This is a genomic window from uncultured Alteromonas sp., from assembly GCF_963976965.1.
Taxonomy (GTDB): Bacteria; Pseudomonadota; Gammaproteobacteria; order Enterobacterales; family Alteromonadaceae; genus Alteromonas; species Alteromonas naphthalenivorans.
The window spans coordinates 1-53962 of sequence record NZ_CAXBMP010000029.1 but is presented as its reverse complement, the minus strand read 5'-3'; the positions used below and the strand labels follow the sequence as shown (position 1 = coordinate 53962).

Sequence of the window (53962 nt, the reverse complement as noted above, 5' to 3'; positions counted from 1 at the left end):
CACCCTGTCTAATACTATGAAAAACTGAGGCGACAACTATCCTGACACAGGGGGGTAATGCCGATGGAAGCAATGGACAAAACGAATCGTATACAATACCAGGAAGAGGTGTTGTAAAAAGAAGCCAGCTAGTAAACGAAGTCAAAAAGAACAAACACCCAAATTTTCATGTAATCGACGTAAACGGTGAGGAGTATGTTAGGGCTAACCCAAACAAAAAGAAGATTGATAACGTAGATAAATGATGATTAGCGTCAAATTTATTTTGAGTTTTAAAAACAAAAAGCCCCGACCATTTCTGATCAGGGCTTCTGTATGAATGGTGCCTCGACCCGGGATCGAACCAGGGACACGCGGATTTTCAATCCGCTGCTCTACCAACTGAGCTATCGAGGCAAAATCTTTTAGCGTTTGGGCGTTTGCTGCCTGTCTCGCTGTGGGTGCGTATTAAACGGATTTCCGGCTAACAAGTCAACCGTTTTTGTCGGTTTTTTTTCGGTTTTGTTACCGTTTGCACATTGTTTATGCAAAATACGCTTTTTTGGTTACTTTTCAGGCGGAACATAGCCTTCAATCGTAGGCTCTACGCCATCGAACAAGTAAGCCGACATACTTTGCTCTAAAAACTGTCTGGCGGTCGGTTCCATCATATTTAACTTATTTTCGTTAATTAGCATGGTTTGTTTCTTTTGCCAGTCGGCCCATGCTTCTTTCGAAATGTTGTCGTAAATACGTTTTCCTAGCTCACCGGGGTAAAGCTGAAAATCTAAACCGTCGGCTTCTTTTTGTAAACGCTGGCAAAATACCACTCTACTCATTGTATGTCCTTAACCTATTCGATGCGCTAAAGCACATGCACTAATTGTTGAATGATTTTCTTAGTCGGAGCAGCTAAACCTACCTCAATAGGTTCGTTAAACATAAACCACTGGGCTTTTTGTTCTGCCACCTGCTTTCTGGGTACAGAGTTTACCACGGCAAACACCGGTGTTATATCCAAATGAAAATGGCTAAAGGTATGCCTAAACGCCGTTTGGGTTTCAAATGAACTGGCTTCAATACCTCGTTTGGCAAGTTCTGCTTCTGCACTTTCTATGTCTTGGGCTTCAATGAAACCATATAAACCGCCCCACAAGCCGCTAGAAGGCCGCTGCTCTAAATAAACCTGCTGTTGGAACAACGGCACTATAAGTAGCGTACTTCGCTCTGGAATCGCTTTTTTGGGCTTTTTACCGGGAAATTCTGTTTGTGCCCCTTGGGCATAGGCTAAGCAATCATGTTGTAACGGGCATTCATCACACTTTGGCTTACTGCGGGTACATACCATAGCCCCCAAATCCATCATCACCTGAGTGTAGTTGGCACTGCGTTTTTCAGGCGTATTCTTTTCTGCCACTTCCCACAACGCATTTTCTACCGCTTTTTGGCCAGGCCAGCCGCCAATAGCATAGTAGCGAGCAAGCACGCGTTTTACGTTGCCATCTAATATAGGGTGGCGCTGATTTCGTGAAATAGACAATACCGCGCCAGCAGTAGAGCGCCCTATTCCCGGTAAGGCAATAACATCGTCTATATTGTCAGGAAACGTACCGCCATGATCTTCTACTATTTGCTTCGCCGCTTTATGTAAGTTTCTAGCGCGGGCGTAGTAACCTAAACCCGTCCAATGATGCAGTACGTCATCTTGCGCTGCATTGGCAAGCTCTACCACGCTGGGGAAAGATTGCATAAACCGCTCAAAATACGGAATGACGGTGGTGACTTGCGTTTGCTGTAGCATAATCTCAGATACCCACACTTTGTACGGGGTAATATCTTGTTGCCATGGCAGATGCTTGCGGCCATGAATGTCGTACCAAGCAAGTACTCGCTCAGCAAAAGTATTTGGGGTAACCGTATTTGTCATAAAAACTGCGCAGTGAATGACCGTTAGCTACATTTAATAGCCATTAGGTTTTATTGATAAATGGCCTGCTATGTTAGCATGTGAAGGTATAAATGTATTTTAGGAGTCTTTGTGACCACCAGCGCCCCTGTTCTATTTTTACCCGGAACCTTATGCGATGAACGTGTTTGGTTGCCCGTTTGGCAACGCATGAAAATTTCCCAACGTCGCTATGTCCCCTTACAGTGGGCGGCGACTAAAGACGACATGCTAGCGCTTACTTCCGATCGCGTTATTCAAGATGAAAAAGTCCATCTGGTTGGCTTTTCCATGGGTGGCTACGTTGCCGCGCTATGGGCATCGCAGAATATGGAGCACGTGGCGTCTATTACGCTTATTGGATACGATGCTAAAGGCTTATCGAAAGAAGAAATAGCAAGGCGCAAGCAGCTGGTCACTATGCTAAACAGTGGCGACTTTAAGCCAGAAAACCCAGCTTATTTCACGCGTTTTGTGCATCCAACTCATCAGGAAAGCCCTGATGTAATGGGCGTTGTACAATCTATGGCAGAAGATTTAGGTAAAAATACTTTGCTGGCTCACACACAGGCCACATCGCCAAGGGAAGACTTTGTAAAAGCACTGGCGAAATCGAAAGTGCCCGTCAATATTATTGCAGCTGCTGACGATGAAGTTGTATCGCTTGCTTCGCTACAAACTGTGGCAGATAACATTGCCACAGCGAACATGTACAAGGTTGAAAATGCAGGTCATATGATGCTGCTGGAACAACCCGAAAAGCTTGCTACACTGCTTAGCAATTGTATAGATGTATAAAAAAACCGCATTTTATGCGCACTTTATTAAATATAGCGTTGCATAACATGCCGCTAACTGGATAATGCGCCACCAGTAAATTGGGGCAAGAAAGGTATTGCAAATGAGGCAATTCAAAAGCCAGGCCGAGGCTGAAGCCGCTGGTGTTCACGTAAGTAAAGTTAAAAGCTTTGTAAAGCGCGAAGGCCGCTTAACAAAAGCGCAAACCCGTGCCATTGAAGAATTTTGGCCAACCATGGGTATCGACTACCAAAATGCCGAACTGAATTTATCAGTGCTATTTGGCAGAACCGCGCCTGTTGTCATTGAAATTGGCTTTGGTATGGGCAAATCCTTGGTAGAGATGGCAGCAGCTGCCCCTGAGAAAAATTTTATTGGCATTGAAGTGCATCGCCCAGGCGTTGGTGCTTGTTTAGCTGAAGCTGGCGAACAGGGTTTAACCAACTTGCGTGTGATGGATCATGATGCGGTTGAAGTGCTTAAGAATATGATCCCAGATGGTGGATTATCTCGGCTTCAATTGTTCTTCCCCGATCCTTGGCATAAAAAGCGTCATCATAAGCGCCGTATTGTTCAACCCGAATTTGCTGCCCTTGTGCTAACCAAATTACAAAAAGGTGGCTGTTTCCATATGGCTACCGACTGGGAACCTTACGCAGAACACATGGCCGAAGTAATGAATTCAACTTCAGGCTATGCAAATACTGCACAAGAAGGTACCTATGTGCCTCGCCCTGAATACCGACCTATCACTAAATTTGAAACCCGTGGCCAAAAGCTAGGTCATGGTGTTTGGGATCTTATTTACGAGCGAGCGCAGTAATGATTTTAACGCCCCAAAGCCAACTATTAGAACGCAATATCAACATTTTCGAGCAAGGCGAATGGTTGTTTATCAATCCTTCAGATGCCTACTTCCTTGATGCCCTTAAGCATAAAAATGTAACGGTAATGCACCAATACTTCGACATATTTTCTGAATGTGTTCGTGTGATATCTTCATCCAGCTTTGATAGCCGAGATATTACTAAAGAGGGCTTTGAGGTAGTGCAAAAAGTGGGGGCGCACACTCATCACTTTACGCCATTTATGTGTAATGAACATACCCACACTGACGTGCTCATTTTTCTGCCTAAAGCGAAATCTCATTTCCAAATGTTATTGCGTATGGCAGCAGGTATGGTGGGTCAAAATGGCCGTATCCATGTAGTGGGCGAAAATAAGGGCGGTATAAAAAGCGCGGCTAAACTCATGCAACCTTACGGGGTTACGCATAAAGTGGACTCTGCCCGTCACTGCAGTTTAATTACCACCATTGTTGAACAGCCTCACTTAGCATTTGAACCAGAAGCTTGGCTTGAAACCGACACTTATGAGATTGGCAATACAAGCTGGCCTGTGTGCTCTTTACCTGGCGTATTTAGCCATGGCGAACTCGACAAGGGCACTAAACTACTACTAGAAAAACATACCTCGGGTATGAGCGGCAACGTATTAGACTTTGCTTGTGGTGCTGGGGTAATTGCTAGTTACTTAATGCTGACCTACCCTCACCTAAAAATGCAGCTGTCTGATATTAGCGCGCTTGCCATTTATGCCAGCGCGATGACATTAGCGGCCAATGGTCAGTCAGCCACCTTGCATGCTGCGAATGGTTTGTATGGCATCGAGGGTAAAGTTCAACATATTGTCACCAACCCACCATTTCATACTGGGCTTAAAACCGACTACACCATTACTAAGCGGTTTATTGAAGATGCTCGTAAAATGCTAAGTCAAAATGGCACTTTGCAAATGGTTGCCAATCGTTTTCTGCCCTACCCGGGGCTATTATCTGAACACTTTCCACGCGTGTTAACCACTGCACAAACCACACAATTTTCGTTATATCAGGCTGCATAGTAATAGCACTTTTGCTAGAGCCTGTGCTAACGTAAATAGATTCCCCCTATATTCGATATATGGGGCTGAAGATATGTCAGCCCTAATTCGCGCAACAGCTATAGAGCCCACTCAGAGGCCATAGGCGCGTTCATATAATACGAGGCGTTCGTGTGAAAATTGTATTCGCTATCTCTGAAGTAGAAGAACTGGTAAAAACAGGTGGCTTAGCAGATGTAGGCAAAGCACTTCCACTTGCATTAAAAGACGCAGGAGAAGACGTAGTTATTGTTATGCCTTACTACAAGGTATTGGCAGACTCGTTAGATTTACCCTCGGCATGTGAAACACAAACGCTGTTCACCGAGTACAAAGTATATAATTTCGAAGTGCGTGTTATGGACTGGCATGGCATACCCGTATATTTTGTCGATTACCCTGAATACTTTATGCGTGAAGGCTTGTATTCCAACGCATACGAAGCCTATGAAGATAATGGCGAGCGCTTTTGTTTCTTTAGTGGCGCAGTATTGGCTACCCTTCAAGCTATCAATTATTCGCCAGACGTTATCCATTGCCACGATTGGCATACGGCCATGCTGCCTTACCTGACTGCTTACGATAACACAGGCTTTTTTGATAAAACCCGTACCGTGTTCACTATTCACAATGCCGCGTTTCAAGGGGTAAACCTACTAGAAAAAGTACCGTTTCTACGCCACCACCCCGGCATACTGGCACAGGTTCATGGCGGTTATATCAATATGCTGCAATCGGGGATCGAGTTTGCGACAAAAGTAACTACGGTAAGCCCCCATTACGCGCAAGAGCTGTTAACCGACCTAGGCAGCCATGGCTTACACGAGCGTTTGGTTAGACGCAAAACCGACCTTTCTGGCATATTAAACGGGTGCGACTATACGCAGTGGAACCCCGCTACAGATTCGTTTTTGCCAGAACATTATGACGTAGACAACTTACTGCCTAAACAAACCTGTAAGCACGCCCTACAAGAAAAGTCCGGCTTGCCGATGAATGTAAGCATTCCACTTATTGGTATGGTGTGTCGTCTTACCGAGCAGAAAGGGTTTGGCTATATTCTGCCTATTCTTGATGAACTGGTTCAGCATAATGTGCAAATCGTTATAGTAGGTACTGGCGATCCTAAAATGTGTATGGATTTAGGTGAATTTGCACAAAATCACCCTTCTCAGTTCGCTTTTATTAATGGGTTTAGCTCAGAGCACGCTCACCTAGTTGAGGCCGGCGCTGACTTTTTCTTAATGCCATCGCAGTTTGAACCTTGTGGGCTGAATCAAATGTACAGTTTGGCCTACGGCACCATTCCTATCGTGCGAGCGGTAGGTGGCTTAAAAGACACTGTGGTGGACAACCGCCATAGCGAAGACGCTACCGGCTTTGTTTTTGAACAACCACGCCCTGAAGCCCTGCTTGCCTGTATTCGTCGCGCTTTACTGTTTTATTACGAGCATCCAGTGAAGTTCAGAGAAATGCAGCAAAGAGGCATGAACACCCGCTTTACGTGGGAACGTGCAGCGGGTGAATATATAAAACTTTACGAATCTATGTTCGTTTAAGTATTTACCCTTTAGTGGCTTGTATGGCGTTTCTTTCTTTTTGTTAAAGAATGCGCCACTATTATTGAGCGTTCATTGAATTAGAAAATCTGATAATCAGCATGACAGATCGGGCTATAAAACTTTCTATACGAAGTTTATTTTTGTGGGTGGTAATGACCATCGCCGCAATTTCGCTGGTAAGTACCTCCGGTTTGTCCATCTACACCCAAATAAATGCTTATCGATACGAATTGGATAACCGCGCGAATCTACTATCTAAGATGACCGCCAATGCGGTTGCCAGCCCGCTAAGAAATTCTAGCCAAGCATTGGTGGAAGAGTCTTTGCAATTCTTAGATGCTGCTGACAAAGTGTTAAACGTTCATATCTATAAAACCTTACCGGATGACTCTAACACCTTAAGCGCCGTTGAACGTTTTGCTTCATACAACAAAGGCGGCCAGTTACTTATTCCTGGAAAGCAAAAACAGCTAGTCAATCTAGATCAAACTCCCTTACTTACTGAAGATAATGATTATCTAGAAAGTAGTCGGGAAATTTTTGACCAAGAGACCAATGAAGTTTTGGGATGGGTTTATCTTCGCATGTCTGCAGACGGGTTTAGCCAGCACGTTATTAAAACGGTTCTGGTTAACCTTGGGATTATGCTTTTCTTACTCGTATTCAGCTTTTTGCTAGCATTGCGTTTTCAGCGCCGTGCCACCGCGCCTATTGAAAAGCTTTCTTTTTTCTTACAACGCACTTCTAGGCAGCGGGACTATTCAGCACGCGCAGAACCGTCGAATATTAAAGAAATAGACGTGCTGTCTGATGATGTGAATATTATGCTATCTCGCATACAAGAATACATGCACAAACAGCGTCAGGCTGAAGAGCAGCACAGAAAGCTGAATGCCAGCTTAGAAGAAATGGTAAGCCAACGCACTAATGCATTGAAAGACGCGAACCAAGAATTAATTCAAACGCTTGAAAAGCTACATGAATTTCAACGTCAAATTGTACAAAATGAAAAAATGGCGTCGTTGGGTGACATGGTTGCCGGGGTTGCCCACGAAGTTAACACCCCCATCGGTTTAGGGGTTACAGCCTCTACGATGATGCTCGACCGACTTGCGGTTATTGAAAGGGATTTTGAGAACAAAACCTTAAAAGCCAGTGCCATGAAACGCTTCATGGATGAAAGTCATGAAAATTTAAACATCATTTATCGCAATTTGAACCGCGCAGCCGAGCTAATTTCCAGTTTTAAACAGGTTGCAGTGGATCAATCGAGCGAAAGTAGCCGAACTTTTTGCTTTGCACAGCTAGTTAATGAGATACTACTGTCGTTACAGCCTCGCTTAAAAAAATTACAACACAACATCAACGTAGATTGCGACCCTACCTTATGCGTTGAAACGAAGGCTGGTCCTATTAATCAAATCATTATTAACCTTATTATGAATTCGGTTATTCATGGGTTTGAGAACATAGAAAAAGGCCAGATTGATATCTGTGCTGAATTAATTACAACAAACAAGCTAAAGTTAGTGTATCGGGATAACGGCATCGGGATCCCATCAGATATTCGTAAACGTATTTTCGACCCTTTCGTAACCACAAAACGTGGACAAGGGGGGTCTGGATTAGGCATGCACTTAGTGTACAATTTAGTCACTCAAGCGCTCAATGGCTCTATCTCAATTACCAGTGAAGTTGGTAGTGGTGTAGAATTTGTTATTGTTTTTCCTGTTTCCAGTGCGAAAACGTCATAATACCTGTATAACTATTGAACTTTGCTTGAAATTTGTTGGCTAACCCCAATACCTTGAATTTAGTAATATTCGATAGTAACTTGCATATAAGTAAACGAATATTAAAATTTAATCAGTAATTGCTTAAACCGATTTTATAAAGAGTGTAAAACACCATGCAGACGCCAAATGTGTTAATTGTTGAAGATGAAGTGGTCACACGTACCACGCTAAAGAGTTTATTCGAAGCAGAAGGGTACAATGTATTTGAAGCTGAAAATGGTGATCAAATGCATGACTTCTTTGAAAATCACGCAATTAATTTGGTTATTATGGATATTAACCTGCCAGGTAAAAATGGCCTAATTTTGGCGCGTGAAGTACGTGATCGTAAAAATGTAGGTCTTATTTTCCTTACTGGCCGTGATAACGACGTTGATCGTATCTTAGGTCTGGAAATTGGCGCAGATGACTATCTAACCAAGCCTTTCAATCCTCGTGAACTGACTATTCGTGCGCGTAACTTATTATCTCGCACCACAAACTCTGCAGAAGACGATGATTTACCAAGCCGTGTAAACTTCAATGGCTGGATTTTGGATGGCGACAGCCGTTCACTTATTTCACCAACAGGTAAAGAGTTCCGTTTACCACGCAGTGAATTCCGTGCACTACATTTATTCCTTAGCAACCCAGGTAAAATTCTTACCCGTGAACAGCTAATTATGGAAATGACAGGTCGTGAACTTCGCCCTAACGACCGTACAGTAGATGTAACTATCCGCCGTATTCGTAAGCACTTCGAATCAGATCCTTCTGATGAAGAATTGATTGTAACCATTCACGGTGAAGGTTACCGCTTCTGTGGCTCTGTCGACGGCTAATTAGCCCAAGTAGAGACACCAACGGTAATTACCGTTGTAAGTAATAGCCTGATTAAATACCAAAAAGCCGCTCAATAGAGCGGCTTTTTTACGTCCAAGATCGATAATGTAAGTTTTGAACGCACTTAAGCTTAGCTAGCGTGCGATGCTCTTATGAGCATGCAGTAAAAGATAAAAAATACCGATAGGCTTTTTTCTCTAACAAAAAGGCTTTGTGCGTACTTGGGCTCCACGAGTCATCGCCGCCTACCCCCATGTGAGCATGGTCGATGTACACGTAAGTACTGTCGGCAGTAGTTAAGTCGCAGGTGTGCTTAGCTTCATCAAGCTGCTTTTGCCCGTACGGGCTTACAGCAAAGTGAAAATCACCCGCTACTTTTACAGCGTTAATACTAAGCTCTCGACAATCACTACGAAGCCCATTGTCGGTAGGAAAGATGTAAGGTGTATGCATACTTGCAATACTTTCACTGTAACTACCAAACCTTGCTGCTGCTAGTCGGTCGGGATAATTTTCAAATGGCCCTAACCCCTTCCACTGAATATTAGCTTCAGACTGACTTGAATGAGGTACTGCCCACTGTAAACCGATACGCGGCATAGGTGGCAACGTATCGGCTAACTTAACCTGAACATCTAATGCTAATGTACCTGTTGCATCTACGCGGTAACACCAACTTGTAGCAGCGACTAGCGCATTGTTGTGATGGTAGTTAAACAGTGCCGTAACACGCACATCTTGTGTGCTTTCAATCACATCTACACCTGCACAGCTGCGTTGCCACTGGCCTATTCCTGCGCGGCGCCAGCGCGACTCCCATGCATTTGGATCGGGGTTATCCACTTCACTTACGCCAATATCATTATCTAACGGTGCCCTGAAGAAGTTATCTTCAAGTGGTGCACTAAGCTGCTCTTCGCCATTGGCTAACCAAGAAGTAAGTAACCCAGTGTTAGCATTAATAGCAAAACTAGTATTCGCGACTTGGATATTCACGTTAGATTCGCTGCGCTCTACCGTGACTCTATCTTGAGCTTTGTTCTCGCCTTTATTTTCAGCATTGGTAGCGCTTGCTGATGTCAATACAGATAAACCTGCGGTATTGGCAATCTCGAACTGCTCTGTATCTAATACATGCCCAGCATTCGCCCAGTCACAATCATTTTTAAGCACCACATCAATATTAAGGTGGTACGTCGCATCAGGCACAAACTCTATTTTAGGGGTTATCACAAGTGTTTGTGACGACTGGGGGCTAATACTTAACGTTTCAGTGCCGTTGGCAACGCACTCGCCGTTTTTAAGCCATTGCCATTGCAGAGCTTCGTTATCGGTTGAGCGGAATACATAGTCGCTTGCGATGGTTAACTGATAACTGCCAGCTTGTTCGTTCTGTAAAGATTTAAGCGTGAATGCTAAATGCTGTTGGCAGTATTTCGCTTCAAATAAAGCAGGGTGCGGCGTGCGATCAGGAAACAGCAAACCATTAATACAGAACTGACGGTCGTTATCGGTATCATCAAAGTCGCCTCCGTAGGCCCAATAGGCCTCACCGCTGTCTGTATGCTTCACTAAGCCTTGATCGACCCAATCCCAAATGAAGCCACCTTGCAAACGTGGATAGTCTTTAAATGCCTGCCAGTAGTCCGCAAAGCTTCCTAAACTGTTCCCCATGGCATGAGCGTACTCACACAAAATAACAGGGCGGGTTTCACCAGGTAGTGATAACCATTTTTTAATCGCCCATTTAGGTACGGCATCATCAAGTACATCGGTATCTACCCGGGCATACATAGGCGCGATAATATCGGTTGCGGTAGTATTCGCACCACCGCCTTCGTATTGCACAGGTCGTGAAGGGTCAAAGGCTTTAGACCAACCGTACATAGCATCTTGGTTTGGTCCATGACCACATTCATTACCTAATGACCAAATAATAATAGACGCGTGGTTTTTGTCCCGCTCTACCATTTGCGTATAACGGGCTAAATAAGCTCCTGCCCACACCGCATCTCTCGATAAACGCCCCATCGGGAACATACCGTGGGTTTCAATATTGGCTTCATCTACTAAGTACAATCCATATTCATCACACAGTTCGTACCAACGCGGATGATTGGGATAGTGGGCGGTGCGTACCGCATTGAAGTTGTTTTGCTTTAAAAGCTTAATATCTTCAATCATGTCGGCTTCATTTACCGCATGACCTTTGCTTTCATGATGCTCGTGTCTATTTACACCACGAATAAGAATAGGCTTTCCGTTCACGCACAACTGGCCATCAAGCATATCTACCTGACGAAAACCTATGTTGTAGCCTTCGGCAACAACCACCTCACCTGCGTCGTTAAACAAAGTGACAACTAGGCGATACAAATAAGGAGTCTCGGCCGTCCATTTCTTTGGTTCTGTAACCGCTAGCGATTGAAAAATCACATCATCCCACCCGCCTTTCTCATCTATACGGCGGTTGTTGGTGCCTGACACTGCTTGTTCGGTAACGGCGGTTTCACCATCAAACAACTGAATGCCCACGGTATAGCTTACTGGTGCATTAATCGCGGTACGCACTTCTAAGCTGCCGTCCCGATAACACGCATCTAGTTTTGGTGTGGCAAATACATCTTGAATATGATGCTGAGGTTTCGTTACCAATACCACATCGCGGAATATACCGCTTAACCACCACATGTCTTGATCTTCTAAATAGCTTCCATCAGACCAGCGAATAACCATTACCGCTAAGCGATTTTCACCCACCTTTAAAAAAGGCGTTAAATTAAATTCGGCCGGTAAACGGCTATCTTGCGAATACCCCACATATTCGCCATTGCACCATAGATGAAAGGCACTATTAACCCCTTCAAACACAATATGATTACGCAGCTGTACTGTTTCTTCGCTTACCGTAAACGTTTTGCGGTAGCAGCCTGTGGGGTTATCGCTAGGTACTTCTGGCGGGTTTACCGGAAAAGGATATTTAACATTGCAGTAAATAGGCTTATCAAACCCCTGCATTTGCCAGTTTGAAGGCACGACAATAGGCTGCCAGTTTGCAGATTCAGGCAGTGCGTCAGACAATACCTCGCTCAATAAGTCTTCTGTAACGGCCTCAGGTTGGGGATATAATCTAAAATCCCACTCGCCATTCAAACTTTGTTTTTGCGCATTAGCGTTATGTTTAGCATCTTCTTGAGTTAAAAAACCGTTTAATGGACTATGTCCATTCACGCGATTTCTTTGAAATACGACAGGGTTTTGCCAATCTTTTTGCGCAACAACTTGAGCAACATTTGCCATTACTGGCTCCTTTTACGATAAGGTTTTTTAATAACAGGTGAAATATAGCGGAAACACGCGCAATCCTTTATGCTTGTTTCTCTCTTTAATTTATCCAAAACTCTCATTTTACAATTATGCAACCTACTAGCTTAGCTTCTTCTGGCTCCCAAGATATGTATGCGCAGAGAACCTTTCGCGATATCGTGAATATTGGGCCACACTGCCTTGAACGCTTTATAGACAGTACAAATGCGCCAGAAATTAAAGCGCTAGACATTGAGTTGGCGGGTTGCTCGAATTTATCGGGTACTTATCAAGTAGGCAGAGTTACCCCTCCTAACCACACTATTTTTTATTCATTAAAAGGCAGCGGTAAAATACTCACCCCGTCTGGCGAGTACGCTCTACCAGCTTCAAGTGTGATTATTTTGCCAGCGCACCAAAGTTTTGAAGTACAAATTGATCAATTTGATGAAACCAGCGCAACGCCGGATGCAACTGAAGTAACGAAAAACGAAGCCAGTGAAGTACAAGATAGAGTTAACGCTGAGAAAGCGCCGCAAGCTCAAATAGAGCAAAGTTCAGAGCCAGCGCCGCGTGCGGAGCAAGAGCAGTGGGACATTATTTGGCTTAATTTATCTGACTGCCCTCGATGGCAGCATTTTTTTGATGTAGAACACCCTGTTCAACACAACATTGAATTGTCAGGGCTGCATCACGCGATGGAATTACTGTATTTAGAAACCAACAGCCAGCATCGACAGGCGGTTATTCCCATTATTCAGCAATATTTGCAGCATATTGCCACCCCGGTGAAAAGCACGCATCAAGTACGATTATCGGCCCTATTTGCTGCGGTAGAAAAGCAATTGCAGTTCAATTGGGATATAGACGCCTTGGTAGACAAAGTACACTACTCGGCCCCTCACCTACATAGGCTATGCCTTGCACAGTTTGGTCGAAGCCCCATGCAGCATGTTATTTATCTGCGCATGGTAAGGGCTAAAAATTTACTGATAAGCACGCAATGGCCCATTGCTTATATTGCCAACTATGTGGGCTACAGCAATGTGTTTACGTTTTCGAAGCGGTTTAAAAAGTCACAAGGGATGCCGCCCAGCGAATTTCGCCAGCGGCAGTCTTTACATTAAGCAAGTTCGTTCAAACGCGCTAGATAAACCGAGAGGGTTTGAACGACTTAAATCGAAACAGAGAAACTAGCTTCCTGCTATTTTCATCTGATTAATAAGAATAGAACCGGTATGCACACTACCGCGCAAATCTTTGTCTTTACCTATTGCTACAATGCCTGCGAACATATCTTGTAAGCAGCCTGCAATGGTGACTTCATGGACTGGGTATTGAATAACACCATTTTCTACCCAGAACCCAGCTGCACCGCGAGAATAGTCGCCGGTCACTGTGTTCACGCCCTGCCCCATAAGCTCGGTAACGTATAAGCCAGTGCCCATTTCTTTTAGCAAGTCGCTGTCGCTATGACCTGTGTCGCCCACTAACCAGTTGTGTATGCCACCTGCGTGACCATTGGTTTGAGTGTTTAGCTTACGAGCCGAATAGGTGGTGTAAAGATAAGTAGAAAGCTTTCCACCATCAACTATTGTCATGTCTTTACAAGCAACGCCTTCATTGTCGAAGCTAGAACTCGCTAATCCCGACTTTATAAATGGGCGTTCTTCAATGTTTAGCCATTCAGGAAAAATTTGTTTACCTAAACTATCTAACAAAAACGATGAACGACGATACAAACTACCACCGCTAATAGCCCCCACATAATGCCCGAATAAACTAGACGCTATGTCTTTGTGCAACAGAATAGGCACCTGAGCCGTATTAATCTTACGAGCCCCCAAACGCTCTACAGTGGCTTTTGCCGCTTCTTGCCCAATAGATACTGCAGATTGCAACAAAGGCGCTTGACGGTCTACTGTGTACGCGTAATCGCGCTGCATATCACCGTCTTGCGAACCAATTACCATACAGCTTAAGCTGTAACGGCTACTTGGATACCCAGCATTAATACCGTGGGTATTACCGTAAACACGCATACCAAGGTTAGCGTTATACGATGCACCGTCTGAATTTGTAATGCGAGGGTCGTAACCTAATGCCGCAGATTCCGCTTCAATCGTGGTGGCAATGGCTTTCTCGGTATCAAGCTCTTGCGGGTGATATAAATCTAAATCGGGGAATTCTGTGGCCATAAGTTCAGCATCGGCAAGACCAGTACAAGGATCTTCACTGGTGTACTTCGCAATATCTACGGCTTTTTCCACGGCCCGGGTAAGGGCTTCTTTGCTTAAGTCAGCCGTTGATGCGCTGCCTTTTCGCTTACCTACGTAAACACTAATGCCCAAGCCGCCATCGTTAGTAAACTCTACGTTTTCAACTTCTTGCATACGTGAAGATACCGCAATACCTTCCACTTTTGACATGCTTGCTTCTGCTTGGGTTGCCCCATTTTTTAGGGCTAATTTCAGTACATCATCGACGACATTCTGAATTTCTGATAACTGTTGCTCAATTTGCATAGTAAGTTTCGCTGTCTAAATCCGACTGTGATAGTTACAATTTAGCTAAAGTGTAACACTTATGAGTTTGAAATGAGCGATCAGAAATCTAAATCACGACAACAATCTAAGTTAGAAAGCGCCGAGCCAGAAGAAGAGCTCATTAGTAAAAGCGAACTAAAGCGCCAATCTAAAGACTTACAAAAGCTAGGGCAAACCGTAGTAAACCTTACCCCTGCCCACTACGCCACCATTCCGCTTGATGAAGAATTGAAAGATGCGCTAGATATTGCACGTGTCATCAATAAGAAAAAAGACGGTTACAGAAGGCAACTTCAGTTCATTGGTAAGCTACTTAGACAAAGGGATAATTCCCCTATTGAAGTCGCCTTGGCTAAAATAACCCATCAACATCAAGCAAATAACGCTGCGTTCCATGAATTAGAACGTGCTCGCGAAGATGTGATCACTCGTGGTGACGATGCCATTCAGGGGCTTATTGAACAATACCCTGAGCTAGATAGACAAAAATTAAGGCAGTTCCATCGCCAAGTGAAAAAAGAGCAAGAAAAGAATGCTCCTCCTAAAGCTTACAGGGAGTTATTCCAATATTTAAAAGACGTTACTCAAAAAGAGTAGCAACATAAGGAGAGGTATATGGGGCGGCTTTTAGCGGCATGTGCTTTCGTTTGGGTATTGTCGGGATGTAACGGTACCTCGGGGGCAAACGGCGACGACCCCTTTGGCAGTGCGGATGGCGACGATAGTACCACCTCCCCAGTTGTAGCACTCTCACTTGAGATAGGCGACGCAGACTGTAATACGGTTAATCAGGCTAGTTTCAATATTGGTGATACTGCCTGCATTACTGCGACCATTACCGAAGATGGTACGGTGTTAGCCGGGGAAATAGTCAGTTTCACAAGCGGTATAGGCACACTCTCTGTTAGCGATAAGCTCACTGACAGTAACGGTGAAGCCAGTGTGTATTTAGACTCAGATAGCGCTATCGCTGGTGCTAGCACGATAACCGCTACATACGACAGCACCTCGTCAGAAGCAAATATTGAGTTTTTAATTGCCGACACCGATACCGTATTTTTACCCACCCTTTTGCTCACCTTAAGTGACAGTGCAGGCAATCAAGTCAGTAGAATTACCGCTGATGAAACGGGCACCCTTAGCGCGTCGCTGATAAATATCGATGACACCCCAATTACAGATGCCATTGTTAGCTTCCAGGTATCTCGCGGCTCGGTAAGCATAGATGATGCGCTAACTACTAGTGACGGCCTTGCCAATAGTCAGTTACTCCCTACCGACGATGACCTAGGTGCTGGCACCGCCACTGTGTCATACGTTTATAATGAGCAAACCCTAACCGCTACACTCAATTATGAAATTCAGTCTTCTGCGGTAACCGATGAGGTTATTCAAATTGGTACGTTTGATAACGGCGAATTTGTCGCTGGTTTATTAGGGGTAGACGGTTACACCACGGACGAAGACGTTGTCATTGCCGCTGGCGCAACCCTGGGTATTAACGTAGCACTGGTTAATTCTGAAGGCGAAACTTATGCCACCAGCATTCCCGTTACCTTTAGCTCTGTTTGTGTGGCGAACGATAGTGCCGATATTGATGAAACCGTATTTACCGCAAGCGGACAAGCCCGCTCTACATTTCAAGACAACAGCTGCGCGGGAAATACCGGCTTCGACGACGAAATAAGTGCAACGGTTACTATCAATAGCAGTACGTTAAGTGTGTCCCGCTCTATAGAAATTCTGCCTGAAACCGCAGGTAGCATCGCCTTTATCGATGCGTCTCCGTCATCGATTGTAATCAGTGGTACGGGCGGTCAAGATGCAAGCTCAGTATCAAGAGTAACTTTTCAAGTTAATAGTGCGCTGGGTAACCCGCTTGCTCAACAAGAAGTGGCGTTTAGCTTAAACAGTAATATTGGTGGCCTGGCGCTTTCCCCTGACACTGCACTGACTAACTCTGAAGGCCAAGTCAGCACTTTTGTGACAGCAGGTAGCGTACCTACTGCCGTTCGCGTTACTGCTGTTACTGAAATTGATGATACTAGCATTCAGTCTCAGTCTGACTTGCTTAGCGTGAACACTGGGTTGCCAGATCAAAACAGTATTAGTTTGTCGCCATCGAGTTTGAACCCTGAAGCGCACACCATTAATGGCAACGAACTGACCATTACCGCTAGCGCGGCTGATGCTTTTAACAATCCAGTGCCAGACGGCACCACGCTAAACTTCACCACCGAAGGCGGGTTAATTGAACCAAGCTGTACCACCCAAAGCGGCAGTTGCAGTGTGACTTGGACAAGTGCCGAGCCAAGAGTCGCCGATCACCGAATTACGGTAATGGTGACAGCGGTAGGCCATGAAACCTTAATAGATGCTAATGGCAATAACCTATACGACGATGCTGATGGCGGCGCCATTACCGGCAGCACGGGTAACGGACTTTCCATTTTGCTTCCTGATACCACCGGCTTTATCGATTACCCTGAAGCATGGAGAGACGATAACGAAAACGGTAGCTATGACGCCACAGAGCCCTTTTTCGATTACGACAGTTCAGGTGACTTTACCCTGGCCAATGGACTATTTGATGGCCCGCAATGCGATGCCACAAGCTGCGGAAATAGCGCGCTGCATGTGAGGCGTGCCATGGTGATTATTATGTCATCGTCATCTGCATTACTCACGTTTAACAGCAGTACCGATGAACTAGCGAACAATACTAATCCGCCTGGGTTAACGCCTGTGTTGAGTATCCCAAGAGGAAGCAATGCGTTGCTATCGTTAGCGTATTCAGATACCGCCAATCAGCCATTAGCGGAAGATACCGAAATTAGCATTACAAGCTCTGAAGGAGGTATTTCAGGTTCACTTGAAGCCACAGTCCCTTCTACCAACGCGGCAGGTAACAGACAACTATCCTTCGTACTGACTAATCTATTAGATGAGTCGGAAGCCAGCACCAGTGCGATTGTAAGTGCGCTAGTGACCTCTCCCAGTGGTGTTACTACCAGTCTTGATATGGTAGTCACTTTAGAATAGAAGGCTCTTTCGCAGCTAACATGCTGCACTGACCGTATATAGACAGTCATAAATATTGCAATAAAAAAAGGCGCCAACCGGCGCCTTTTTCGAATTCTCACACTAGCGTAACGCGTAATTTACGCCGTTCCGCCCACAGTAAGCTCGTCTATTTTCAATGTAGGTTGGCCTACGCCAACAGGCACGCTTTGGCCGTCTTTACCACACACGCCAACGCCGTTGTCTAATGCCACATCGTTGCCAATCATGGAAATCTTCTGCATAACTTCAGGGCCATTTCCAATCAAAGTAGCGCCTTTAACTGGTGCGGTAATTTTACCATTCTCAATGAGATATGCTTCTGCACTAGAAAATACGAATTTACCTGATGTGATATCAACCTGCCCACCCGCAAAGTTAGGCGCGTAAATACCTTTTTCGATAGAGGCGATAATCTCTTTCGGATCGTACTGCCCTTCTAGCATGTAGGTATTGGTCATGCGCGGCATAGGTAAATGCGCATAAGACTCGCGACGACCGTTTCCAGTTGGCGCAACACCCATTAGCTTAGCGTTATGCTTATCTTGCATGTAGCCTTTAAGAATGCCATCTTCAATAAGTACATTGTGCTGTGTTGGTGTACCTTCGTCATCTACCGACAACGAACCACGACGATCAGCTAATGTGCCATCGTCTACTACTGTTACACCCTTTGCAGCTACTCGCTGACCAATCTTCCCGCTAAAGGTAGATGCACCTTTACGGTTAAAGTCGCCTTCAAGACCATGACCCACCGCTTCGTGTAACAATACACCAGGCCAGCCATTACCCAATACTACCGGCATAGCACCCGCTGGTGATGCCACCGCTTGCATATTAACCCGGGCCATATGCAAGGCGTCGTCAGCTAATTGCTCATAGTAGGGGCGACCGTCTTTATCTGACTCGAAAAAGGAATAGGCGTATCTACCGCCAGCACCCGCGCTGCCACGCTCACGACGATCACCGTCTTCAAGCAACACAGAACAATTAAGGCGAACCAAGGGGCGGATATCGGTGGCAAATGTACCATCACTGGCAGCCACTAAAATTTCTTCGTATACACCACTAATGCTCACTACAACCTGATTGGCTGATGGCTCTTGCTGCCTAACATACGCGTCCACGGCTTTTAGCAAAGAGATTTTCTCTGCATCTTGCATGGCGAGAATAGGGTTTTTCTCACCGTAGCGCGCTTGATAGTCGCTACGCCCTAACGATGATACTTTTTGCGAACCGCCATCCGGGGCAATACTGCGCGCAGCGTTGCACGCCTTTACCAAGGCATCTTCGCTGATTTCATCTGAATAGGCGAAACCGGTTTTTTCACCGCTGATGGCGCGAACGCCAACACCACGTTCAATGTTATAGCTACCTTCTTTTATAATGCCATCTTCGAGCACCCAACTTTCGTGTTGGCTCGACTGAAAATAAAGATCAGCATAATCGGTATCGTGACGATGGATACCCGAAAGGGCTTTTTCTAGCGACGCTACATCTAGTCCAGAGTCAGACAGTAAATGGCGTTCAACAGATTTAGACAAAGTGACTCCTGAATCGGTTATGTTCGGCAACCGGCATATTTTGTTTAATGGCTTGTCGCGTTTCAATATTAACACTGGTTTGAATGACACCAATATTTTGAGGTAGCTCGCTCAAGGTTTCACCCCACGGCGAAACCACTAGGCTGTGACCAAAGGTTTCACGGCCATTTTGGTGCTCACCGGTTTGATTAGCGGCTACTACATAGCATTGTTTCTCAATGGCTCGCGCTTTCACTAACGTGTGCCAGTGCGCTTCACCTGTTCTTTGCGTAAAGGCAGCAGGCAACACTAAAATATCGATATCCCCCATGGCGGTAAACAAGCCTGGAAAGCGCACATCATAACATACCGCTAGCCCAATGTTGCCAATTGGGGTTTTTACCGTAACAACTTCACTGCCTGGGTTTGTAAACTTAGATTCTTTGTAGCTGCCCGTATTGTCATCAACCGACACATCAAAAAGGTGAATTTTACGATAGTCGGCCAATACTGTGCCGTCTGGGCCAAACAATAAACACGCTGCTGAAAACTTTGACGCATCATTGGTAGCCATAGGAAATGTGCCCGAAACAATGTAGCACTCATGGGCTTTGGCTAGCGCCGATAAACGTTGCTGAATCAGCCCTTCATCTTTGACTTCGGCGGCATTGAGTAGCTCGCCATCTTTGGTACCAAAACAGGCAAAGCATTCTGGCAATACCACCAAGCTGTCTTTTGGGACTTGTTCGTTGGCAAGCGCCTGCTCTACATGATTCAAATTGTCTTCTACACTGGGTGTAGATGTCATTTGAACTGCAACTAGATTAACCATCGATAACCTCCATTTTTACTCTGCGTAAATCATCTTCGGTAAGCGGCCGATCTAATGGCGAAGTGCTTTCTGGCGACACATTCGCCGGTAAGCTTATATCTTTACTATGTCGTTCTACTTCTTCGAACTGCGGATTAGTAATGGTACCAGAAACCTTATAGTTCACGTTCGAGATAACTTTAGCAGATGTTAACACTTGATCTAACGCCAGCGCAGCCAATGCGGTTGGAGGCGTAGCTAAAAAGTACACTAAAAAGGGCAAGTTGCCCGTTACATTAGGGGCAAAGGTTATATTGTAATTAAGGCCACCGGTATTTAAATTGGTATACCCTTTAATTTCAATCTCACCTGCACCGCCGTCTATTTCAGTATCGTCGGTAAAGGCGGTACCGTCCGCAATTTGTAGGCTTCCACCCATTTTGTCGTAGAAGAAACCCGTGGCAAATACATCTCTAAAATCTAGGCTTAACTTACGTACTAATGAGTTTAGGCTGAATAATGTGAATATGCGCGACCCTTTATCACTGACCTCAGTGAGATAACCATCAGTGAGGGCCCAATCTACGTCACCACTTAGTTTGTCTAACGAAAAGTCGAATGGAGCGGAAGGCCAACCCAAATCAAATTTAACATCGGCTTCAGAGTCTTTAATACCCGACGTTATTCCTCGTTGCTTTAACATTTGGCCTACATCAGGGGAAGAAAGCGTGCCGTTTAAACGGGTGGTGATGTCGCCGTTTTCATGCTGCCAGTATCCGGTTGCAGTTACATCGGCACTGGAAGAGCGCGTGAGTAATTGTCTTATTTGCAATCCTTGGTCTGTTTTCGCTACATCAAGGGTGACTTCGCCTAAATCGAGACCATGAACACTACACACATTGCAATAAAAGTAGATAGGTGGTACATCTAGCGGGTCAACCTCCACGACTTCAGCTTGCTGCTTAGCAATTTCGATTTCTTCTACCGGTGTCTCGTTTAATTCAGTTTCAGTCGCAGGTTTATCCAGTACTAAGTAATCAGCATTAATATCGATACCTTGGTTATTAATATCGTTATTCACCCTAATAGTTGCTCGCGCTTTTGCCGCATCCACCTGTAGCAGCCAATCTTTGTCTTGTTCTCGAGCGGTTAAAGACACGTTATTCAGTGAGTGCCCCCACCCTGTTAAGGTATCTGCAGTCACAAATATGCGTGATGGCACCCCGAAGATGTTTTGCTTTTGGGCACGGTTTTGTGTGGATAACGTATCGCTATTGGTATTCTTATTTGTTATGCCACTGGTGCTTGTATTAGCGGTTAAGCTCGCACTAGCATCGTCCATTTTGCTCGGCATAATCAGCGTCTGCAAAGTAGTGAACCATTCAACAATGTCGGCCTGCTCTAGGTTTGCAGCAATACTAAATCCGGTGCCTCTATCACCCACATTTGCGTCGCCCAGGGAAAGGAGTGCTCGAGAAAATTGCATTTCTTTATGGGGCAATACGCCGTCGAAATGAATGTTGTCACCGAGCCTTGCCTCTATATTGGACGCTTGTAGATTACCCTCACTGTTAATTTGTAGTGGCAGACTGGTGCCTTGAACAGTTGCAAACGGCGCTGGCAACAAGCTTTGGGTTGCCGTTAAATCGGCGTTAATTTGGGCATTATAGGAAAAGTCACTATTAGATAAGCTCAAATTAACATCGGCCTGCCAATGGGTTTCACCGTCTAGGTAATCAATAAGGTCGGTTTTCACATACTTCACTAGCGGGTGAACATGCCATAACCCTTTAAGGTTCACATTAACGTCGTAGCTATCGTTCTGACGCCCCTGGATTGACATTTCCACAGGCTGGCCCAATAAACTCGCAGTTAACCCGTTAGCGTCAATTTCTGCGTTGTCGAAGGTAAGCGTTCCGTTAGCATCATCGAACTGCATACGTGTGCTAGTAATATACACATCATTGTTGTTTAACTGAGCTTCGCCTCGAACACGTATATCTTTGCCTTTAAGCGGTATATCTAATGTTAAGCTTGCGGATAATGGTCCTGAAACTTGCACATCTTTATCGAGCACTTTGCCTAGCGAGCTGGCAATTGAAGACTGTTTCATTAACGAGGTTAACTTTTCCCCTGTTCCAGAACCGTCTGCTTTAATCGTTAACATTGAAGATGGGTGTAGACGTGGAATTTCTGCCGACATAGCCGCCACATCTATACCTGCTAACGTTCCTTTGTCACTTTCCATGACTAAGCCGGCATTTTCAAAACGTACCGACAAATCAAGTTCATTTAAAGCAGGCCATTTTGATGAAAACACAAAGTCGCTATCTTCAATATCGACATAAGCTTGAAAAATGCCGCTGTTGTCGTTAAACGGATAGTTTTTAGGATTACCGTGCCACAATACTTGCGCTTTGCTTATGCTACCTTCGCCAGCGAAGGCACGGGTAAGAAATTTATCGGTATTCACGCCCATTAACGAGGCAGGAAAGAAGTTATTTACGGCGTTTAACGCCAGAGGCTCAATATTGGCAAATATGTCTAGGTTGCCCGTGGTTAAATTGGCACGAAATGCGGGCTCTAACACTAACTGTTCACTGTCGAACACGAGCTCTTTACCCGTCATCACCCATTGCTTTTCGTCACCTACCGCTAGGGTATGAAAGTACAGGTTGGCGTTGAAGGCATTGATATCCAGATTTTGCTTAATAATATTGTCAGCAGATAAGGTACTGTTTTCACTTTTTAAGTAAACAGCGCCAGAATCTTTATACCAATAAATGTCGGCATCTAGCGAGGTAAGACCTGGGGTTTTGCCGGCTTGCTCCCACGACAAATCAAGTATTTTAGCGGTTAATTCCGGTTGGCGATGTCTGAATTGAAGTTCCAACGTGGCAAGTTGCCCAGTAGGATTTAACGCACGAATTTCCTCTTCGCTGGTGTCATCCATAAACAAGGGTAAAAGCATCAAGAATGGATTTATCTGAACCGGTTTTACAATGCTGACGACGGCGTCACCTGCATTTGTTACTTTACCTACGAAGTCAGCTTCAATGGTCTCGTGGCCAGAATCTACTACCAATTGATCTACCCTAACGCTCCACCCATCTTGGGTAGGTACAGCTTCAATGCTGCCACCACGAATACCTGTGACTAGCGTTGAGTATTCTTCTCCGCCCCATTCCAATAAACTTTCTTCAAACTGGGCTTGAACACCCGTAATGCCATTACTTTGTACATCGGCCCATATTTCAAAATTTGCTCGGCTTTCAGTCAGCGGACGTTTGGTTTTGATTAAGTCGCTCACCCAGGGTGAAATATCTAAATCTTCAGCGCGGGCATAAAACACCCCTTCAAAGGCATCTTTGTTGCCAGTCACATCAATAATGAAAGAAGCAGAATTCGACGATACATCGGCCACCTTCATTTGCCCTAAGCCTTGGTGACGTTTACCGCTGTTGTTCCAGGTTAACTGGTCGATGATGAAAGATTGAGTCTCGCCATTTTTAGAGAGGAGCACTTCCCCTTCTTCAAGAGAGAAGCTTTGAAGTTGTTCTAGAAATAAGCTTTTTAATGCATCAACAACAGGAAAGTTGTTATCGCCTGCACGCTCGAACCTATCGGCATCAACATCGAGCTTAAGGCCGCGAAGTTCAAAACGCGTAGATGAGATCATTTGTCGTCTCAAAGACTGCCAAAAATCTAATTCAACATAGACTTGACGAATATTGAGTCCGACAGGAGACGCATCACTTTGCGCCATGGAGACCGAATTTAAGACAATACTCGGCCCAGCGCGTTGCCATACTGCATGCACGCTGTTAATAGTAAGATTTACGCCATAGCGCTGGCTGATATAGTCTTCCAGCAGATGCTTGTTGTGTTCAATATGCGGCAGCGCATAGCGAGCGGCGCTGATTAACAGCGCGAATAGAACAAGCAGGATGGCAAGCAGCAACCATATTTTTTTAACTAAATAGGCTGCTACCGACGTTAAATTTGTCACACTTCGCCTTCGTATAGTTAATGCATTACATCATGACGACGTCGTACTTATCCTGGTTGTACAAGGTTTCGGTTTGTACTTTAATTTGCTTCGATACAAACACTTCCAGCTCTGCAAGCATATGCGATTCTTCGCCCATTAATGCTTCAACCACTTTTGGGGAAGCATAAACAACAAATTTATCGGCATCATATGCGCGGTTTACCCGAACGATTTCACGCATAATTTCAAAGCAGATGGTTTCAACGGTTTTCACCGTACCTCGGCCCTTACATACGGGGCATTCGCCACACAGTATGTGCTCAATACTTTCACGGGTGCGCTTGCGGGTCATTTCTATGAGCCCTAGCGACGTAAACCCGTGAATATTAATCTTGGCCCTGTCCTTACTTGTCGCCACTTCTAGACTATGTAAGACACGTCTTTTGTGGTCTGGTTCAATCATATCGATAAAGTCGATTAAGATCATACCGCCTAAATTACGTAACCGAAGCTGCCTAGCAATGGCTTGTGTTGCCTCGGTGTTAGTATTAAAGATAGTTTCTTCTAGGTTACGGTGCCCAACAAATGCGCCGGTATTTATATCAATGGTGGTCATGGCTTCGGTTTGATCGATAATCAAATAGCCGCCTGATTTCAAATCGACCCTACGTTCAAGTGCTCGTTGGGTTTCATTTTCAACATCGTGCAAGTCGAATATGGGCCTGTCGCCCGTGTAATATTCCAACTTGCCGTTCATTTCGGGCACGTATTCTTTCGTGAACTGGAACAGCTCCTGAAAAGACAACTTAGAGTCTATTCGAATTCTGTCTAACTCGGTGCCGACAAAATCACGAAGCACACGGCGCGCCAGCGGTAAATCTTCATACAACACATTAGACTTACGCTTTTTCATCCGCGATTGAATTTTGTCCCACAGTCGGCGTAAAAAGGCAGCATCTTGCTGTAATTCGGCTTTACCTACCCCTTCAGCTGCGGTACGTAAAATAAAACCACCGTTTTCATCGCAGAATTCCTGCACCAGCGTTTTTAAACGCTCTCGCTCGGCTTCTTCTTCAATACGCTGAGATACGCCAACATGGGTAACACTTGGCATAAACACCAAATAGCGACTAGGAATAGTAATATCGGTAGTAAGGCGGGCGCCTTTGGTGCCAATAGGATCTTTCACTACTTGCACAACAATATCTTGACCATCTCGAACAAGCTCACGAATGTCTTGTTTTTGAATGTGACTGGCAGATACTTCCTCTGCTATTTCATTATGAATAACAATATCCGAGGCATGAAGAAAAGCGGCTTTTTCAAGGCCAATATCCACAAATGCGGCTTGCATTCCAGGAAGTACCCGACTCACTTTACCGCGATAGATATTGCCCACTAAGCCACGCTTAGTATGACGCTCTACGTGAATTTCCTGCAATATCCCATTTTCAATGAGAACAACACGAGACTCTGACGGTGTAACATTGATTAGTAGCTCTGCACTCACTACACGACTCCAAATTCTCTAAGTAACTGCCTTGTTTCATACAAAGGCAATCCAACCACTGCGCTAGCACTGCCATTTATTGCTTTTACAAATTGACCGCCAATACCTTGAATGGCGTAACTGCCTGCTTTATCTGCAGGTTCACCTGTGTCCCAGTATGCGTCAATTTCATCGTTCGTCAATGCGGCAAAAGTTACCTTGGTGGTAATAGTTTGTGTTACTTGCTTGGTGGTAGACGCCACACTAATGGCCGTCAGTACTTCATGCTCGTTGTTCGATAGCATTGAAAGAATACGTCTAGCGTCTTCTTTATCTTCAGGCTTACCTAAACTAACCCCGTTAAAGGCAATAAGCGTATCAGACGCTAATACACGCGTATTTTCATTAAGTGCATCTTCATCGTGTAACCGTGCAAGTGCTGTTTTCGCTTTTTGCTCAGCGAGTCGAGCTACCTGGGCTTCAGGCGTTTCATTAGCAAGGGCTGATTCATCAATATCCACTGGCTTTACTGAATGGGCAATGCCCATCTGATCTAACAGCATGGTACGACGAGGGGAAGCAGAGGCTAAAACCACTGAGTAATTCACGATAAAAGCCTCACACTTTAACTAATGGAAAACTGACGACGGGTTTTACGAAGTAGCCAAAATACCCAAGGCCATAACAGCATAGAGGTAAGCACGGGCCACAAGTAATCCAATTGGAAATAGATATCAGTAAGTAAGTGCTGTACCCAGAATGTTAGCAAGTGGTACAGCGAAGAAAGCAATCCTATAACAATAGCTTGTTGCCATACCGAGTAATTTCGAAGCCGCTGATAGTTCGCGGCTAAAATATAGATTGAAATGCTTAAGCTTAAACTGTGGATGCCCAAGGTAGTGCCGACTAGTATGTCAACCGCCACACCGGTTAAGAAGGCCACGCCCACATTCACTCTGTGGGGAAGCGCCATGCTCCAGTACGCAAGCACAATCAAAACCCAATCAGGACGGTATAAATCAACCTGAATAGGCAATGGCACAATTTGAAGAACTAGCGCAATCAAAAGCGTAGTGACGATAACCGAATGACGCTTACGAATCATCTTCAGCCTCCTCCTTGCTTACCGTGTTGCTTTCATCTTCTTTATCCGCTTCACTTTCACTATCCACATTACTGTCGATAGGTTTGCCTTCATCAGACCACAAGAGTAACAAATACTTTAACCTGTCTAATTTAGCCATAGGCGTTACGGTTACAATAGAAAATGGACGACTTTCATCCCGTCGTACTTCTTTCACTGTACCTACGGGATAGCCTTCGGGGAAAATTTTTCCTAAGCCGGAGGAAATCAATACATCTCCCGCTTTAATATCAACGCTGTGGGGAACATGCTCTAAATACAGCTCGTTTAGCGCGCCGCTGCCAGTAGCAATAAAGCGGATATCATTACGCTGAGAGCGGACAGGAATAGCATGAGTCACATCAGCCAGTAAAAGTACGCGGCTATTGGTAGTGCCCACTTCCATAACCTGCCCCACTATGCCTTTTTCATCAATAATGGGCTGAGATAAATAAACTCCATCAATGGCGCCTTTGTTGATGACCACCTGCTGGCTATAAGGATTTTTATCAACCGCCATCAGCTCGGCCACCATTTTACGTAAGTCGTTACGTACAGGTGCATCCAGCAAATGTCTTAATTGTTTATTTTCTTGAGACAAGGCATCAAACCGCTGGAGCTTCTCACTCATGAGCAACAGTTGATTCGTGAGCTTGTCGTTTTCTTCGAGAAGATCTTCATGTGAGGTCAAGCGCTGGGCGCTTTCGCTTAGCATTAGCCGAGGTAAATTGGCTAAATATTGAAGGGGGCTCATGAATGAATTTAAATAGACCCGAGTCGATTTAAACCCTTCTACTTTGTGATCCACAAAAATAAGTAACGCTGACAAAACAATTGCCAGCGCTAATCTATTATTCAGTGAGGGACCGCGAGTAAAAATAGTATCCATAATACAAAGAAGGCAACCTTAAGGCTGCCTTTCCTGTTTACTCATAGCTAAACAGGTCGCCACCGTGTAGGTCAATCATATCGAATGCCTTACCACCGCCACGCGCTACACAAGTTAGCGGATCATCTGCAATAACTACTGGAATGCCCGTTTCTTCCATTAGCAAACGATCTAAATCTTTCAGTAATGCGCCACCGCCGGTAAGTACCATGCCGCGTTCTGAAATATCAGACGCGAGTTCTGGTGGAGATTGCTCAAGGGCAACCATAACCGCAGAAACAATACCAGTAAGCGGCTCTTGCAAGGCTTCTAAGATTTCATTGGAGTTCAATGTGAAGCCACGAGGTACACCTTCAGCAAGGTTACGACCACGTACTTCAATTTCACGAACTTCTTCACCTGGGTAAGCTGCACCAATTTCATGCTTGATGCGCTCGGCCGTTGCTTCACCAATAAGTGAACCAAAGTTACGGCGTACATAGTTAATGATAGCTTCGTCGAACTTATCACCGCCGATACGTACCGATGACGAGTACACAACACCGTTTAGTGAAATGATAGCCACTTCGGTTGTACCACCACCAATATCGACCACCATTGAGCCGGTTGCTTCTGATACAGGTAAGCCTGCACCAATAGCGGCGGCCATAGGTTCATCAATCAAATACACTTCACGTGCACCTGCACCTAGCGCAGACTCTTTAATGGCTCGGCGCTCTACTTGGGTAGAGCCACATGGAACGCAAACTAAAACACGAGGGCTAGGGCGAAGGAAATTGTTGTCATGCACTTGTTTAATAAAGTGCTGAAGCATTTTCTCTGTTACATAAAAGTCGGCAATAACGCCGTCTTTCATAGGGCGGATAGCGCGAATGTTACCAGGCGTTCTACCTAGCATTCGTTTGGCTTCTGCACCTACAGCGGCAACGCTTTTAGGTCCAGCAGCACGCTCTTGGCGAATAGCCACTACAGAGGGTTCGTTGAGTACAATACCTTGGTCTTTAACGTAAATCAGCGTGTTAGCTGTTCCGAGGTCGATGGACAGATCATTAGAGAACATGCCTCGAAGCTTTTTAAACATGAAAAGTGTATTCCTGTTTCTGTGTTATCGCGTGTTAGCAAGGGTGAGATGACAGCGCTTTAACGTGAAGTCGATGTTTATCCGCACACTTTAACAATGGGGGCATATTTGGGCAAGCAGAGAACCATTTTTTAAACAATTAGGTGGCGATTAAGTGGAAACCCACTGCGCCTTCTACTCACTTCCAACCAACTTCTTGTTAAGTGGCTATTTTTAAACCAGTAAGAGTAGACAAGCATTTGAACCGGAAGTTTCACATTAATATAATATTTATTGTTCAATCATCATTGAATCGGTCTGTGTATGCGCTGAAATTAACTCACTAGCGGTGCATTGGGCGGTAGAGGCAAAACGATAGAAATAATAGTTTACGCCTGCAATAATCGTAGTGCTTGTTTGACAACTGGCTTGGTAAGCACACCCTTCAAAGCCTCTTACTTGGCCAAACGAAGCGGGGCTATTAATGGTGCCATTACAAGATAATGGGGTGGCACCTGCAGGGTTTGCAGTGGCCTTTATATGCTCCATGCCCGCTTGTGTTGCCAGCTGAGCGCGAAAACCTAGATTATCCGCAGCGACTTTGTTGCCCGTAGAAGAGAGTGACGAGGCTAGGGTTAACCCTAACAGAGCCAGCACTATCATAATAAACAACGCCATGACCAACATACTTCCTCGCTGATGTTTTAGCGAGGCAGTAAAGAACGAACGGCCTAACGTTGCCGTACTAGGATGTGTTTTCTCTACTCTATTTCTATCAGTTCTTGAAAGCGCTTTATGTACTAGATATTGTTGGGATAAAGGTTCACGGCTCATTTTCAATTGCCACCTCAGTCGTCAGACTTAATACTTCATCGCCTTTTTGGGCTCGTAGGCGCAACATCACCATATTATTAACCCCACCGTTCACACTACGAACCTGAAAAGGGTCATCGTTTGAGGTACCGCTAGCAGGTGAGGCAGATAAAACATTAATGAAGTCCACCCCAAGCCTCGGGCTACTTGCCAAAGCCAAAGGCTGCGATGTGGTAAACCCAGACTCAATCCGGTGAAGTACCGAACCTCTTAAGCAAAAGCTCACCGCTTTTGAGGCAATATAAGCACGGTTAGCTAGTGAGGCTTCTGCAAAGGCATCACTTACCGTAATCTCGAGGGTATCGTCAGTGCTGTCTCTCGTTGCACAGTCGCCATCGCCGTCATCGGTACAACTTACTATAGGTTGGCGGTAATCATTAGCGGCGTTATAGACATCTAATACACTAGGTGGTGCAACAATCACAGATGCACTAGCGGTAAAGGGCTGAGTATTATCAAGGGCATCCGCAGGAAATAATATATCGATAGTATTTTCAGTGGCTGGCTGAACAGAGATATCACTGTAACCTGTTACCACATCAGCGGGAACGAATTGTAGGCAGTGTTGAGACGATGATCCCCTTACTCTCACACTGGCAGGCACGGCGTTTTGTAGTTCACGAGCCATACGATTTATGGCAAAAGACGTTTGGGCAACAAGCTGCTCTCTTTCACTAACACCAACAAATACAGACATGCTACTGGTAACCACTTTTGCGATCCCTGTGGCTATCACCCCCATAACCACCAGGACGATGACAAGCTCTACTAACGTAAAGCCTCGAGCCTTGTTCATTGGTGTGCTATTTGCCATCAGTAATTCCACCGATAACCGCTAAAGACTATGGTTTTATCGTTAGGGGTAAGTACAGACACGCGAACCAATTTGGTGTTGCCCGTATAGCTACCCACGCCAGCATCATCAATACCGTCAAGGTTATCATCATAAAACACTACTACGTTGAGCTGGTAACCTTGATATAAACTTTGCCCACCTTGCGTGATGGTTTGACCCGCACTGTTTCTAATAACGCTGTAGCCGTGGTAATCATCCACATCATCAAAGGTAGAACGATTTTCTCCACTATCAGGCCCCAAGTTTGCGCTAGTCGTACAGTTAATAGTGTCGCTACATCGTTCACCGGCGTTATGCCCACTGCTATTTTCGTCAAATGCCTTACTCAGTATTTCTCGTTGTAATCCTTGGGCTAAAATATTAGCGCGGGCTTGCGTTACAGGCGCCACGCTTTGTTGCGCTTGCGCGCCAAGTAAATCGGTAACAATAAGCATGACAATACTGGTCACCACTAACCCAATCACGATCTCAAGTAGTGTAAAACCTCGCTCAGCACGCATAAATAAGCCCCTGAGCTTCAATACAGACACCAACTGTTGCTGTTCCCACAAAGGTCACTCTGCAAATATCTGATGCACAACTGCCGGTGGCGGTTATTGGCCGACCAAGGTAATCGAAGTCAATATAAGAAGGCGAAGCAACACCTTCTGAAAAGGTGATAGATACCCCTTTAGCACCAATTTCATCACCCCGCGCCGCTAAAAATGTGGGCGCGTTGGCGGCAATACTTGCGCCACAGCTGGCTGATTGATTTGCACTCCCGTAGTTAACAACAGTAGGGCCGTAAGCACCGTCACCAGACGAACTCACAATAGTGCGATAACAATAGCCTGCGCGGTTATCTTGCATGGCTTTGCTTTGAATATTTCGTAAGGTAGAGAGAAAACGTATTTGAAGGGAGTATTCTGTGTAGCCGGTATCATCTTGTATTCGCGCAGAAGCGACCACGCCTATAATACCAATAACGACGATGACAATAATAAGCTCAAGGAGCGTAAAGCCAGCGCCTCGGGCCTGACGCTGGCCAGGAACGAAATGCCTGGCCATGTGCTAGGTAATATTTAACAAGCAGTCGAAGTCAATGTGATAGTAGGAGAACCACCCGCTGCCGCATTTCTGTACTCAACATAGCAGTTAGCACCTTCAAAACCGTCGGGGTAAATGCGAGCCCAAGTACCGTTAGCACTCACATACCAATCTGTAGTACCTTGGTCTGCGGTAGTGTTTACTGCACGAATATCTAGGTTCATGTATGAATCTAGCTGCACAGTGGTGGTATTGTTATTGTCATCGAAGTATGTGCTGTACGGGTAACCATAACGAACATTGATATCAGTGCCATTTACGTTGATGGTCGTATTTGACGATGCAGTCGCGCCAGCAATAATTGCTTTTGCATGAATAGCTTCCGAAGCACTAATCAGTGCGCCTTCCACTCCTTCTAATGTGGCAATGCGAGCATCAGTTTGGAAACCTACAAACCGAGGCGCAGCGGTAACCGCTAAAATACCAAGAATTACGATAACTATGACTAGCTCAATAAGGGTAAAACCGCGTTGCTGCATAAAAAATGTCCTTTTGTTTCAATTACGTTTATTATTGCAAAAATGGCGTAATTGAATATAAAACTTTAGTTTAAAAATCACCAGTTTACGTATAAAACTCAATACATAGTTATGAGTTCGAATCATTACTAAAAACGATAACTTGGCCTATCCGTGGGTCGTATAGAAACCCATCGCCTTGCGCATCATTGGTAGGGCTACTGTTCAGATTTTTTATAGATTGGCTAAGGTAATAATAGCAAAGGTCATTACCACTTGCGCCGCCACCACTACTATTTGTAGCAAAGTATCGGTAACCGTCAAATGGTGATTCTGAAAAACTCGATGTAATGGAGGGGGCACTTTGCATTATCAGGCTAAAGATACTTTCGCAGTCTAATGCGGTAATCGCTGTGTCTTGACTGTTACCGTCACCGTTTAGCAGGCCTGTGGGATAGCCGGTATCCTGATCAACCGCGACATTAATGCCATCAAGTGTCACAAAGGTCTGATTGGTAGACGCATTCTCTTCTGGCCGACCTTCTATTTCCCATTGTGCGCGCACAAGCCCAACCCCTGTGGCGAAACCACCGGCAACACCCTCAACCGTGGCATCTTCAGCTTGTTCAGTAATATCAAGAAAGCGTGGAATGGCCACTGCCGCTAGTAGCCCAAGTAATACGACTACAATCACAAGCTCTATTAGCGTAAAACCCAGTTGTTTTCCCGCTATTTGATGTCGTTGCTTTTTCATTTGGACCACCCCAGTTTTCTCATTATTAAAATTCAGTTTGTTTGTTATTGTTCGTTTTCTGGAACCACATCACCACGAAATACAAAGTAGTCAAAGTAATCCCCCGCGCTTAAGGAAAATCGGCAGCGTGCATTCACGGCCTCATCGTCGACTAACTCACCACGAAAATATTCACCACGCACATTAAAACCATTAACCATCATAGGCACGGTTAGCAATGCGTTCCAAAGGGTTTTACACCCTTGCACAGAAGGAGACACTTCTGGCCATCCCTCATGACTCATTAGCACGGGCGTACGTCCAACTTCATTACCCTGCCTATCATAGTGCGTAAGCAGAATACGAACCGGCCGCCCTTCTGACTGCCACTTCCAATGAGCCGTTACTGCAGATTCTTCCAACTTGAGCGCTAGCTGCCTAAGCATCTGTGCTTCAAAATTAACTTCGCTGGTATTCAGTCGCACGATAAAAACAGCCATTAGTGAAGCAAACAACGTGATCACAATAATGTTGATAAATAAGGATCTGTTCTTACTTTTTGCCGCTTCGCTTTTCGTCACCATGTTACTACCCTTGCTGCTATTACTTTTTCGCAGTCATTAATTGCTCTTAACATACTGTTATAACACATCTTTAAGCTAGGGAGTTATACGCCTTTTATTGCGTTCATCATATCCCACATGGGGGTAAAAATACCCAGCGCGAGCACCAGTACCATGGCTGCCACCACGACAATTAAAAAAGGCTCTATCTTTGCTGTTAAATTTTTAAGATCGTAGTCAACTTCACGCTCATAGAACTCCGACGCCTCAACCAGTAATTCATCTACGCGACCGGTTTCCTCACCTACACGAATCATCTGCATCACCAAAGGTGTAAATAGTCCGCTTGCTGCGCTGACTCGTGCTAGCCCCTCACCTTTTTCAATTCGCTCGCGCATCGCAATAATCTTTTGCCCCATGTACACATTTCCCACCGCTTCTGAGGTTAAGTTTAGTGCACTGGTTAAGGGAACGCCCGCGCGCAACATCATTGAAAAACTTCGACAATAGCGGCTTAGTAAAGAACGATTAAAAATACTGCCCACTATAGGTAATGAAAGCTTACGTCTATCCCAATTTAAACGCCCGACTTTCGTATTTAATGAACGCCTAATCATGTAGGCAATGAATATCCCGCCAGCAATTAGCAGGTACCAATAGTTCAGCAAGAAATCTGATGTGCCTATGAGCGCTCGGGTCATTAAAGGCAATTCGGCATTGAACTTAGAAAACATGTCGGCGAATTTGGGGATAACAAAGATATTGAGCACTACAAACGCGCCCGCTAAGGCGATAAGCACAAAAATGGGGTAGCGCGTGGCGGCTTTAATTTGTTTGCGAGTTTCTTGTTCGCGCTCTAAATACACCGCCAGTTGAGCGAAGGCATCTTCTAATTGACCGGTGTTTTCGCCCACATGAATAATACTTACAAATAATTGATTAAAAATTTTAGGGTGCTGGTTTAATCCGGAAGACAAGGTGCGGCCTCGTTCTAAACTTACGATAGCGTCTTCAAGGGCAAGTTTAAGGCGAATAGAATTACAGGATTCAGCTAAGCCGGACACCGCTTTTAGTAAGGGAATACCCGCTTTGGTTAGCGAGAACATTTGGCGACAAAAAATAACTAAATCGTCCAAAGTGACTTCGGGGACAAACCAGCCTTGCCAACCAGACACGACACTTTCTTTTTTATCACTCATGGGGGCAATAGCAATTGGCGTTACACTGCGAGCGCGCAACATTGCCGCTGCACTTCCTGCATCGTTCGCGTCTAACTCGCCTTCTGTCAGGGCGCCATTTCTTTCGCGCCCTTTGTAGCTAAACCGTGCCATCTATCATTGCCTTATTGCACTGTTGTGTCGTCAGTGATTTCAGAGGTGGGAGCATCTTGGGCTACCATCTCAACCAGTTTTAACACCTCTTCTACACTGGTTACGCCCATTTTTGCGTAAGTCAGAGCAGATTGAGGCAAAGAGCGATAGCCTGCGCTTTTAGTCGCGGCATCACTAAAGCCTTGAATATCACTGGATTTTAAATAATTCATCATGTTTTCAGTCATTTCGAGTAACTCAAAAACCCCAATTCGCCCTCTGTATCCTGTTTGATTACATTTCTGACAGCCACGCCCTTGTTTAAAGGCAACGTCTGCGGCATTTTCATCAATACCGTTCAACCACACCTTTTCATCATCCGTTGGCGTATAAGAGGTGGTGCAATTATCACAAATTCGGCGTACCAAGCGCTGAGCAATAATGCCTCGAAGAGAACTTGCCACCAAGTAACCTGGCGCGCCCATATCGAGTAAGCGCACTACGCTAGATATAGCGTCGTTGGTATGCAGTGTCGATAGTACTAAGTGACCGGTTAATGCACCACGAAGCCCAATTTCTACCGTTTCTTGATCACGCATTTCCCCCACCATAATAATGTCGGGGTCTTGTCGTAGTGTGGTTCTAAGTACATTTGAAAAAGTCAGGTTTATTTTAGGATTCACTTGAACCTGATTAATGCGGGGTAAGCGGTATTCCACCGGATCTTCTACGGTAATAATTTTCGACTTTGCCGTATTTAATTCGCTTAATGCACCATACAAAGTGGTCGTTTTACCCGAACCTGTAGGCCCGGTAACCAAAATCATCCCATGAGGGCGTCGTAACAAATTTCTAAAGCGGGTTAACTGTGCTGAAGGCATGCCGGTTTGTTCAAGGGTCAGTATTCCTGCGGACTGATCAAGCAAACGCATGACCACAGACTCGCCACCTTGCACTGGCATGGTAGACAAACGCACGTCTATTTTGTGCCCTTTAACTTTAATTTGAGTACGGCCATCTTGCGGTAGCCGCTTTTCGGAAATATCTAACCCCGCCATTAGCTTTAAACGCAACACTAACGCGGCCGCTATACTTTTCTCGGGTATCACAGTTTCTTGTAAAACCCCATCTACCCGTTGTCGTATTCTCAACTGATTTTCATCAGGTTCTATATGAATATCAGACGCTTTTGCTATCACCGCATCTTCAAAAATAGATTGCAGCAACCGGGCGACTGTTGTGTCTTGATCGCCCGCACCACCAAGTTCTATATTAAAGTTATCTTCAGTATCGTATTCTTCTGCTAGTTCTTGGGCAAAACTCGCAATTTCTTGGGTTTTTCGATAAAAAGTATCGTAAGCGGTGAACAGCTGTTGCTCGCTAACTACGGCAAGTTCAATTTGTCTGTTTAACGTTTCTGAAAGATGATCTACCGCGGTTAAATCGGCGGGATCTGACATGGCAACTAGCAGGCTGTCCCCCTTATCATCAATAACGAGTGCGCGATATCGCCTAGCTTGAATTTCAGGTAAAAGCAGCACAGCTTGTTGATTTACGCGGTATTGATCGATATCGATAAGCGGAACATTTAAATGCCGAGATAACAATTCAAGCATTTGGTGTTCAGTCACCAACCCCATCGAAATTAGCGTAGCACCTAACTTACGGCCTGTACTTTTTTGCTCAGACAATGCCGTCATTAGCTCATCAGCACTAATCAAATTATGCTGAACAAGAAGGTCGCCAAGGCGAACTCTAGGTTTATTCATTTTACTACTTCCCGAAGCCTAGCCATGCGCTCTTGCGCATAATGATGTACATTTGGTGATAGGGTCTGCTGCGTATCAATCTTTACTACTTGGGAGAACGCGTGAAACGCCAGTGCAGATTGATGCAAATTGTCAGCACTTATCGCAGCACCTAACCACCATTTGGGCTCGAGAGGTCGCCGCTTAGTTAGCACTAAATAATCATTAAGTGACTTGTCGAACTCGCCATATTGCTGCAGTAAATTCGCTCTAAAACTAAGTAACTCTACAGACAGTGGGTTGCGGGGTGAAGAAACAGCCCCGTTCGCGTTTTCTATTGCTAACGTTGTTAGCCCTTGTTTCACATACAACCGCGACAACATAAGGCGAACACTGTGATCATCCGGTGAATTCACAAGCATACCTTGTAATAAGGCCTGGGCTTGTTCTACCTGGCCGCTGGCAAACAGCAAGGACGCTAGCTTCTTCTTAACACTAATATCGGTTGGATGGCTTTGCGCTTTCTGCTGCATTAACCTGATGGCTGTGTTGTAGTCGTTATTATCAAGAGCCAAGCGCACCTGCTCGTCTATCGCAGGGGCGTTTTTATTGTTATCAATCTGCTTTGAGAAACGTGCCACTGGTGCAGACTCGGCTGTTTTTACGCTGTCTACCGACTTTGATACAGTCTTCGCTACAAAGATGCCAGTAGGGCTGTTGTCTGGGTTGGAAGTAGGGTTAATGCTTGCATCAGAAGCAGCACGCGAGCTTGGGCTTTTTATGTATTCACCTTCGGTGGCTTTCGCCTTTTCTGAAGAGGTATCCTGTGCTACTTGGGCAGACGTCTGCATCGGTTTTGATAAATTCTGCGGCGTATTCGTGTCGTCGTTTTGCGAGATGCTAGCTTCAACACTTCCTTGTCCCGCACTTCCTTTTTCAGCAGTTTCTTTTTCAGCACTTTCTTTTTCGGCAGATTCAGTACTTGGTTGAGCACTTGCTGTCAGGGAAGCCGGCAATATAGCGGGGCTTGGTTCGGTTAATGAAACTTCGTTTGTATCTGTTATCGGCATTGATTCAGAGGGCAACACCGCAGATGAAACCGATGGCGCGGGGTTAAGCAGCACCCACACAGCTAACGCGATGGTGACGATAACTAACAAAAGCACAACGATAGTAAGCGCACTTACTGACTTTTTTTGTGGGGGCTCGTATCGAGCTTGCGGTTGTTCAACGCCTTCGCGAGCTTCTAGATCTTTCAGCATTTTATTCACAACACTCATGCCATGCCTCCAAACTCGAGTACACTGGCAAGGGTAACCGAAACCACCACACCGGCCGCTACCAAAGAAGGCCACAGGGCAAAAGAAGCGTACCAAGGCAATGTAGTGGCTTCGGTGTCAGCAATAGCCAACTTAATATGCGATACATCCACGTTGTACTTGCCTTCGCCATACGCCAGCATCATGGCCTTATGACACAGTACGTTGACCAGCCTTGGCGTCCCCTTCGTAGCCATAAACATTAATCGGCAACACGCTAAGTCGAATACCTCTTCTCCTGTGTGCCCTGCTACCACTAAACGATGTTTTACATAATGGTAAATTTGGTCGGTATCCATGTGCGATAACGAATAACTGAATGTAATGCGCTGCTTTAACTGCCGCAGCTCCGGCATTGAAAGCTTTTGATTGAGCTCTGGTTGCCCAAATAACACCACCTGCAATAATTTACGGCTTTCTGTCTCTAAGTTAGTCATTAACCGAAGTGCTTCAATACTTTCTACCGGTAACGCTTGCGCTTCATCAATCACCAAAACAGCACTGCGATGCTGGGCATTAATATCGATAAGTCGCTCTTGAATACATTGGGTGAAACGCTGCTGATCGCAGGTTTGCCCTATATCTACTCCTAACTCACTTGCCACTGCACGGCGCAACTCGTCTGGGCTTAAAAGAGGGTTAGGAATATAGGCTGATTGAAAATGCGCGGGCAATTCATTAAGAAATTTCCGGCAAATAAGGGTTTTTCCTGTACCGACTTCACCAGTCACTTTGATAAAGCCCTCACCAGATTTAAGCGCAGTGAGTAACACCTCACTGGCTTCAATATGACTGGGTAGGCCATAAAAAAAACTGGTGTTTGGCGTTAAAGTAAAAGGTAGCTCTCTAATGCCAAAATGATACAAATACATACTTAATCCACATACAACCAATCAACCATATTTTGGCGACTGGTTTCAAGTTGCTGTTCGAACGTGTCGTGTCCTACAACAGTGGGTTTGAGTAAAATAATAAGTTCTTTTTTTGTTTCGCTAACTTGGCGATTTTTGAACAATTCACCAAACAAGGGAATGTCACCCAGTAATGGCGTTTTTGATACCACATCGGTTTGACTGGTTTGCATTAAGCCACCTATCACCACAATTTCGCCAGAGCCAGCACGAATTATAGTGTCTGACTCTCGAATGGTGCTTTGTGCCAATGGCAATACAATTTGCTCATCATCCATAGTCACAACTTTTTGCTGCTCAGCAGTTTCAATCACCGATGGGTGAACATGCAAAAGTACCGTGCCTTTGTCATCAATTTGCGGTGTTACATCTAGCGCAATGCCCGAGAAAAAGGGGGTAAGTTCAATATCCGGTGATATAGACGTTGTAGTGCTGGTTACCGTGCTGTCGCTTGACACATCAGTGACAAAATATTCATCGTCACCTACTTTTATAACCGCTTTTTGATTATTAATAGCGGTCACCCGGGGGCTCGAAAGTACTTGTACATTCCCTTGAGTAGACAGTAATGACAGCACGCCTGAGAAGTCTTTGTTCAAAAAAGCGAGGCTTGTCACGCCACCCAAAGTAGCGCTGATGTCATTGCCTAACGTGCCAGCAGTGGTTGAAAGCGAAAAGTCTGTATTGCCGGTGTTGGCCAATATTTCATTCCAATTAATACCCTGCTGATAACCGTCATTCAGTTCAACTTCTAAAATACGGGCTTCCAAAATAACTTGCTTAGTTAAGTTCGCTTCTGAGGTCTTCAAAAAGCGGCGTATATCAGACAATTCATCAGGCATAGCCCGCACAGTAACTAAGCTTGCTTGCGGAGTAACAAATACAGCACGGCCGTTTTCCTTACCTACCATAGCTTCAAGACTAACCTTCAAGTCGGCCCAAAAGTCGGTTTCAGTGCGAGTGTTTATCGTTGTGCCGTTAGTATTGCTGTTGTTTTGACTTCCGTAGCTTTCGGAACTGCTGAAGTTGCCACTGTACGAGCCCGAAGAAGAACCATTGTTGTTATTTTGATTATTATTTTGCGTTACACCGCCGGAGGTAATACTGGTTTGAGTTGCCCCGTTTCGCTGCATGTAGAGGTAATTCACGGCAAAGGTTTCAGTACGCATACCTGCAGCGCGCACTTTAAACACCGTTCCTGAGCGCGCAATGTCATAGCCATATAAGTCACTGAGTAGTGACATAACTTCATCTATTGTAACTTGCTTGAGTTGCAGCGATACCGACCCAGTTACTTGCGGATGAATAGCAACACTGTAAGGCGTACCTTCAACCAAGCCTGCGAAAAAGGCGCTGATAGGCACACTTTGCGCGTTAACGTCGAAACGTTGTGGGCCGAACAAGCTGTTAGTTGAAGACACACTTTCGGGTGCTGCCAATGCAGCTGATACCGCAGAGGGAATGGGCACTGGGGTATTTAGTTGTGAAGATTTACGCGCTTTTTCTGCATCAATTTGTTCTTGTAAGTCTTGTTCAACTTTTGACACAAGCTGCTGCTGAGGCTCTGATGTACTCTGACAACCGGCCATCGCTAAAGATATGCTTAATACTCCAAACAGACGGGGTAACTTGCCCATTTTACAGATCCTCTGATACATTTTTTTTAATTGTTGTTATTGGCGCTAGAGACAATACAGTTCGTACAGGCTTGGCATAACGGTTTTTCAAAATTACTACGGTATTCTTAGTGATGCTTTCTACTTTGCCGTCGGCGATATCATCCCCTTCCCTGACCACTTTATTATTAATAATGGCATGCTTACTTTGCGCAGAATACATGATGGCGCTTAAGGAAAACTCCCCTTGCTGCGTAGCACCAATGCCTGTCATTTTGGTATTCCCAGGACGAGTTGGGTCTTGCTGTGCAAACAACAAAAATGAGCTAAAAGTGAGCACTATTGTTAGTATTAGTTTAAACACGGATAAATGTCCTTTGCGTGCTAACGGTATAAAACTCTATTGTCACTTTTCCGTTAGGGTAATCGCTGACTTGGTAATCCATCGCTTCCCAATAAAGCTTTATATTTTCTTTTTGAGCACGTTGAAGAAAGTCTCTGATATCAAAATAGCTACCGCTGAACGTTAGGGTTAGGCCGTGTCGATAAAGCGTAAGCGCCGATAAGTCTTCACGCCCTGCAAATATATTAACAGGCGCAATAGTTGCCATAGATTCCAAGCGCACTTGTTGTGCATCATCAAACATACGACTAACCAACGCTGGCATTTCATCAGGGGTGACTAGGGTCTTAAGTTCATCTCTAAATCGCCGTTCCAATATCGCATCTTTTTCTTCTAATTCTGCAATGCTTGATATCAAGGCCTTGTCGGGATCCTCTTCTAGCGCTTCGAGATAAATTTGCAATTGCTGGCTTAACGAAGAGGTTTGCGTGGCTTCAGACGCAAGCCTTCTTTCCATCGATTGCGACTTTTTCCAAAGTGGTTCGATGAAAAACGTGAAACCAACAAGTACTATCACCACTAAGCCCGCGACGAAGAGCATGATGAGTTCTCGAGGGCTCATGGCGGCCAGTTTACTGTTCAAGCTATCTTTGCTCATTCTGGTGCCACCTCAACGTCTTCATCAGCTGGCTCACTGAGTAACTCAAACGACAACACGCCATTTGGATTGCCATCCTTGTTGATATCACGGCTTAATTTAATGACTTCAAATTCTTTTTCTTCAAAGTAGGTAGCGTTTCCTAGTCGTTTTAACCACGCTGGCAGCGCACCTGGGTCGTTTACTTTGCCATATAATGACAATCGCTCACTGCGCACTACAAATCGCGTTAACCATAGAGAACCGTCTGCAACATCGGCAAAACCATTTAAGGCTTGGTAAAATGGCGCCTGCTCTCGAGTTTCTTGCCCACTCAATTCTTCTATAAGTAATGTTTTTTGGCTGACCGAAAGGTTTAACGTTTCGTGTTCTTCAGATAAAACTTGTGATGGCTTTCGTTCAGCTAATTGAGATTTCGCCATGGCTAACTCTTCATCAAGCTGGATAGTTCGCTCTTGCGCTTGGTTTAACACTGCACTTTGTTTTTGAACCGTCACGCTCAACCTCATGGTAACTAGCACGACTATCAGCAATGTAAGTAACCACACTACGAGCATTGTGCCTACGTTCAACCAGCGAAACTCCGGTTTAAACTCTGGCCAATAGAGGTTAATCCGCTGTCTCATTTTAGCTCTCCTGTAGTACTCATAGTAGGAGGTGCTATAGGTTGTGGAACCAATGCACAAAACGCAGCACTTAAGCTCACCAAGTTCAGCCGATAAACATCAATGTCTTCGCTAACTTGAATAGGCGAAATTAACTGGTCGATTTGTGCCGGAATTAACTGGCTGAGCTGCATCTTAACCGTAGTAGAATGCGGGGAGTCTAACCGAAATAAAACCGAACGGATGGGCGGTTGGCGCAACTGACTTTCAAAGTGGTCCATAGAACGTTGAATTTGCACACCCAAATTATCAAGCAGTCCCATTTCCAATTCTTCTTGGGAAAACGAGCCAATATTTTCAAAACCTTTTAACCGCCGAGAAGAATAAAGGTTTCCATCTTTAACCACATTTAAAACCACTTCTTCACCGGCTTCTTGTGTTAACAGTACGGTGGCGCTTTCCATTGACGGCATGAGCTCGCATAGCGCTAATTCAGCAGTCGTGATTTCTTTTAAAGTGACATCGGCAAATTGGATATGGCTGACAACATCAGCAATGACAGAGCGAGGTAACGCGAATACGTTTACCTTGTTAGTGCCTGCAAGAGGCACGGGCAAATCGACATAATCAAATACATAGGCTTTGTCGCTACCCAATATTTCGGCAACAGACCATTGCAGTGCGCCGTGAACTTCGTTGTCCTCAACATTTGGCCGGTCTAGCTGTAACGCATTGTACCAACTGTGAGACATACACACGCACGTTGAGATACCAAGAAGGTTTTTTTCCTTTAGCCAAGTATGAAGCTTTTCACCCCATTTTTCTGGCGTTACCGTTTCTTCGTCAACTAAAACTATTGAATCTTGCTCACGTTTTACGATGCAGAAGGATACAGACTCAGCGTCTACAGAAACGCCGAGCACATGGTGCTTGGAAACACGTCTAAATTTCTGCTTTAGGTATTGGCGCCATCCAATGTGCATTGTAAAATCTTTGGCCATGAATAATTGTGTTATTACAACAAAGTAATAACAATAGCACCAGTAGACGAAAGTTGTTTATTTTTAAGAATATTTCAATTTTTTATTAAACGCGTCACACCCCAATAACCGTTATTTTTCTCCGTTATTTCCCAGCCTCTTTTAGCCAGAAGAATGCGAATATAACGATTACTCATGCCGTGTCCAAACACAACAATTTGAGCGTGCTGTTCGGCTTTCTTTTCGAGTTCCTTTGCCGCTTTACCCACGCGATTTTTAGCCTCAACGAAAGACTCAAACCGCCCCGCTTTCCCGCAAATCCACATTAGCCTGTTTAATAAAACCCAATGCCACGCTTTTAATCTTAGCGGTAGCCTGTAGTAGGGTATATCCATTTCTTTTAATTCGGGAATAACGTCAACTGCGGGCTCGCCCATATAATAGTTCGCCGAGAGCTGCGCTCTTTTAAGCGGGCTAGCAATGATGTGATGCGCGGCAAATTCGCGCTTTTCATTTGGGTAATGGGCGCTGTCTAAAGGTGACTGATTGTACTGGCGAACCCAATTGGTAAATTCACCCGCACTTAATTTATTGTTGTGAGCAGACAACGGCTTTCCGTGCCGAATTAGAATTATTTCCTTCATCCTATCTTCCTCTATATGAATAGCTTTAAAACCAGTAGACCAACTATATCGCTGTAGTTAAGTATTTTGGACATAAAAAAGCCCGCACTTTGTGAAATAAAGATACGGGCTTTTTAAGATTCTATATTGAATATCTACGCAGATTGCTGCATATCGACACTTTTAGACACTTGAGTCGTTATATAGCTTTCTAAGTTGGTTTGCTCGCTCTGGCTTAAACGTAAACCATGCTTAGTTCGGCGCCAAATGACGTCTTCAAGAGACATTGCCCATTCGTGATCAATAAGGTAGTCCACTTCTGCTTGGTACATGTCGGCACCAAAGTTCTCACCCATGCTGCCTAAATCTGCTTTTCCTTCAAGAAACTTAACGCACAACATGCCGTATTGACGCGCATAGCGAACCCCTACCGATTCAGGTAACCATGGGTAGTCTTGTTGTAGCTGTTTAATTAAATCTGCTTTATTGGTGAAAGCGCCACCCGGAAGCGCTACATTTTTGGTCCAGGCTTTACCTGCCTTTGGAAACAGGCTAGTTAACTTATCTACTGCATGCTCAGACAATTTTCTGTAGGTAGTAATTTTTCCACCGAAAATATTAAGCAATATTGGCGAAGACTCAGTGCCGCTTAGCTCTACTTTATAATCGCGCGTTAACTCTTGCGCAGACGCATTTTTTTCTTCAAGCAATGGGCGCACGCCACTGTAGCTATGAACAATATCACTTTCGTCAATTTTGGTTTTAAAATACGTATTAACAACTTCAATAAGATATTCAGTTTCAGCTTCAGAAATAGCGGCTTGCGATGGCTCACCAACATAGTTCTCATCGGTAGTACCAACGAGTGAAAAGTCATCTTCGTAAGGAATAACAAAAACAATACGGCCGTCTTTATTTTGAAGAATATAAGCTTCTTCTGTGTCATACAATTTAGGCACAATAAAATGACTGCCCTTCACCATACGCATCGCATTTGGGTTTTTAGTGTCGGCAAGTCTATCTAGGAATGAAACAGCCCATGGCCCAGCAGCGTTAACCACAGCCTTGGCATTGATTGTAAACGTTTTCCCTAATGCGTCTTTTAAAGTCACTTTCCATAACTTGTCTTGCTTCTCGGCACTAATACATTCAGTGCGGGTATAGATGCTAGCACCTTTATCTTGCGCTGCTAACGCATTCAATACCACTAAACGAGCATCGTCTACCCAACCATCTGAGTACTCAAAACATGTTGTTATATCATTCACCAAGGGGCCTGTCGGTGACGTAGACATTTTCTTTGAGCGCGGCAATACATTACGTTTGGCTAGTGAATCGTACATAAACAAGCCAATTCGTATCATCCATGCGGGACGAAGATGCTTTTGATGAGGTAAACTAAAACGTAAAGGCCACATGATATGTGGGGCTTTTTCCAATAGCACTTCACGCTCAGCGAGCGCTTCTTTCACAAGGCGGAACTCATAATGCTCTAAATAGCGTAAACCACCATGTATTAACTTACTGCTAGAGGAAGACGTTGCACCTGCAAGATCGCCTTTTTCACATAGTGCTACCGAAAGTCCGCGACCGGCTGCATCTAATGCTACTCCGGCTCCATTGACACCGCCGCCAACCACTAAAACGTCAACGGTTTGTGTACTATTTGTATTCTGATTCATGTTCTCGCCCCTTTCGGCTTCACTAGCATGCTGGCTATTTGACAACCAAAAAGAAAACATGTCAACACAAAACGAACATTAACGAACATTCTTGCTCATTTTTAATCTACGCAATTAAAGCACTGGTTCAACATAGCCCCATGGTTTCAGATAAAAGTTTGATGTATAGCTTTTGCAGGTATTAGGTATGCCTACTGTTATGCATAGCCCCATCTTTTCAGATAAAAGTTTGATATATAGCTTTTGCAGGTATTAGGTATGCCTACTGTTATGCATAGCCGTAAGCTTACTTAACCATAGCAGTTAATACATGGGTAACAAGGATGGCGCGCCGTTACAACAATGCTGGGCAGCATGCTGTTTTGGAAGTAGATAGTAAACTGATAAGTGACTACTAAGGTTATAAGTTGGCCGTTTACGCCTTAATGAAACTGATGTTGTTTTCATCAATAATTTTTCGAATAGCAGGGGGCGGTGTTTGATCGCATACCAGGCAATCAACCTGAGAAATATGCCCCTGCTCTACCATAGCTCTTCGTTCAAACTTACTATAATCTGCTGCAAGAATAACGTGCTGGGTATGCTCTAATATCGCTTGTGATACCTTTACTTCCCTAAAATCAAAATCGAGCAGTGCACCATCAGCGCTAATTCCACTGATACCTATAATGCCGTAATCCATACGAAACTGGCTGATGAAGTCGCAGGTTGCTTCCCCAATAATACCGCCATCTCGGTAACGTACTTCGCCCGCAGCGATAATAACTGAGAAGTCTTCTTTAGCAGAAAGAATGGTCGCGACATGAATGTTATTCGTTACCACGTGCAAGTTTTTATGATTAAGTAACTTGCTTGCTATCATTTCAGTCGTCGTGCCTATGTTTATAAATAATGAAGCCCCGTCGGGGATCATGCTAGCCACTGCCTCAGCAATTCTTTCTTTTACTTCACTGTTTTGTGTTTTGCGTTCTTGATAAGGCGTATTTTCCCAACTTCGATTAAGTCCAGCGCCCCCATGGTATCGACTAACAATACCTGCCTCGGCGAGCTGGTTTAGATCGCGACGAATAGTTTGGGGGGTAACATCACAACGAGTAACCAAGTCGTCAATAGACATGAAGCCATTTTGTTTGATAAAGCTAACAATTTTTTCGTGTCTTTGCGTTTGGTTCATTGGGTCATTCCTTGTGGCGATTTAGCTATTATACGTGGTTCACCTTTGCCTGCCTACGGTAATTCGAACACTGAAATGTTCGTTTTCGAAAATATAGCATTGTTAAACTGGTGTAAATGGTGCAAACTCTTACCAAATTATGTTCAGGAGACGTGTCATGGGCCAATATATTCTTGCCATAGACCAAGGAACCACGAGTTCACGTAGCATTATCTTTGCAGCGGACGGCGCTATCGTAGCTGTTGCACAACAAGAGTTTTCTCAAAAATACCCACAAGATGGTTGGGTGGAACACGATCCAGAAGAAATTTGGGAAAGCGTAACCACTACCATGAAGCAAGTATTCGATAAGTGCTCTGTATCACCTGAAGATATAGCCTCTATAGGTATTACCAATCAACGCGAAACAACCTTAGTTTGGAATAAAAACACCGGCAAGCCTGTGTACCCGGCTATTGTTTGGCAAGACAGACGTACCTCGCAGCAATGTCGCGAACTCGACGACGATGAAAGTTTAGTGGCGCATATTACTGAATCTACGGGGCTACTGCTTGACCCTTATTTTTCGGCCACCAAACTAGCGTGGATCTTAGACAATGTAGAAGGTGCAAGAGCGCAAGCCGAAGCCGGTGAATTGCTTTTTGGTACAGTGGACACCTTCTTAATTTGGCGTTTGACCAACGGCGAATCACATAAGACCGATGCCACTAACGCTTCTCGTACCATGTTGTTCGACATTAATACTCAGTGTTGGGACGAACGATTACTCGATACCTTTAATATCCCTAAAGCCATGCTTCCTGAGGTCATGGACTGTGCTGATGAATTTGGTGTTGTAAGCAAAGATATTTTGGGCTGTGCTATCCCTATTCAAGGTGTAGCCGGCGATCAGCAGGCTGCGCTTGTTGGCCAAGCCTGCTTCCAGAAAGGCATGGCAAAAAGTACTTATGGTACGGGTTGTTTCATGATTTTGAATACAGGCGACAAGCCTCTTCAATCTAAGAACCGCTTGTTAACTACCGTAGGTTATAGGTTAAACGGAAAAACCACTTACGCCCTTGAAGGTAGTATTTTCATGGCCGGCGCTACGGTGCAGTGGTTACGTGATGGCTTGAAACTGATTGACGATGCTTCCGAAACCGAAGCGTTGGCGCAAAGAGCGCGACAAGATAATGGTGTTTTTCTTGTGCCAGCCTTTACCGGACTAGGCGCTCCTTATTGGGATCCCGATGCGCGAGGTGCGATTTTGGGCCTAACTCGAGACACCGGCATAAGCGAAATTGTTGCCGCGGGCTTGCAATCAGTATGTTATCAAACCAAAGACTTACAGAAAGCCATGGAAAGTGATGGCGCACGGCCAACCACTATCCGCGTAGATGGCGGCATGTCTCGAAACGATTGGGTAATGGGTTTCTTGTCTGACATATTAGGCGCAGAAGTTGAACGCCCCGAAATTACTGAAACCACCGCACTTGGCGCCGCATTCCTTGCTGGCCTTCAAGCTGGTGTATTTACCTCTGTTGATTCCCTTACCGAGTGCTGGAAAAGTGACAGTATTTTCACTCCTCGGCTTTCAAAAGAAGAGCGTGACAAGGCCTATGACGGTTGGAAAAACGCCGTTGCCCGTATCCGCTGTAGTTAATTTTACCTCTCCATATATAGCGCGGTAATAAACCGCGCTTTTAATATAAAAAAATATTTTTATAACATTGTCATTACAATGTAAATTTGTGTTACTATCAAAAATTAAGGAAAACGTTTACCTTTTTTCTTAATTTTTAAAAACCTTTAATTTCAACATCTTAATAATAATAATTCGAAATTTAGGTTATAAGATGTGTAAAAAGAATGTTAATAAGCTTGATCCGAACATACTTATTACGCTATTTGTACGCTAACTAAGTAGAAAATAGCCTACTCACGGAGAAAACACAGTGACACATAAAATTAATCACATCATTATTAGGCCCAATGGCCAAGCGCTCACTATTAGGCGTTGCTATTGCGACAGCCTTACACACCCCGTTGGTATTCGCTCAAGAAGAAGCGACACCATCTGAAGACCAAGTTGAAGTTATTGAAGTTAAAGGTTTTACCAGTTCACTTAAAGCATCAATGCTAGATAAGAAAGCATCTGATGTTGTTTACGACGGTATTACTGCTGAAGATATTGGTAAATTCCCAGATCAAAACGTTGCAGAGTCACTGCAGCGCATTACTGGTGTTGCTATTGATAGAAGTGGCGGTGAAGGACAATTCATTACAGTACGTGGTTTCGGCCCAGAATTTAACACCGTATTGGTAAATGGTCGTCAAATCGCTACTGAGAACCAAGGTCGAGCGTTCAGCTTCGACACGCTTCCTGCAGAATTAATTAGTGGTGCAAAGGTATACAAGAGCCCGCTAGCATCAATGCAAGAAGGTGGTATTGGCTCGACTGTTGAAGTTACCACTGCACGCCCTTTCGCATTTGATGGCTTTAAAGCTGTAGCAAGTGTTAAAGGCATGTATGAAGACATTTCTGAAGAAACAACACCACAACTATCTGGCCTTGTTACCAATACCTTTATGGATGGCAAGCTAGGCGTTTTAGCTGCTGCTTCCTTCCAACAACGTAAACTTCAAACAAATATGTTGGAAACACGCTACTGGCGTCCAGGTGTTAGCATCACAGATCGTTCAGAACTGGATAACCCAGACTATGCCGATAGCTCGCAATACAATGGCGTTTACGTTCCACAGAACTTTGACCAAATTGTTGACTTGGTAGATCGTGAAAGAACATCTGGAAACTTGGTTGTTCAATACGCTCCTAACGATGATATGACTCTTACCTTAGACGGTCTTTACTCAAAGTTCGAAGTTGATTCAGACGCCCACAGTGTTGGTCATTGGTTCACCGATAGCAACTTAGACAATATGACCTTTAATGACAATGGCTCACTAACTAGCTTAGACAGTACATTAGTTGAAGGTGTTGGTGGTGCAACTGACTTTATCCGTCGTTGATACGGTCGTGACGTTGAAATTCAAGCATTTGGTGCGAACTTCGAGTGGTTAGTAAATGACAATTTAACTGCCGTTATCGATTTATCAACATCAACGGCTGAAGACAACAGTGGTGGCGATAACTTCTTTACCGTTGTAGGTTACAACAATGCCTACAGCGTAGATTATTCAGGGACTACTACACCAACACTAACTGTTGATGGTGGTGATGCAGCCTTACAAACACCATCGTTAGGCCGCATGCATTACAACGAACGTAACGGCTTCGATACTGAAGACACTATTTCAGAATACCGTGCGGATTTCACATGGGTGCCAGATTCGGATAATGCCTTCTACAAAATGGATTTTGGTATTTACTATCAAGACCGTGAAAAAGACAACACACGTCGCTTCGCTTCAGCATGTAATGTTTACTGTGGATACAGTTTCGATATTCCTGATGAGCTACTTACTGTTTTCACTGCCGAAAACTACTTTGCTGGCGTACCTAACCAATGGTTGACGTACAACCCGGAAGCGTTCTTCGATTATGCAAACTCTGACGTCGCTGCACAGCAAATTGCTGATGCAACAGGTTTATCATTTGATGATGTTCGTGCAACCCTTGATGCAACAAATATTAGTAACCCGCAAGCAAGTGCCGACTCTTACGTTGTGGGCGAAGAACTATTAAGTGTTTACACGCAGTTCTACTTCCAAACTGAAATCTCAGATTTACCTTTAGATATTAACTTCGGTTTCCGTTACACAGAAACAGATACATCTGTAGATGGAACTGTTCAACAGGTTCAAGATTTAGAGTTTATTCCTAACGACCCATCAGACCTTAACGTTGTTTATGCGACCGATGTTGGAACGCCGATTAATGAGAAAAACAGCTACTCTTCGTTGCTGCCTAATGTAAACGTTAAACTTCAACTAACTGACGATTTGTATCTACGTTATGCTTATTCAGAAACACTTACTCGCCCAATGATGGACGACCTAGTACCTGTATTTAACGTAACGGTATCTCGTCCAGGTAACTTGCAAGCTCAAGCGGGAAATACCGAACTTCAACCATACCAAGCTTCTAGCTGGGATGTGTCTTTAGAGTGGTATTACGATGACACGAGTTACTTCTCAGCGGCTGCATTTAATAAGGAAGTTGAAGACTTCATTTCTTCATCTACTGAAGAAGAGTCTTTATTCTTAGATAGCGGTGAGTATGTATTTAGTGTGCTTCGTCCTCGTAATGGCGAGACACTGAATGTTGAAGGTCTTGAACTAGCTTGGCTACATACTTTAGAAAATGGTTTTGGTATTCAAGCTAACGCCACTATCGTAAATTCAGATGCTGAATTTAGTCTGCCAGGTTTGGGGAACTCTCAAAACATTACGCTTTTCTATGAAAAAGATGCGTTCCAAGCCCGTGTAGCACTGAACAACCGTGAAACTTTCATGCAAGAAGCGGTAAGTTCACTAGGTGGTACTGAGCCTCTGTTCACAGAGACATATACCCAAGTGGATATGAGCGTAAGCTATGATGTTAATGAAACCGTTACCGTGTTCTTCGAAGGTATCAATATTACTGAAGAAGAGCTAACGCGTCGTGGTCGCCTATCTGAACACTTTGTACAACAAGTGAATGATGGTGCTCGCTATGCAGTTGGCGTACGTGCTAACTTTTAATTATACCTAGAATGAAAGAGGGGGGCATTCGCCCCCTTTTTAGTTGTTTCTTCTGCTGAGGAGTTTTTTGTGTCAGGCAGCTTAATCCAAATCATTGTTTTCTTCGTTATTACTGCGCTTATAGGTCTACTCACCTACATTAAGTGCCGCGGACATGGACACAGTAAGGCAAGTGAAACTAAAGAATACTTTCTAGCTGGCGGTGGTCTTACATGGATCTTTGTCGCGGGCTCTATTACGTTAACTAATTTAAGTACCGACCAATTAGTAGGTATGAACGGTAACCAAATGGCGTTACTGGCATGGTGGGAATTTGCAGCCGTTATAGGCTTAATAATCTTAGCCCGTATTTTCCTTCCTGTTTATTATCACTATCAATGCACAACTACTACCGAGCTTTTAGAGAAGCGTTACAACAACAAGCATATTCGTGCGCTTATTGGGCTGCTTTTCTTCTTAGGTAGCAGCCTTATATTTATGCCAGCGGTTATTTATTCTGGCTCTTTGTTCATGATTAACATGTTTAACCTAGACCTTCCACTCATGTATGTAGCTACAGCTTTTGCCATCATTGGTGCGTTGTATGCAATTTTTGGCGGGTTACGCGCGGTTGCGGTATCAGATACGTACTCGGGTGTTTTGTTGCTGGTTATGGCAATAGTTGTAGTGATATTGGCAATGGTAGCTATCGATTTTGATTTCTCAGGCATTCCTACAGAACGCTTAACATTAATTGGTGATGCAGACTCTCCTCTTCCATGGCAAACCCTATTAACCGGTATGATCTTCATTCAGACGTTCTACTGGAGTACCAATCAAACCATTACACAACGCGCTATGGCTGCCCCTAATATCAAAGAGGCACAGAAAGGCGTGTACGCAGCAGCGATCATTCGCTTTATCATTGTTCCTAGTATAATTGTTGTCCCTGGCATCATCTCATTCAAACTTTACGGTGACATAAACGATGCAGCCTACGGAACACTAGTTGGCGACGTTTTACCTGATTGGTTGTCGGGCGTTTTTGCAGCTGCGCTAGCGGCGGCGGTACTCACAACATATAACAGTAACTTAAACTCAGCCACGGCGTTATATGTATGCGATATACACGAAGCTTACGTGAACAAAAAGCCTGAAGTGGCCAAGTTAGGTGGAATTGTTACCGCAATTCTTACTGTAGTTTCACTGGTAATGGTGCCAATCTACGCGCAAGCCGAAAGTATCATTAACTTGTTACAACAACTCTATGGTTTGCTTAGCATGCCTATACTTTCTATTTTTATAGTCGGCTTGTTGTTTAATAATGTTAACCCGTATGCAGGCATTACTGCTGTTATCTTCGGCGTGTTACTTTATTCATTCTTTAGCTTCGTGCACGCACCTTTTGGTTTGCATTATATTCACCTTATGTTGGTTACCTTAATTTGCTGTATTGGTGTAGCCTTAGGTGTAAATAAACTCGTATTTAGACAGTCGGCGCAATGGCGTGGCAGATTGGTAGATGCAGACTAGGTAGCGCAGCGTATGACGCCGGTAAATAGTGTTGTTATTGTAGGCGGAGGCACGGCGGGTTGGCTTACTGCTGGTCTGCTGGCGGCTACCCACTCTAAACAAGGCTCCACCGGCGCACGCTTGTCTGTAAAGGTTATTGAATCTGATTCGATTCATCCTATTGGTGTGGGCGAAGGCACTTGGCCTACTATGCGCAGCACCTTAGCTAAAATAGGAATTGAAGAAGCTGCACTCGTCCAACAAGCGAGTGCGACCTTTAAACAGGCGAGTAAGTTTGTTCACTGGCACACTGAAGGGCAACGCACTGGATACTACCACCCCTTTAGCGCGCCTCAAGGCTCGGCCAGTGTAGATATAACCCCGTATTGGTTACACAACGACTCATTAAACGAGTATGCCTCAGATGTATGTTTTCAACCTAGCCTGTGCGAACAAGGTCTAGCCCCCAAATTAAAGGCCGATTCAAAGCAAAGCTTCAGTGCCAATTACGGCTATCATCTTGATGCCGGTAAATTCATTAACGTAATACGTGAACACTGTAAGAAAGTGTTAGGCGTCGAGCACATTATTGATGATGTCACCGATGTTGCTACTGATGACGCAGGCATAAAGCATGTCGTGACAAAAAATAATGACCATATTCGCGGTGATATTTTTGTTGATTGCACAGGTTTTAGTGCACGTCTTATCGAAAAAGCACTAGATGTTCCCATGGAAGACGCATCCTCTGTATTGTTTTCAGATTCAGCTTTGGTGCATCAAATTGCATATTCTGATGAACATCAGCCTATTGCTTGTCACACCCTATCTACCGCGCAAGAAGCTGGTTGGATATGGGACATTGGTTTGCAAAATCGCCGGGGCACGGGTTACGTTTATTCGTCAGAATTTCAATCAGATGATGAGGCAACTCAAACGTTTATGGCTTATCTAAAATCGATAAACCCTAACGAAGAGTTACCTTCTACTTTTAGAAAAATTAACTATAAAACTGGCTATAGAAAACGTTTCTGGGAAAAAAATTGCGTAGCTATAGGTTTATCTAGTGGCTTCTTAGAGCCCCTTGAGGCCTCTTCACTGATGTTAATTGAGCAAAGTGCAATTCAACTTGCTGAGCAATTACCCGCCTACACACAGGTAATGCCCCACGTGGCAAGCCGCTTTAATCGGGCGTTAACTAATAAGTGGCAAAGCACTATAGAATTTTTAAAACTACACTATGTTCTTAGTAATCGTAACGAAGACTTCTGGTTAGCAAACAGATCACCACAGAGCATTCCACAACGGCTAGCATCCTTGCTTGAAGAGTGGCAATACCGCCCTATTCTTGATAGCGACTTTACTGATACAGATGAGGTATTTAGCGCACAAAGCTATCGCTATATACTTTATGGAATGTCACATAAGACCAACTTGAGCCAGTATGTGCGTTCAATGAGCAAATACGAGGGTGCCGATAAACAGTTACAACTTAATAAAGCCTTAATCGCTCAGTTGAAAGCGCGCCTTCCTTCTCATCGCGGCTTAATTGATACAATGCTTAATAAGCATTAAGCCTAAGGCCTGTTGATCTTTCGTGATTAGTTTTTGACCGGCATGGTAAAGAGTT

The 53962-nt window shown here is 44.6% G+C and carries 46 protein-coding genes and 1 tRNA gene; 15 read left to right on the top strand and 32 right to left on the bottom strand.

Annotated features, from left to right (window positions below):
- The first annotated feature begins 38 nt into the window (after positions 1 to 38).
- Positions 39 to 245 carry a DUF3892 domain-containing protein gene (locus AAC006_RS17565; RefSeq protein ID WP_339892043.1) on the top strand — a complete coding sequence of 69 codons (207 nt, stop codon included), beginning with the start codon at positions 39 to 41 and terminating at the stop codon, positions 243 to 245.
- A gap of 75 nt (positions 246 to 320) precedes the next feature.
- Here the strand turns inward: AAC006_RS17565 and AAC006_RS17560 are convergent.
- From AAC006_RS17560 to mutY, 3 genes are all read right to left on the bottom strand, one after another.
- A tRNA-Phe gene (locus AAC006_RS17560) sits at positions 321 to 396 on the bottom strand.
- 149 nt (positions 397 to 545) lie between these two features.
- Positions 546 to 818 carry an oxidative damage protection protein gene (locus AAC006_RS17555; protein ID WP_013785835.1) on the bottom strand — a complete coding sequence of 91 codons (273 nt, stop codon included), beginning with the start codon at positions 816 to 818 and terminating at the stop codon, positions 546 to 548.
- Between the two features lie 26 nt (positions 819 to 844).
- Positions 845 to 1906: an A/G-specific adenine glycosylase gene (gene mutY / locus AAC006_RS17550; protein ID WP_013785836.1), complete on the bottom strand. Its 1062-nt coding sequence runs from the start codon at positions 1904 to 1906 to the stop codon at positions 845 to 847.
- 111 nt (positions 1907 to 2017) lie between these two features.
- Between mutY and AAC006_RS17545 the strand changes: the two genes are divergently transcribed.
- From AAC006_RS17545 to arcA, 6 genes are all read left to right on the top strand, one after another.
- The gene (locus AAC006_RS17545) at positions 2018 to 2722 is read left to right on the top strand and encodes an alpha/beta hydrolase (protein WP_013785837.1); all 705 of its coding nucleotides are present in this window, start codon (positions 2018 to 2020) and stop codon (positions 2720 to 2722) included.
- Between the two features lie 103 nt (positions 2723 to 2825).
- On the top strand, positions 2826 to 3545 hold the full coding sequence (trmB, locus tag AAC006_RS17540; protein WP_126872546.1) for a tRNA (guanosine(46)-N7)-methyltransferase TrmB: 720 nt from the start codon (positions 2826 to 2828) through the stop codon (positions 3543 to 3545).
- Entirely contained in the window at positions 3545 to 4624 is a 1080-nt protein-coding gene (locus AAC006_RS17535) for a methyltransferase (RefSeq protein ID WP_129735843.1), read from the top strand. Before trmB ends, AAC006_RS17535 begins: the two co-directional genes overlap by 1 nt.
- A 152-nt stretch (positions 4625 to 4776) precedes the next feature.
- Positions 4777 to 6201, top strand: coding sequence for a glycogen synthase GlgA (gene glgA, locus AAC006_RS17530; protein ID WP_288389620.1), 1425 nt, complete (start codon positions 4777 to 4779; stop codon positions 6199 to 6201).
- Positions 6202 to 6302: 101 nt separating this feature from the next.
- A complete protein-coding gene (locus tag AAC006_RS17525) occupies positions 6303 to 7958 on the top strand; it encodes an ATP-binding protein (RefSeq protein ID WP_126872549.1) in 1656 nt (551 codons plus the stop codon).
- A 155-nt stretch (positions 7959 to 8113) separates the two neighbouring features.
- Positions 8114 to 8821, top strand: coding sequence for a two-component system response regulator ArcA (arcA, locus tag AAC006_RS17520; protein WP_013785842.1), 708 nt, complete (start codon positions 8114 to 8116; stop codon positions 8819 to 8821).
- A 151-nt stretch (positions 8822 to 8972) separates the two neighbouring features.
- Here the strand turns inward: arcA and AAC006_RS17515 are convergent, their stop codons facing one another.
- Positions 8973 to 12122 carry a beta-galactosidase gene (locus AAC006_RS17515; protein ID WP_339892039.1) on the bottom strand — a complete coding sequence of 1050 codons (3150 nt, stop codon included), beginning with the start codon at positions 12120 to 12122 and terminating at the stop codon, positions 8973 to 8975.
- A 155-nt stretch (positions 12123 to 12277) separates the two neighbouring features.
- On the opposite strand from AAC006_RS17515, the gene AAC006_RS17510 reads away from it, so the two are divergent.
- Positions 12278 to 13255, top strand: coding sequence for an AraC family transcriptional regulator (locus AAC006_RS17510; protein ID WP_288389618.1), 978 nt, complete (start codon positions 12278 to 12280; stop codon positions 13253 to 13255).
- A gap of 66 nt (positions 13256 to 13321) precedes the next feature.
- Here AAC006_RS17510 and pmbA read toward each other — a convergent pair whose 3' ends face one another.
- On the bottom strand, positions 13322 to 14653 hold the full coding sequence (pmbA, locus tag AAC006_RS17505) for a metalloprotease PmbA (protein WP_129735835.1): 1332 nt from the start codon (positions 14651 to 14653) through the stop codon (positions 13322 to 13324).
- A 72-nt stretch (positions 14654 to 14725) separates the two neighbouring features.
- Between pmbA and yjgA the strand changes: the two genes are divergently transcribed.
- Entirely contained in the window at positions 14726 to 15271 is a 546-nt protein-coding gene (gene yjgA, locus AAC006_RS17500; protein ID WP_057794562.1) for a ribosome biogenesis factor YjgA, read from the top strand.
- An 18-nt stretch (positions 15272 to 15289) separates the two neighbouring features.
- Entirely contained in the window at positions 15290 to 17716 is a 2427-nt protein-coding gene (locus AAC006_RS17495; RefSeq protein WP_339892035.1) for an Ig-like domain-containing protein, read from the top strand.
- Between the two features lie 119 nt (positions 17717 to 17835).
- Here the strand turns inward: AAC006_RS17495 and tldD are convergent, their stop codons facing one another.
- The 27 genes from tldD to AAC006_RS17360 form a co-directional block, all read right to left on the bottom strand.
- Entirely contained in the window at positions 17836 to 19278 is a 1443-nt protein-coding gene (tldD, locus tag AAC006_RS17490) for a metalloprotease TldD (RefSeq protein ID WP_126872555.1), read from the bottom strand.
- Complete coding sequence (locus AAC006_RS17485) at positions 19271 to 20089, bottom strand: carbon-nitrogen hydrolase family protein (RefSeq protein WP_013785849.1); 819 nt, start codon at positions 20087 to 20089, stop codon at positions 19271 to 19273. Before AAC006_RS17485 ends, tldD begins: the two co-directional genes overlap by 8 nt.
- Positions 20082 to 24077, bottom strand: a complete 3996-nt coding sequence (locus AAC006_RS17480) for a YhdP family protein (RefSeq protein ID WP_339892033.1) — start codon at positions 24075 to 24077, stop codon at positions 20082 to 20084. The genes AAC006_RS17485 and AAC006_RS17480 overlap by 8 nt, the downstream gene beginning before the upstream one ends.
- A 25-nt stretch (positions 24078 to 24102) precedes the next feature.
- Positions 24103 to 25569 carry a ribonuclease G gene (gene rng, locus AAC006_RS17475; RefSeq protein WP_013785851.1) on the bottom strand — a complete coding sequence of 489 codons (1467 nt, stop codon included), beginning with the start codon at positions 25567 to 25569 and terminating at the stop codon, positions 24103 to 24105.
- The gene (locus AAC006_RS17470) at positions 25569 to 26156 is read right to left on the bottom strand and encodes a Maf family protein (RefSeq protein ID WP_126872556.1); all 588 of its coding nucleotides are present in this window, start codon (positions 26154 to 26156) and stop codon (positions 25569 to 25571) included. The genes rng and AAC006_RS17470 overlap by 1 nt, the downstream gene beginning before the upstream one ends.
- Positions 26157 to 26173: 17 nt before the next feature.
- Complete coding sequence (gene mreD, locus AAC006_RS17465; protein ID WP_041453083.1) at positions 26174 to 26650, bottom strand: rod shape-determining protein MreD; 477 nt, start codon at positions 26648 to 26650, stop codon at positions 26174 to 26176.
- Positions 26643 to 27560, bottom strand: coding sequence for a rod shape-determining protein MreC (mreC, locus tag AAC006_RS17460; RefSeq protein ID WP_013785854.1), 918 nt, complete (start codon positions 27558 to 27560; stop codon positions 26643 to 26645). The genes mreD and mreC overlap by 8 nt, the downstream gene beginning before the upstream one ends.
- A gap of 37 nt (positions 27561 to 27597) precedes the next feature.
- Entirely contained in the window at positions 27598 to 28641 is a 1044-nt protein-coding gene (locus AAC006_RS17455) for a rod shape-determining protein (RefSeq protein ID WP_013785855.1), read from the bottom strand.
- Positions 28642 to 28911: 270 nt separating this feature from the next.
- Positions 28912 to 29454, bottom strand: coding sequence for a hypothetical protein (locus AAC006_RS17450; protein ID WP_339892030.1), 543 nt, complete (start codon positions 29452 to 29454; stop codon positions 28912 to 28914).
- A complete protein-coding gene (locus tag AAC006_RS17445) occupies positions 29444 to 30307 on the bottom strand; it encodes a prepilin-type N-terminal cleavage/methylation domain-containing protein (protein WP_126872558.1) in 864 nt (287 codons plus the stop codon). Before AAC006_RS17445 ends, AAC006_RS17450 begins: the two co-directional genes overlap by 11 nt.
- Complete coding sequence (locus AAC006_RS17440) at positions 30307 to 30849, bottom strand: prepilin-type N-terminal cleavage/methylation domain-containing protein (protein WP_126872559.1); 543 nt, start codon at positions 30847 to 30849, stop codon at positions 30307 to 30309. Before AAC006_RS17440 ends, AAC006_RS17445 begins: the two co-directional genes overlap by 1 nt.
- Positions 30839 to 31396, bottom strand: a complete 558-nt coding sequence (locus tag AAC006_RS17435; RefSeq protein ID WP_208806127.1) for a prepilin-type N-terminal cleavage/methylation domain-containing protein — start codon at positions 31394 to 31396, stop codon at positions 30839 to 30841. Before AAC006_RS17435 ends, AAC006_RS17440 begins: the two co-directional genes overlap by 11 nt.
- A 14-nt stretch (positions 31397 to 31410) precedes the next feature.
- Positions 31411 to 31914 carry a type II secretion system protein gene (locus AAC006_RS17430; protein ID WP_013785860.1) on the bottom strand — a complete coding sequence of 168 codons (504 nt, stop codon included), beginning with the start codon at positions 31912 to 31914 and terminating at the stop codon, positions 31411 to 31413.
- 109 nt (positions 31915 to 32023) lie between these two features.
- Positions 32024 to 32647 carry a prepilin-type N-terminal cleavage/methylation domain-containing protein gene (locus tag AAC006_RS17425; RefSeq protein ID WP_013785861.1) on the bottom strand — a complete coding sequence of 208 codons (624 nt, stop codon included), beginning with the start codon at positions 32645 to 32647 and terminating at the stop codon, positions 32024 to 32026.
- A 44-nt stretch (positions 32648 to 32691) separates the two neighbouring features.
- Positions 32692 to 33210: a hypothetical protein gene (locus AAC006_RS17420; RefSeq protein WP_013785862.1), complete on the bottom strand. Its 519-nt coding sequence runs from the start codon at positions 33208 to 33210 to the stop codon at positions 32692 to 32694.
- 83 nt (positions 33211 to 33293) lie between these two features.
- Entirely contained in the window at positions 33294 to 34520 is a 1227-nt protein-coding gene (locus AAC006_RS17415) for a type II secretion system F family protein (RefSeq protein ID WP_126872560.1), read from the bottom strand.
- A gap of 11 nt (positions 34521 to 34531) precedes the next feature.
- Positions 34532 to 36268, bottom strand: coding sequence for a GspE/PulE family protein (locus tag AAC006_RS17410; RefSeq protein WP_126872561.1), 1737 nt, complete (start codon positions 36266 to 36268; stop codon positions 34532 to 34534).
- On the bottom strand, positions 36265 to 37527 hold the full coding sequence (locus tag AAC006_RS17405; protein ID WP_126872562.1) for a tetratricopeptide repeat protein: 1263 nt from the start codon (positions 37525 to 37527) through the stop codon (positions 36265 to 36267). The genes AAC006_RS17410 and AAC006_RS17405 overlap by 4 nt, the downstream gene beginning before the upstream one ends.
- On the bottom strand, positions 37524 to 38438 hold the full coding sequence (locus AAC006_RS17400) for an AAA family ATPase (protein WP_126872563.1): 915 nt from the start codon (positions 38436 to 38438) through the stop codon (positions 37524 to 37526). The genes AAC006_RS17405 and AAC006_RS17400 overlap by 4 nt, the downstream gene beginning before the upstream one ends.
- A 2-nt stretch (positions 38439 to 38440) precedes the next feature.
- Positions 38441 to 40114 (bottom strand): pilus (MSHA type) biogenesis protein MshL, encoded by a 1674-nt coding sequence (mshL, locus tag AAC006_RS17395; protein ID WP_126872564.1) that lies wholly within the window; start codon positions 40112 to 40114, stop codon positions 38441 to 38443.
- A gap of 1 nt (position 40115) precedes the next feature.
- Complete coding sequence (locus tag AAC006_RS17390; protein WP_013785868.1) at positions 40116 to 40457, bottom strand: hypothetical protein; 342 nt, start codon at positions 40455 to 40457, stop codon at positions 40116 to 40118.
- Entirely contained in the window at positions 40450 to 41094 is a 645-nt protein-coding gene (gene gspM / locus AAC006_RS17385; protein WP_126872565.1) for a type II secretion system protein GspM, read from the bottom strand. Before gspM ends, AAC006_RS17390 begins: the two co-directional genes overlap by 8 nt.
- Positions 41091 to 41720, bottom strand: a complete 630-nt coding sequence (locus tag AAC006_RS17380) for a hypothetical protein (protein ID WP_126872566.1) — start codon at positions 41718 to 41720, stop codon at positions 41091 to 41093. Before AAC006_RS17380 ends, gspM begins: the two co-directional genes overlap by 4 nt.
- Positions 41717 to 42682: an MSHA biogenesis protein MshI gene (locus tag AAC006_RS17375; protein WP_126872567.1), complete on the bottom strand. Its 966-nt coding sequence runs from the start codon at positions 42680 to 42682 to the stop codon at positions 41717 to 41719. Before AAC006_RS17375 ends, AAC006_RS17380 begins: the two co-directional genes overlap by 4 nt.
- Before the next feature lie 92 nt (positions 42683 to 42774).
- Complete coding sequence (locus AAC006_RS17370; protein WP_013785872.1) at positions 42775 to 43323, bottom strand: histidine phosphatase family protein; 549 nt, start codon at positions 43321 to 43323, stop codon at positions 42775 to 42777.
- Positions 43324 to 43457: 134 nt separating this feature from the next.
- Positions 43458 to 44984: a glycerol-3-phosphate dehydrogenase gene (gene glpD / locus AAC006_RS17365; protein ID WP_126872569.1), complete on the bottom strand. Its 1527-nt coding sequence runs from the start codon at positions 44982 to 44984 to the stop codon at positions 43458 to 43460.
- Between the two features lie 415 nt (positions 44985 to 45399).
- A complete protein-coding gene (locus AAC006_RS17360) occupies positions 45400 to 46158 on the bottom strand; it encodes a DeoR/GlpR family transcriptional regulator (RefSeq protein ID WP_013785874.1) in 759 nt (252 codons plus the stop codon).
- A gap of 157 nt (positions 46159 to 46315) precedes the next feature.
- Here AAC006_RS17360 and glpK point away from each other — a divergent pair, with 157 nt between their 5' ends.
- From glpK to AAC006_RS17335, 5 genes are all read left to right on the top strand, one after another.
- Complete coding sequence (gene glpK / locus AAC006_RS17355) at positions 46316 to 47800, top strand: glycerol kinase GlpK (RefSeq protein WP_126872570.1); 1485 nt, start codon at positions 46316 to 46318, stop codon at positions 47798 to 47800.
- Between the two features lie 329 nt (positions 47801 to 48129).
- Positions 48130 to 49167: a TonB-dependent receptor plug domain-containing protein gene (locus tag AAC006_RS17350; RefSeq protein ID WP_260563490.1), complete on the top strand. Its 1038-nt coding sequence runs from the start codon at positions 48130 to 48132 to the stop codon at positions 49165 to 49167.
- Positions 49168 to 49185: 18 nt separating this feature from the next.
- Positions 49186 to 50841 (top strand): TonB-dependent receptor, encoded by a 1656-nt coding sequence (locus AAC006_RS17345; protein ID WP_232363235.1) that lies wholly within the window; start codon positions 49186 to 49188, stop codon positions 50839 to 50841.
- A 69-nt stretch (positions 50842 to 50910) separates the two neighbouring features.
- Positions 50911 to 52353, top strand: a complete 1443-nt coding sequence (locus AAC006_RS17340) for an SLC5 family protein (RefSeq protein ID WP_013785876.1) — start codon at positions 50911 to 50913, stop codon at positions 52351 to 52353.
- Between the two features lie 12 nt (positions 52354 to 52365).
- A complete protein-coding gene (locus AAC006_RS17335; protein ID WP_126872571.1) occupies positions 52366 to 53907 on the top strand; it encodes a tryptophan halogenase family protein in 1542 nt (513 codons plus the stop codon).
- The last annotated feature ends 55 nt before the right edge of the window (positions 53908 to 53962 follow it).

Excerpts from the sequence above, each read along its gene's own strand:
- AAC006_RS17555 (WP_013785835.1), bottom strand. The coding sequence starts at position 818 with ATGAGTAGAGTGGTATTTTGCCAGCGTTTACAAAAAGAAGCCGACGGT.
- mutY (WP_013785836.1), bottom strand. The coding sequence starts at position 1,906 with ATGACAAATACGGTTACCCCAAATACTTTTGCTGAGCGAGTACTTGCT.
- trmB (WP_126872546.1), top strand. The coding sequence starts at position 2,826 with ATGAGGCAATTCAAAAGCCAGGCCGAGGCTGAAGCCGCTGGTGTTCAC.
- AAC006_RS17535 (WP_129735843.1), top strand. The coding sequence starts at position 3,545 with ATGATTTTAACGCCCCAAAGCCAACTATTAGAACGCAATATCAACATT.
- AAC006_RS17525 (WP_126872549.1), top strand. The coding sequence starts at position 6,303 with ATGACAGATCGGGCTATAAAACTTTCTATACGAAGTTTATTTTTGTGG.
- arcA (WP_013785842.1), top strand. The coding sequence starts at position 8,114 with ATGCAGACGCCAAATGTGTTAATTGTTGAAGATGAAGTGGTCACACGT.
- AAC006_RS17515 (WP_339892039.1), bottom strand. The coding sequence starts at position 12,122 with ATGGCAAATGTTGCTCAAGTTGTTGCGCAAAAAGATTGGCAAAACCCT.
- AAC006_RS17510 (WP_288389618.1), top strand. The coding sequence starts at position 12,278 with ATGTATGCGCAGAGAACCTTTCGCGATATCGTGAATATTGGGCCACAC.
- pmbA (WP_129735835.1), bottom strand. The coding sequence starts at position 14,653 with ATGCAAATTGAGCAACAGTTATCAGAAATTCAGAATGTCGTCGATGAT.
- yjgA (WP_057794562.1), top strand. The coding sequence starts at position 14,726 with ATGAGCGATCAGAAATCTAAATCACGACAACAATCTAAGTTAGAAAGC.
- AAC006_RS17495 (WP_339892035.1), top strand. The coding sequence starts at position 15,290 with ATGGGGCGGCTTTTAGCGGCATGTGCTTTCGTTTGGGTATTGTCGGGA.
- AAC006_RS17485 (WP_013785849.1), bottom strand. The coding sequence starts at position 20,089 with ATGGTTAATCTAGTTGCAGTTCAAATGACATCTACACCCAGTGTAGAA.
- mreC (WP_013785854.1), bottom strand. The coding sequence starts at position 27,560 with ATGGATACTATTTTTACTCGCGGTCCCTCACTGAATAATAGATTAGCG.
- AAC006_RS17455 (WP_013785855.1), bottom strand. The coding sequence starts at position 28,641 with ATGTTTAAAAAGCTTCGAGGCATGTTCTCTAATGATCTGTCCATCGAC.
- AAC006_RS17450 (WP_339892030.1), bottom strand. The coding sequence starts at position 29,454 with ATGAGCCGTGAACCTTTATCCCAACAATATCTAGTACATAAAGCGCTT.
- AAC006_RS17445 (WP_126872558.1), bottom strand. The coding sequence starts at position 30,307 with ATGGCAAATAGCACACCAATGAACAAGGCTCGAGGCTTTACGTTAGTA.
- AAC006_RS17440 (WP_126872559.1), bottom strand. The coding sequence starts at position 30,849 with ATGCGTGCTGAGCGAGGTTTTACACTACTTGAGATCGTGATTGGGTTA.
- AAC006_RS17435 (WP_208806127.1), bottom strand. The coding sequence starts at position 31,396 with ATGGCCAGGCATTTCGTTCCTGGCCAGCGTCAGGCCCGAGGCGCTGGC.
- AAC006_RS17430 (WP_013785860.1), bottom strand. The coding sequence starts at position 31,914 with ATGCAGCAACGCGGTTTTACCCTTATTGAGCTAGTCATAGTTATCGTA.
- AAC006_RS17425 (WP_013785861.1), bottom strand. The coding sequence starts at position 32,647 with ATGAAAAAGCAACGACATCAAATAGCGGGAAAACAACTGGGTTTTACG.
- AAC006_RS17420 (WP_013785862.1), bottom strand. The coding sequence starts at position 33,210 with ATGGTGACGAAAAGCGAAGCGGCAAAAAGTAAGAACAGATCCTTATTT.
- AAC006_RS17415 (WP_126872560.1), bottom strand. The coding sequence starts at position 34,520 with ATGGCACGGTTTAGCTACAAAGGGCGCGAAAGAAATGGCGCCCTGACA.
- AAC006_RS17410 (WP_126872561.1), bottom strand. The coding sequence starts at position 36,268 with ATGAATAAACCTAGAGTTCGCCTTGGCGACCTTCTTGTTCAGCATAAT.
- AAC006_RS17405 (WP_126872562.1), bottom strand. The coding sequence starts at position 37,527 with ATGAGTGTTGTGAATAAAATGCTGAAAGATCTAGAAGCTCGCGAAGGC.
- AAC006_RS17400 (WP_126872563.1), bottom strand. The coding sequence starts at position 38,438 with ATGTATTTGTATCATTTTGGCATTAGAGAGCTACCTTTTACTTTAACG.
- mshL (WP_126872564.1), bottom strand. The coding sequence starts at position 40,114 with ATGGGCAAGTTACCCCGTCTGTTTGGAGTATTAAGCATATCTTTAGCG.
- gspM (WP_126872565.1), bottom strand. The coding sequence starts at position 41,094 with ATGAGCAAAGATAGCTTGAACAGTAAACTGGCCGCCATGAGCCCTCGA.
- AAC006_RS17380 (WP_126872566.1), bottom strand. The coding sequence starts at position 41,720 with ATGAGACAGCGGATTAACCTCTATTGGCCAGAGTTTAAACCGGAGTTT.
- AAC006_RS17375 (WP_126872567.1), bottom strand. The coding sequence starts at position 42,682 with ATGCACATTGGATGGCGCCAATACCTAAAGCAGAAATTTAGACGTGTT.
- AAC006_RS17370 (WP_013785872.1), bottom strand. The coding sequence starts at position 43,323 with ATGAAGGAAATAATTCTAATTCGGCACGGAAAGCCGTTGTCTGCTCAC.
- glpD (WP_126872569.1), bottom strand. The coding sequence starts at position 44,984 with ATGAATCAGAATACAAATAGTACACAAACCGTTGACGTTTTAGTGGTT.
- AAC006_RS17360 (WP_013785874.1), bottom strand. The coding sequence starts at position 46,158 with ATGAACCAAACGCAAAGACACGAAAAAATTGTTAGCTTTATCAAACAA.
- glpK (WP_126872570.1), top strand. The coding sequence starts at position 46,316 with ATGGGCCAATATATTCTTGCCATAGACCAAGGAACCACGAGTTCACGT.
- AAC006_RS17350 (WP_260563490.1), top strand. The coding sequence starts at position 48,130 with ATGGCCAAGCGCTCACTATTAGGCGTTGCTATTGCGACAGCCTTACAC.
- AAC006_RS17335 (WP_126872571.1), top strand. The coding sequence starts at position 52,366 with ATGACGCCGGTAAATAGTGTTGTTATTGTAGGCGGAGGCACGGCGGGT.